41 protein-coding genes, 1 tRNA gene and 1 pseudogene (1 of these 43 cut by a window edge) are annotated in these 43,362 nt (G+C 66.7%); 19 read left to right on the top strand and 24 right to left on the bottom strand.

Annotation, left to right across the window (positions count from 1 at the left end):
- Nucleotides 1-59: 59 nt before the first annotated feature.
- From OX89_RS16625 to OX89_RS16605, 5 genes are all read right to left on the bottom strand, one after another.
- Nucleotides 60-371, bottom strand: coding sequence for a hypothetical protein (locus OX89_RS16625; RefSeq protein WP_047351440.1), 312 nt, complete (start codon nt 369-371; stop codon nt 60-62).
- A gap of 13 nt (nt 372-384) precedes the next feature.
- Nucleotides 385-1,554: a hypothetical protein gene (locus tag OX89_RS16620; protein ID WP_047351439.1), complete on the bottom strand. Its 1,170-nt coding sequence runs from the start codon at nt 1,552-1,554 to the stop codon at nt 385-387.
- Between the two features lie 334 nt (nt 1,555-1,888).
- On the bottom strand, nt 1,889-2,938 hold the full coding sequence (locus tag OX89_RS16615) for an AAA family ATPase (protein WP_047351438.1): 1,050 nt from the start codon (nt 2,936-2,938) through the stop codon (nt 1,889-1,891).
- On the bottom strand, nt 2,931-3,275 hold the full coding sequence (locus OX89_RS16610) for an AlpA family transcriptional regulator (RefSeq protein WP_084002085.1): 345 nt from the start codon (nt 3,273-3,275) through the stop codon (nt 2,931-2,933). The genes OX89_RS16615 and OX89_RS16610 overlap by 8 nt, the downstream gene beginning before the upstream one ends.
- Before the next feature lie 345 nt (nt 3,276-3,620).
- Nucleotides 3,621-4,829 (bottom strand): integrase arm-type DNA-binding domain-containing protein, encoded by a 1,209-nt coding sequence (locus OX89_RS16605; protein ID WP_084002084.1) that lies wholly within the window; start codon nt 4,827-4,829, stop codon nt 3,621-3,623.
- Between the two features lie 435 nt (nt 4,830-5,264).
- On the opposite strand from OX89_RS16605, the gene OX89_RS16600 reads away from it, so the two are divergent.
- Nucleotides 5,265-5,471 (top strand): hypothetical protein, encoded by a 207-nt coding sequence (locus tag OX89_RS16600; RefSeq protein WP_157497528.1) that lies wholly within the window; start codon nt 5,265-5,267, stop codon nt 5,469-5,471.
- A 101-nt stretch (nt 5,472-5,572) separates the two neighbouring features.
- Here the strand turns inward: OX89_RS16600 and OX89_RS16595 are convergent, their stop codons facing one another.
- From OX89_RS16595 to OX89_RS16585, 3 genes are all read right to left on the bottom strand, one after another.
- A complete protein-coding gene (locus tag OX89_RS16595) occupies nt 5,573-6,331 on the bottom strand; it encodes a 3-hydroxyacyl-CoA dehydrogenase (protein WP_011804879.1) in 759 nt (252 codons plus the stop codon).
- 113 nt (nt 6,332-6,444) lie between these two features.
- Entirely contained in the window at nt 6,445-7,494 is a 1,050-nt protein-coding gene (locus OX89_RS16590) for a Fe(3+) ABC transporter substrate-binding protein (RefSeq protein WP_047351435.1), read from the bottom strand.
- A gap of 184 nt (nt 7,495-7,678) precedes the next feature.
- The gene (locus OX89_RS16585; RefSeq protein WP_047351434.1) at nt 7,679-9,520 is read right to left on the bottom strand and encodes a glutamine--tRNA ligase/YqeY domain fusion protein; all 1,842 of its coding nucleotides are present in this window, start codon (nt 9,518-9,520) and stop codon (nt 7,679-7,681) included.
- A gap of 212 nt (nt 9,521-9,732) precedes the next feature.
- Between OX89_RS16585 and OX89_RS16580 the strand changes: the two genes are divergently transcribed.
- The 7 genes from OX89_RS16580 to OX89_RS16550 all read left to right on the top strand — a co-directional run bounded on the left by OX89_RS16580 (nt 9,733) and on the right by OX89_RS16550 (nt 14,659).
- Entirely contained in the window at nt 9,733-10,086 is a 354-nt protein-coding gene (locus OX89_RS16580; protein ID WP_047351433.1) for a hypothetical protein, read from the top strand.
- A gap of 83 nt (nt 10,087-10,169) precedes the next feature.
- On the top strand, nt 10,170-10,616 hold the full coding sequence (gene aroQ, locus OX89_RS16575; RefSeq protein WP_011804883.1) for a type II 3-dehydroquinate dehydratase: 447 nt from the start codon (nt 10,170-10,172) through the stop codon (nt 10,614-10,616).
- A complete protein-coding gene (locus OX89_RS16570; protein WP_047351432.1) occupies nt 10,610-11,500 on the top strand; it encodes an alpha/beta fold hydrolase in 891 nt (296 codons plus the stop codon). Before aroQ ends, OX89_RS16570 begins: the two co-directional genes overlap by 7 nt.
- 9 nt (nt 11,501-11,509) lie before the next feature.
- Nucleotides 11,510-11,935 carry an alternative ribosome rescue aminoacyl-tRNA hydrolase ArfB gene (arfB, locus tag OX89_RS16565; protein WP_011804885.1) on the top strand — a complete coding sequence of 142 codons (426 nt, stop codon included), beginning with the start codon at nt 11,510-11,512 and terminating at the stop codon, nt 11,933-11,935.
- A gap of 113 nt (nt 11,936-12,048) precedes the next feature.
- On the top strand, nt 12,049-12,885 hold the full coding sequence (locus tag OX89_RS16560; RefSeq protein ID WP_047351431.1) for a class III extradiol ring-cleavage dioxygenase: 837 nt from the start codon (nt 12,049-12,051) through the stop codon (nt 12,883-12,885).
- 25 nt (nt 12,886-12,910) lie between these two features.
- Nucleotides 12,911-13,576, top strand: coding sequence for an alpha/beta hydrolase (locus OX89_RS16555; protein WP_047351430.1), 666 nt, complete (start codon nt 12,911-12,913; stop codon nt 13,574-13,576).
- A gap of 153 nt (nt 13,577-13,729) precedes the next feature.
- Nucleotides 13,730-14,659: a DUF3014 domain-containing protein gene (locus tag OX89_RS16550; RefSeq protein WP_047351429.1), complete on the top strand. Its 930-nt coding sequence runs from the start codon at nt 13,730-13,732 to the stop codon at nt 14,657-14,659.
- Nucleotides 14,660-14,662: 3 nt separating this feature from the next.
- Here OX89_RS16550 and OX89_RS16545 read toward each other — a convergent pair whose 3' ends face one another.
- Nucleotides 14,663-15,130, bottom strand: coding sequence for an Lrp/AsnC family transcriptional regulator (locus OX89_RS16545; RefSeq protein WP_047351428.1), 468 nt, complete (start codon nt 15,128-15,130; stop codon nt 14,663-14,665).
- Nucleotides 15,131-15,231: 101 nt separating this feature from the next.
- Here OX89_RS16545 and mdeB point away from each other — a divergent pair, with 101 nt between their 5' ends.
- Nucleotides 15,232-17,904 (top strand): alpha-ketoglutarate dehydrogenase, encoded by a 2,673-nt coding sequence (gene mdeB, locus OX89_RS16540; RefSeq protein ID WP_047351427.1) that lies wholly within the window; start codon nt 15,232-15,234, stop codon nt 17,902-17,904.
- A gap of 30 nt (nt 17,905-17,934) precedes the next feature.
- On the opposite strand, the gene OX89_RS16535 is transcribed toward mdeB, so the two are convergent.
- The 5 genes from OX89_RS16535 to OX89_RS16515 all read right to left on the bottom strand — a co-directional run bounded on the left by OX89_RS16535 (nt 17,935) and on the right by OX89_RS16515 (nt 21,376).
- Complete coding sequence (locus OX89_RS16535) at nt 17,935-18,792, bottom strand: zinc-dependent peptidase (RefSeq protein WP_015913575.1); 858 nt, start codon at nt 18,790-18,792, stop codon at nt 17,935-17,937.
- A 4-nt stretch (nt 18,793-18,796) separates the two neighbouring features.
- Complete coding sequence (locus tag OX89_RS16530; RefSeq protein WP_047351426.1) at nt 18,797-19,579, bottom strand: UDP-2,3-diacylglucosamine diphosphatase; 783 nt, start codon at nt 19,577-19,579, stop codon at nt 18,797-18,799.
- 8 nt (nt 19,580-19,587) lie between these two features.
- Complete coding sequence (locus tag OX89_RS16525; RefSeq protein ID WP_047351425.1) at nt 19,588-20,115, bottom strand: peptidylprolyl isomerase; 528 nt, start codon at nt 20,113-20,115, stop codon at nt 19,588-19,590.
- An 18-nt stretch (nt 20,116-20,133) separates the two neighbouring features.
- Nucleotides 20,134-20,721, bottom strand: a complete 588-nt coding sequence (locus tag OX89_RS16520; RefSeq protein WP_015913572.1) for a peptidylprolyl isomerase — start codon at nt 20,719-20,721, stop codon at nt 20,134-20,136.
- An 82-nt stretch (nt 20,722-20,803) separates the two neighbouring features.
- On the bottom strand, nt 20,804-21,376 hold the full coding sequence (locus tag OX89_RS16515; protein WP_047351424.1) for a tetratricopeptide repeat protein: 573 nt from the start codon (nt 21,374-21,376) through the stop codon (nt 20,804-20,806).
- 253 nt (nt 21,377-21,629) lie between these two features.
- Here OX89_RS16515 and cysS point away from each other — a divergent pair, with 253 nt between their 5' ends.
- From cysS to OX89_RS16480, 7 genes and pseudogenes are all read left to right on the top strand, one after another.
- The gene (gene cysS / locus OX89_RS16510) at nt 21,630-23,006 is read left to right on the top strand and encodes a cysteine--tRNA ligase (protein ID WP_047351423.1); all 1,377 of its coding nucleotides are present in this window, start codon (nt 21,630-21,632) and stop codon (nt 23,004-23,006) included.
- 45 nt (nt 23,007-23,051) lie between these two features.
- On the top strand, nt 23,052-23,711 hold the full coding sequence (locus OX89_RS16505; RefSeq protein ID WP_047351447.1) for a DNA-3-methyladenine glycosylase: 660 nt from the start codon (nt 23,052-23,054) through the stop codon (nt 23,709-23,711).
- A gap of 48 nt (nt 23,712-23,759) precedes the next feature.
- Nucleotides 23,760-24,737, top strand: a complete 978-nt coding sequence (locus OX89_RS16500) for an acetyl-CoA carboxylase carboxyltransferase subunit alpha (RefSeq protein WP_011804898.1) — start codon at nt 23,760-23,762, stop codon at nt 24,735-24,737.
- A 153-nt stretch (nt 24,738-24,890) separates the two neighbouring features.
- Nucleotides 24,891-25,202: pseudogene (locus tag OX89_RS16495) on the top strand (chemotaxis protein); the annotation flags it as partial.
- Between the two features lie 89 nt (nt 25,203-25,291).
- Nucleotides 25,292-26,299, top strand: a complete 1,008-nt coding sequence (tilS, locus tag OX89_RS16490) for a tRNA lysidine(34) synthetase TilS (protein WP_047351421.1) — start codon at nt 25,292-25,294, stop codon at nt 26,297-26,299.
- Between the two features lie 37 nt (nt 26,300-26,336).
- Nucleotides 26,337-27,605, top strand: coding sequence for an aspartate kinase (locus OX89_RS16485; RefSeq protein WP_047351420.1), 1,269 nt, complete (start codon nt 26,337-26,339; stop codon nt 27,603-27,605).
- A 45-nt stretch (nt 27,606-27,650) separates the two neighbouring features.
- Nucleotides 27,651-27,743: transfer RNA gene (locus OX89_RS16480), tRNA-Ser, on the top strand.
- 65 nt (nt 27,744-27,808) lie between these two features.
- On the opposite strand, the gene OX89_RS16475 is transcribed toward OX89_RS16480, so the two are convergent.
- Nucleotides 27,809-28,267 (bottom strand): CopD family protein, encoded by a 459-nt coding sequence (locus OX89_RS16475; protein WP_199856270.1) that lies wholly within the window; start codon nt 28,265-28,267, stop codon nt 27,809-27,811.
- Between the two features lie 76 nt (nt 28,268-28,343).
- Nucleotides 28,344-30,713, bottom strand: coding sequence for a 5-methyltetrahydropteroyltriglutamate--homocysteine S-methyltransferase (metE, locus tag OX89_RS16470; RefSeq protein WP_047351446.1), 2,370 nt, complete (start codon nt 30,711-30,713; stop codon nt 28,344-28,346).
- Nucleotides 30,714-30,810: 97 nt separating this feature from the next.
- On the opposite strand from metE, the gene OX89_RS16465 reads away from it, so the two are divergent.
- Nucleotides 30,811-31,740, top strand: a complete 930-nt coding sequence (locus tag OX89_RS16465) for a LysR family transcriptional regulator (RefSeq protein ID WP_011804903.1) — start codon at nt 30,811-30,813, stop codon at nt 31,738-31,740.
- A gap of 46 nt (nt 31,741-31,786) precedes the next feature.
- Here the strand turns inward: OX89_RS16465 and OX89_RS16460 are convergent, their stop codons facing one another.
- The 5 genes from OX89_RS16460 to OX89_RS16440 form a co-directional block, all read right to left on the bottom strand.
- Entirely contained in the window at nt 31,787-32,650 is an 864-nt protein-coding gene (locus tag OX89_RS16460) for an oxaloacetate decarboxylase (RefSeq protein ID WP_047351418.1), read from the bottom strand.
- 451 nt (nt 32,651-33,101) lie between these two features.
- Nucleotides 33,102-34,304, bottom strand: coding sequence for a 2-methylaconitate cis-trans isomerase PrpF (gene prpF, locus OX89_RS16455; RefSeq protein WP_047351417.1), 1,203 nt, complete (start codon nt 34,302-34,304; stop codon nt 33,102-33,104).
- Nucleotides 34,305-34,317: 13 nt separating this feature from the next.
- Nucleotides 34,318-36,990, bottom strand: coding sequence for a Fe/S-dependent 2-methylisocitrate dehydratase AcnD (gene acnD / locus OX89_RS16450; protein WP_047351416.1), 2,673 nt, complete (start codon nt 36,988-36,990; stop codon nt 34,318-34,320).
- Nucleotides 36,991-37,096: 106 nt separating this feature from the next.
- Nucleotides 37,097-38,257, bottom strand: a complete 1,161-nt coding sequence (gene prpC, locus OX89_RS16445) for a 2-methylcitrate synthase (protein WP_047351415.1) — start codon at nt 38,255-38,257, stop codon at nt 37,097-37,099.
- Entirely contained in the window at nt 38,254-38,670 is a 417-nt protein-coding gene (locus OX89_RS16440) for an acyl-CoA thioesterase (RefSeq protein ID WP_047351414.1), read from the bottom strand. Before OX89_RS16440 ends, prpC begins: the two co-directional genes overlap by 4 nt.
- 101 nt (nt 38,671-38,771) lie before the next feature.
- Here OX89_RS16440 and OX89_RS16435 point away from each other — a divergent pair, with 101 nt between their 5' ends.
- Both OX89_RS16435 and OX89_RS16430 read left to right on the top strand, forming a co-directional pair.
- Nucleotides 38,772-40,244, top strand: coding sequence for a short-chain fatty acyl-CoA regulator family protein (locus OX89_RS16435; protein WP_047351413.1), 1,473 nt, complete (start codon nt 38,772-38,774; stop codon nt 40,242-40,244).
- Nucleotides 40,245-40,380: 136 nt separating this feature from the next.
- Entirely contained in the window at nt 40,381-40,683 is a 303-nt protein-coding gene (locus OX89_RS16430; protein ID WP_011804910.1) for a hypothetical protein, read from the top strand.
- A 136-nt stretch (nt 40,684-40,819) separates the two neighbouring features.
- Here OX89_RS16430 and OX89_RS16425 read toward each other — a convergent pair whose 3' ends face one another.
- From OX89_RS16425 to OX89_RS16415, 3 genes are all read right to left on the bottom strand, one after another.
- Nucleotides 40,820-41,245 (bottom strand): RNA-binding S4 domain-containing protein, encoded by a 426-nt coding sequence (locus OX89_RS16425; protein ID WP_047351412.1) that lies wholly within the window; start codon nt 41,243-41,245, stop codon nt 40,820-40,822.
- Nucleotides 41,246-41,285: 40 nt separating this feature from the next.
- Nucleotides 41,286-42,689, bottom strand: a complete 1,404-nt coding sequence (locus OX89_RS16420) for a sensor histidine kinase (RefSeq protein WP_047351411.1) — start codon at nt 42,687-42,689, stop codon at nt 41,286-41,288.
- Between the two features lie 172 nt (nt 42,690-42,861).
- On the bottom strand, nt 42,862-43,362 hold the 3' portion of the coding sequence (locus OX89_RS16415; protein WP_047351410.1) for a response regulator. It continues 186 nt past the right edge of the window; the window shows 501 of its 687 coding nt (coding positions 187-687); its start codon lies beyond the right edge, outside the window — the gene reads right to left on this strand; its stop codon occupies nt 42,862-42,864.

The following is a 43,362-nucleotide window of genomic DNA, read 5'->3' as shown; positions in this document are numbered from 1 at the left end:
CCGCCATCAGCATGGAATCGTGTCCGCCATCGCGTGGAATACGCAGTCAGTGGCCCGCATCACCAACGCTCCTCGTCGATGGCAGGAGCCAGATCGGTTGGCGCTGCCTCACCATCGGTCTCAAGCGGCTCGGGCCCAGTCTTGGGCGTGATGCGAATCTCCCCACTGGACAGCAAAACCACATCGACCCAATCCCCGCACTTGATCCGGGCGGTTCGGGTGACGTACGCCCCAAGCCTGATGCTCAGGCTATTCCCGTGCTTGCAGACTTTGACCAGCATGTCCGGCTCCTTTCGATGTTGAAACAATGTCGAAATTGCCATGCCGACAGCCTGCAAGTGTTGCTTGCCGGTTTTGAGCGGTAGCGGCATGGCTGCCGCCGGTTCATGCGGTAGTTGGGCGAGCCGCCTTATCGCTGCGGAGCTTTCTAAGGCGTTTCCGCAGCTTCGGCCAGTTCTCCTGACAGAAACATTCCGCTACAGTGACCGCGTCCGGGTGATAGTCACCGGGATACCGTACCAAACGATCCATATCGGCGTGGTGCAGTTTCTGGTGTTGCTCCCATGGGATCGTGATGTCGATGCGCAGCTTGTCGCGGATGGTCTTCTTCCATTTGCTTTTGATCTTGCTGCGGGCATCTGCGGTGGCACCTTCTTTGATGGCGGGAAGCGCGTCAAGGGGTGTCCCGGCCAGGTAGGCCAAAACAATCTCGCGCTCCGTAGCGGTCAGGCTTTTCAAAGCCTCTTTGCGCGGGGCCTTGTGGCGCAACACCACATCCAGCTTGAACAGTCCACGCACCAGCTCGTTAAAGATGGCCTCGTACCGACCCTCCGCGTAGGCGTTTCGCCAGCTTTCCAATGCATCCAATCCGCGTTCACGCAGGAAGTGGCCTTGCATATAGACCTCGATGCGAATAATGCAGCGGGCACGGGCCTTGAGTGTTTCGGCCAAGTCCTCATTGGAGAAGATGCAGTGGCTGAAATCGGTCTTGTGATATACCGTAATCACATACCCATTGCGCGGCACGTCGAAGGTCTCGTTCGTGGAGTCGTTTCCCGTCGGCACGTAGCCCAAGATGCGCAGCGCAGCCTTCATTTTCAGCACGTTGGCGTTGGCTTGCTTCTCGTCGGCACAACACAGTAGGTAGGTAATGGTAGCCCCGTGCAGCGAGACATGATGGGTCGTCAACATATCCACCGCAGCCCCAGGGACGCCATCGCAGACCATGCGGTGCTTGAGAAGTTCCAGCCCAGCCTCGCCAGCGGCAAAAATGCTGGTTCCGTGCTCGCAGTTGTGCCCAGTGAGCGCATTGGGGAGGTTCAGCGCCGCAACGATATGGGATTGCACGAAGCGCGGCTTCGCATCCTCCCAAAACGTTTTCAGCTCCATGCCGGTGCCACTGAGTGGGCTGGTGACGGTGATCGCCTTGGGGTAGCGTTCACCTATATAGCTATCACGCTTGTCCTGGGTTCGCGCATGGTGAACCTCCACTTCACGACGGGCATCCTCGGGCATCGAGCGCAGGTCCACGCACAGCTTGACGGAGTCGGTCATGGCGACACCTCCCGCTGAGCCGATTCGGTGCGGCCCCCAACGATCTGATGGGTGACGATGTACCCCACATGGCCATGTCCGATGGTGAAAGTGCGCTCATTACATAGTGGGCGAAATCGCTGGCCTCCGCGTTTCGAGGTTTCGGCTCCCGCAGCATCGGCGATATCCTCCGCAGTCTCCGTGACGACTCTCGCAGCATCTTTGCCTTTTTCTGGGCGTTGGCTTTGCGCGGTATGAATAAGGTCGCTCTGCGCATGGCAAAGTGCCTGTGAATGCGGGGTCTTCGCCCCGATTTCAGGATTGCGTGCGCTAGTGTTTGCAAGCAAGCAATCCATCATGACGGCTCCTTGCCCGACTTTTTGGCCGCCGAACGAATCGCCTGAGCCGCTTCGATCTCGGCACGCAACTCGTCCGAGAGTGCCGTCTTCACACGGCTGACAACAGAGGTTGAAACGTCCAGTTTCTCGGCGACCTCCTTGCCGGAAAGACCTTCCTTGAGTAGTTCGACAATCGCTGCATCGTCCTCGCTGACCGCATCGCTTTCGCCATCTTCATAGCGGTGATCCATGACATCGGTAGTCAGATCGGTCGTGAATGTATAGCGGCACACCTTTGGGATGTCCGGGTGGAGTTCGCGCAACTTCGTGTGCTCCAGCAGAAAGCTGGTGCCGTTCTTGGGTTTGCCCGATTTGTCCTCGCGCAGCAGGATGGAGTAGTCGAGCAAGTCCTCATGGATGCTGGTGCCGCGCTGGCTGCTGCCGTTCTTGCCGGTGTGATGAACCAGCAGGACTGCAATGCCCTTGGTGCGCAAGTGGGCCAGCCAGCGTTTGATCGGGGCAAAGGCGGTGCCGTCTTCGCGGGCAGAACTCGTCCATGCCGAAAGGTTGTCCACGATCAGCAGGCGGCAATCATCGGGCAGCATGGATTCGATGAACGCCTGATCGTCCTCGCTGTCGATGTAGCCGATGACGTGATCGAAAGCATCCCGGCCAATGATGTGGAAGTTTTGCTCCACCATCTTTCGGGTCACTGGCTTGCTGTCGCGGTTGCTGATCTGCCGCAGGCGTTTTTGCAAGGTGCGACTGTGCATCTCGCCGTCAAGGTAAACGACGACGCCACCAATGCCGCGGCCCCACGGCTTGAGAATCTTGCCGCCTGCAACGGCATATCCAACGTGCAAAGCCAGGAGCGACTTGCCCAGACCACGTTGTGCAGACAACATGCCGGTTGATCCGTGGGTGATGACTTTTCCCAGCAGGGGGTCTTCATCGGGGAAGTCCTCGCGCATGAATTCCAGCAAGGGAATGCTTTTGCGGCGCTTGGGACGCAGCAGGCTCGGGGTATCAAAGCCTTCGGTGCTCTTGGGGGTGCTGGGCTTACGCATCGCAGGCCCCTTGCGAGTTCTGGCTTGGCTTGCCTGCCAAGGCACTCATCAGAACGTTGAAGGGGTCACTGGCGAGTTGAGCCAGCTTTTCAGCCTGTTCGGTGCGGTGCAAGGCGACCTGGTCGGCAATGAATTTTTCGATTTCAGATGCCAGCCAGTAATTCGTGCGGCCTCCACAGATTTTGATGGGCTGCGGGAATTTGCCGTCGCGCATCAGGTCGGAGCGGCGAGTCTTGCGCACGCCAGTCAGTTTTTGAACTTCGGCATCGCGCAAGAGGCGATCATTTTTCTGAGTCAGGGCGCTTTGGACATCTACTTTCAATGTGTTGATGGACATGGATCATCTCCAAAAGAGAGCCACGACCCACGGGGAGAGACGAGAAACGTCTCGGGTAATGGTTCAAGTTCTAGAGGGGTTTGACCAAATCATCTACACACAGAGAAGCCCGGTTGCTCGGCATTCTTTGTGCATGGTCGCCTGCGCATTGGTAGCGACTGATGCACCTCTTTGTTACCAAGGAACTTGGCACAAGAGGGGTGGCGGAGGTGACGAGGGAGCTGTGCGTCACACCCGACAGTTCATCCGAACTGTAGAACTGCTGTACCCGCTTTGCAGTTCATGGAGGAAATTCTATAGCACGGTTTTGGTCAAAGGCAATCGACGGTCGATCCCGGCGGATGTCTAACCGGACATGCAGAAGTTGGCCCACAAGGTCATCAGTTCACGGCGCTTTTCAAGGTAGTCACCGCGCTGGTAGGCAGCTTCCGTTTTGTCTTGCAGTGCATGCGCCAGCGCAGCCTCCGCCACTTCACGGGGGAAGTCGGTTTTTTCCGCCACGAAGTCCCGGAAGGTGCTTCTGAAACCGTGCGGAACAATGTCGGTGCGGCCCATGTGTTTCAGTCGCATCAACATGATGGCCTCCGAGGGATGCTTGCCCCAGGTCTGGCCGTTGAAGACGTACTTCGACGGCGTGGGATGTGCATCGTTGACGGCCTTCATGTAGCGCAGGATTTCCATCGCTGGCTCTGACAGCGGGACACGGTGCGGACGTGATGCCTTCATACGCTCTGCCGGAATGCACCACAGACGTTCCTCCATGTCGATTTCCGACCATTCGGCGGCTCGCGTCTCGGTCGTTCTAGTGGCGGTCAGGATCAAGAAGCGCAGCACCCATCCCCCTCGACCTGAGGTGTTTTCCAACAGGCGCATGAAGGCAGGTAGCTCCAAATACGGCAGTGCAGGATGATGTTTCACCTTGCGCACAGCGGCTCGCTTGGGGAAGATTTCGCTGAGGTAGCCTGACCATCGTGCCGGGTTGTCGCCCGTTCGATAGCCATGTACGGTGGCCCACGCCAGAACCTTCTCGATGCGAGACCGAACTCGCTCGGCGGTTTCATTCTTGGTGCGCCAGATCGGTTCGATGACCTTCTTGACGTGTGCCACCTTGATGTTCTGTACCGCCAAGTCTCCGATAGTGGGGTAAGCGTAGGCTTCCAGCGTTGCCGACCACTGTGCGGTGTGCTTCGCGGACTTCCAGCCCGCTTCATGGCTGCGGATGAATTCTGCTGCGCACTCCTTGAAGGTTTTGCTCAGGGCTTGCTCTGCCTTCTTGTGGTCACGTTCGGCCAGTGGGTCAATGCCGTCGTCCAACAGTACGCGAATCTTGCGTGCCCGCTTGGTGGCTTCGTCAAAGGAGATGCGATGCACGGGGCCAAGCCCCATGACGCGGGTCTTGCCGTTCAGGGTGTAGCGATAACACCAAGACTTCACACCCTTGGGTGTGACTTGCAACAGGAACTCCGCGCCGTTGATGCGGTACAGCTTGCGGGACGTGCCACAGGCGGCGTGGTCGATTTGGTCTTGGATAGTTTTGGGGTTTCTGGCTTTCATGGGGGTCGATTGAACTCACAATTCGACTCACAGAAAACCGTGCCACAATCGCGGAAGATCCTGGCGGAAAGCGGCCGACTCAACGCGCTAACCCGTTGTCGGCATTGGGCTTTTGGCGGATGCTGGCGGCTACCGGATCAAGGCGTCTCTCGCGTCCACTCCGCCAATATCAAAAAAGCCACTGCAAAATTATTTGCAGCGGCTTTTTTTCTGTGTTTTCAGAATTTATTGCGACAGCCAAGCAGCTATGCGAATATAGGGCGTCGCTCCGCTACGTGGCTGAATGTCCATGGTTCCATTCCCGGCATGCCCAATCAGGCTACTGAGAATCTGTCCATTCGCATCAATAAATGCGCTAAACCCTACGTTATTTGCACGTACTAGCGGTTTTTGTGCTTCGGCCGCGCGTACGCCGCTTCGCCAGGACACACGCCCGTGATCGTGCAGCCCGATGGTGATGGGCGCCGCGCGATCCAGAACCATGAACTGGACAAGGAGCGCGACGCCTTGCGGCGCCTGCAGGCGCAGGAGGGGGCGGGCGGTGCGGATGCGCAGCTGGCGGTGAACCGCCACCAGAGCAACATCCGCGCCTTGGAGGCTGAACTGCAGCGCTTGCCTGCGTCCGTGCGCCGCCAGCCCTAACCGCAGTTACTCATCGACTGCGTCCGCGTTGGTTTCGTTAGGAAAATATACGGAATCGGGCTCGAACCCAATACAGACAAGCGCAAGGCGCTATCAAAAAATCACTTCGGTGGAAGGCGGATCGCGCCATCCAGACGAATCACTTCGCCATTGAGCATGTCGTTCTCGAAGATGTGGCGCACCAGCTTGGCGTAATCCTGCGGGGTGCCGAGGCGGCTGGGGAAGGGGACGCCGGCGGCCAGCGCGTCCTGTACCTCCTGGGGCATGCCGAACAGCATGGGGGTGCCGAAGATGCCGGGGGCAATGGTCATGTTGCGGATGCCGTTGCGTGCCAGGTCGCGGGCGATGGGCAGTGTCATGCCCACGATTCCGCCCTTGGAAGCAGAGTACGCCGCCTGCCCGATCTGCCCGTCATAGGCCGCCACACTGGCGGTGGAGATCATCACCCCGCGCTCGCCGGTGGCTTCGGGTTCGTTCTTGCACATGGCCTCGGCGGCCAGGCGGATCATGTTGAAGCTGCCGATCAGGTTCACCGTGATGGTCTTGGTGAACGAAGCCAGCGCATGCGCGCCGTTCTTGCCAACGGTCTTTTCCGCAGGGGCGATGCCGGCGCAGTTCACCAGGCCCATGAGCTTGCCCATCGATACCGCTGCGGCCACCACGGCTTGGCCATCGGCCTCGCTGCTCACGTCGCAGCGCACGAAGCGCCCGCCGATCTCGCGCGCGACGGCTTCGCCCTTGTCGGCCTGCATGTCGGCAATCACCACCAAGCCGCCCGCTGAAGCCAGCATGCGTGCCGTGCCTTCACCCAGGCCTGACGCGCCGCCGGTGACGATGAACACCTTGCCCTTGATTTCCATGGTCTGTCTCCAAAGTTACGTTAACGTAAACGTTAATTATCACCGAGCGATCCGGCACTCCCTAGAAAAGCAACAGCCCGGCAGGGCCGGGCTGTGCGCAAGGGGCAGAGGGCTTACCGGAAACCGACGCGGTCCAGCATCTGCTGTACCTTGACGGTGTTGGCGCCGACCGCGCCAATGGGGATGGTTTCACTCTTGAACGGTTGGCCGCCCGTCATGGCCTTGAGGGCCGGGTTGCCCGGATCCACGTCTTTGGCGGCGGGCCATTCGTTGTTGCCGTTGGCAAAGTAGTTCTGAGCCTCAGGGCTGGCCAGGTATTCCAGGAACTTGATGGCGTTGGCTTGGTTCTTGGTGTGGCGGGCCACTGCGCCGCCTGCGATGTTCATGTGCGTGCCCCACGATTGCTGGTTGGGGAACACCACCGCCACCTTGTCCACCACGGCCTTGTCTTCGGGCTTGTCCGAGCGCATCAGGCGGGCGAGGTAATAGCTGTTGGTCACGGCGATATCGCATTCGCCGGCTGCGACGGCCTTGATTTGATCGGTGTCGCCCCCTTTAGGCGCGCGGGCGAGGTTGTTCACCACGCCCTTGAGCCATGCTTCGGCTTTCTGTTCGCCCACGTGTTCCATCACGGCGCCGAACAGGCTCAGGTTGTAGGGGTGCGAGCCGGAACGGATGCAGACCTTGCCTTTGTTTTTGGGGTCACCCAACTCTTCATAGGTGTCCACATCGTCCTTGTTGACCTTGGTCTTGTTGTAGACAACCACACGCGCCCGCGTGGACAGGCCAAACCAGGGAATGCCACCGTCGGCGACCGGTGTTGCGCGCAGGTTCGCGGGAATGGCGTCCTCCAGCACCTTCGAGCGCACGGGCAGGAACAGGCCGTCGGCCTCGCCACGGTAGAGGCGGGCGGCGTCCACCAGCAGGATCACGTCGGCAGGGGATGCGGCTCCTTCTGCCTTGAGACGGGCCATGATCCCGGCATCATCAGAATCCACGCGATTGATCTTGATGCCCGTGGCCTTGGTAAAGCCGCTGTACAGCGCTTCATCGGTGGCGTAGTGGCGGGCGGAATACAGGTTGACCACCTGGTCCTGCGCACTTGCGGCGCCTGCAGCGGCCAGAACACATGCAACAACCAAGGATTTCATAGGCATGGACATGAGGCTCAAGTCTTTCTCGGCAATAAGGTGGTGGGATGATAAAGCAAACGAGAATCGTTATTAAGAATCCATCTTCGCGCCGGGAGAATTTCCGTCGTGCAGCCTCGGCAATGCGCAGGCGTTCGGTTTGAGACGAAAAAAAATGCCCGCGGACGCGGGCATTTGCTTGTCGAGCAGCGGCCGGCTATTTCGCCCAACTGTCCTTCAGTCCGGTGATCTTGTTGAACACCGGGCGGCTAGCGCTGTGGTCCACCCGGTCGGCCACGAAGTAACCGAAGCGCTCGAACTGGAACTTATCGTCGGGCTGGGCGGCCGCCAGTGATGGCTCCACATAGGCGGTCACCACCTTCAGGCTGTCGGGATTGAGCAGGGCCAGAAAGTCTTTACCACCCGCGTCGGGTTGGGCGTCGGTGAACAGGCGGTCGTAGAGGCGCACCTCGGCCTGCACGCCGTCCTGCACCCCCACCCAGGTGATGGCGGCTTTTACCTTCACGCTATCGGCGCCGGGCGTGCCGCTCTTGGTGTCGGGCACCACGGTGGCGAGCACGCGGGTGACGTGGCCGCCCGCATCTTTCTCGCAGCCGGTGCATTCGATGACGTAGCCGCCCTTCAGGCGCACGGTGTTGCCCGGGAGCATTTGCCCGTCCGCCCCGAGCCGGGGAGGATAAAGACGCTTGTAGCCCTTGGGTGGCACTTCGGCGAAGTCTTCGCGCTCGATCCAGACCTCGCGGCCCAGGGTGAAGTGGCGCTCGGGAACAGCCTGGCCTTCGTGCGCGTGGGGCAGGGCGGGTAGGCTGCAGGCCTCGACGTGGCCGTCGCTGCCGAAGACTTCGGCCCAGTTGGTCAGCGTGAGCGGGAGCGGGTCGAGCACGGCCATGGCGCGGTGGGCCTTGGATTCCAGGTCCTCACGCAGGCAGCCCTCCAGCGTGCCGTAGTCGATCCAGCTGTAGTCCTTGGTCACGCCAATGCGCTCGCAGAACATCTGGATGGAGGCCGGCGTATAGCCGCGCCGGCGCAGGCCCACGATGGTGGGCATGCGCGGATCGTCCCAGCCGCTCACGATGCCGCTGTCCACCAGGTGCTTGAGCTTGCGCTTGCTGGTGATGACGTAGGTGAGGTTCAGGCGCGCGAACTCATACTGGCGCGGCTGGGGGCGGGCGATCAGGCCGCCTTCCCCCAGGCGGTCCAGCAGCCAGTCGTAGAAGGGGCGCTGGTCCTCGAACTCCAGCGTACAGATGCTGTGGGTGATGCACTCCAGCGCATCCTCGATCGGGTGCGCGAAGGTGTACATGGGGTAGATGCACCACTGGTTGCCGGTGTTGTGGTGCTCGGCGTGCTTGATGCGGTAGATGGCCGGGTCGCGCAGGTTGATGTTGGGGTGCCCCATGTCGATCCTGGCGCGCAGTACGGCGGCGCCGTCGGGGAGCTTGCCGTCACGCATCTCGCGAAAGCGCGCCAGGTTCTCCGCAGGGGTGCGGTTGCGATAGGGGCTGTCCACCCCGGGCTTGCCGAAGTCGCCGCGGTTGGCGCGCATCTCTTCGGGCGTTTGCTCGTCCACGTAGGCGTTGCCGGTCTCGATCAGGTACTCGGCCGCGCGGTACATGAAGCCAAAGTAATTGCTGGCGTAGTACAGGTTCTCGTGGCCGTCGGGGTCTTTCCAGTCGAAGCCCAGCCAGCGCACGGAATCGATGATGCTGTCTACGTACTCCTGATCTTCCTTCTCGGGGTTGGTGTCGTCAAAGCGCAGGTGGCACACGCCGCCGTAGTCGCGCGCCAGGCCGAAATTCAGGCAGATGCTCTTGGCATGGCCCACGTGCAAGTAGCCGTTGGGTTCGGGCGGAAAGCGCGTGCGGATCTTGGCAGGGTCAACCGCTGCGGCGGCGTGGTGGGCTGCGTCGCCTGGGCTGCCCGCCCAGTGTTTTTGGGCATGCACACCGTGCGACAGGTCGGATTCGATGATCTGGCGCAGGAAGTTGCTGGGTTTTGCGGCTTCCGCAGAAGTGTCGTGATGGACGGGGGTGCTCATGCGGGGGATTTTAGGCGGCATAGATGCGTACTACCGGCGCGAGCGCTTGTTGAGCGGCCGCTGCGGTTACGCATGGAAACGGCGCGGGGTACGTTCGGAAACAACCTGAACATCTGTTCATGCCATCCTTTCACGGTGCTGGCGCGTTAGACGTCCAAACGCCTTGTGTTCAGGCACCCGGGTGCCGCGGCACCCCTACATAGGAGATTTTCATGATCCAACATCGCTCTTGGTTTGCCGCCGCCGCTTCGGCCGGTGTGGCGCTGGCCCTGTTGGTGGGCGCAGGCACCGCCCAGGCACGCAGCGACGTGTACTGGTCTGTCGGCGTGGGCGTGCCCGGCGCCGTCGTGGGGGTGGGCAACGCCGCTCCTGTGTATTACTCGCCTCCACCCGTGTATTACGCCCCGCCGCCCGTGGTGTACGCACCGCCCGTATACAGGGCTCCGCGCCCGGTCTATTACGCGCCACCCGTGGTCGTGGCACCGCCCGTGGGGTATTACCGCGGATACGGGCACGGGTACCGCCACGGCCATCGGCACCATCGCGGCCATCGCGATTGGCGCTGACACGGGCACGCCAGCCGGAGTGCTGGCCGCGATAATGCGCATTCGCGGGTCCGTTGCGGCGGGTAGAACCGCGCTAGCACTCCATGACGAAAACCGTTTACGTTCTCAACGGCCCCAATCTCAACCTGCTGGGCACGCGCGAGCCGCAGGTGTATGGCTCCCAGACTCTGGCGGATGTCGAGCAGCTCTGCACGGCCGCATGTGCACGCCACGGGTTGGCGCTGGTATTTCGCCAGAGCAACCATGAAGGCGCTCTGGTGGACTGGATCCACGAGGCCGGCCGGCTGCATGCGGCGGGCCAACTGGCCGGCGTCGTGCTCAATGCTGCCGCCTACACCCACACCAGCGTGGCACTCCTGGATGCCGTGAAGGGCACGGGAGTGCCCGTGGTAGAGCTGCACATCAGCAACGTGCATGCGCGCGAGAGCTTTCGCCACCACTCCTATCTGGCCGGCGCGGCCCGCGCGGTGATGTGCGGGTTTGGGGTGCAGGGCTACGCCCTTGCCATTGACGGGCTGGCCCAATGGTGAAGGAGCCATCGCTCGCCACGCTGCCCCTGCCTCCTGAAGTCACTGCGTTGCAGCAACGCGCACGGCGCGAGTCCACCCCCTGCGGTACCGGCGACATCGTCTGGCATGTCTGGGGGGCATCCCAGGATGGTGCGCTGCCTCTGGTACTGCTGCATGGCGGCAGCGGCAGCTGGACGCATTGGGTGCGCAACATCCACGGTCTGGAGGACAGTGGCCGCGAGGTCTGGGTCCCCGATCTGCCGGGATTCGGAGATTCGGCCGCACCACCCGCGGGGGGCGATGCGGACGCCCTGGTGGAGCCGCTGGCCGAAGGCCTGCGTACGCTGTTCGGGCCACGGCCGTGTGACCTGGTGGGATTTTCCTTTGGTGGATTGACGTCGGGCCTGCTGCTCGCAGCCCACCCCGAACTGGCCCGCCAACTCGTGCTGGTGGGGGCCCCGGCGATGGGGGTGGTTCCCCAACGACAATTCGAGCTCAAGGCCTGGCGCCACCTGCCGCAGGAGGGGCAGATTGCGGCGCACCGCTACAACCTGGCGGCGCTGATGCTCCAGGACACTTCGCTCATCGACGGTTTGGGCGGCCTGGCGTTGAAAACGCACGTGGCCAATGTGGTGCGCGACCGCATGCCCCGCCGCCGCCTGGCGCACACCGATGCGCTGGCGCGCGCCCTGCCGCTGGTGCCGTGCCCCGTGCATGCGATCTATGGCCGCAGCGACGCTCTGTACAAAGAGTGGATTGGTGCATTGGAGGGGGCGTACGCGGCGGCGGCTCCGGACTTTCGCGGCATGGCGCTGATCGAGGAAGCCGGCCACTGGGTGCAGTTTGAGCGCCCGCAGCGCTTCCTGCAGGCGCTGGACGACGCCCTGCGCGCCGGGGCCGCCTGACGGACGGGCATGGCCTCCGGCAATCCTTCTTCCGGCGTGCGCGTGGACCCGGCCGAGGTCGAACTTACTGCCATGCGCGCCCAGGGGGCGGGCGGGCAGAACGTGAACAAGGTGTCCAGCGCTGTGCACCTGCGCTTCGACATCGCGGCCTCTTCATTGCCTGAAGATGTGAAACAGCGCCTGCTGGCCCTGCGCGACAGCCGCATCACCCAGCAGGGGGTATTGGTCATCAAGGCACAGCAATACCGCACCCAGGAGGCCAACCGCCTGGATGCGTTGGCGCGCCTGCAGGCGCTGGTGGACAGCGTGGCGCGGCCGCCGCGCGTGCGACGTGCCACGCGGCCCACGCTGGGATCGCAGCAGCGGCGGCTGGAGTCCAAGAGCCGGCGCGGAGGTGTCAAGGCATTGCGCGGGCGGCCCCATCTGGGAGAGTGACGCTGCTTTCACATCGCATTGGTGTGATGGATGGGACGCTGTGATGGGGTCTATGGCGCTTGGCATCAAGCGTGTCGCTCCCACATGATTGCAACCTGGACTGAGGTTTTGCCATGAACACCCCCCATACCCCTTCTGTCACCTCTTCGACGACCGCTGCCGCGCTGCCCGTGCTGTTCGTCTCGCACGGCGCGCCGCTGTTTGCGCTGGAGCCCGGCAGTACCGGCCCGGCGCTCACCCGCTGGGGCGCCGAACTGAAGGCGCAGTACCCCCGCTTGCGCGGCGTGGTCATCATGTCGCCGCACTGGGTGGCGCGTGGCGCCACCGTCATGACCGGGGCGCAGCCCGAGACCTGGCACGATTTCGGCGGTTTTCCTCGTCCGCTCTATGCGCTCCAGTACCCGGCTGCCGGAGCACCCGCCCTGGCACAGGAGGTGTTGGCCCTGCTGGAGCAGGCTGGCATCGACGCGCGAGGCGACGCGGCGCGCCCCTTCGACCATGGCGCCTGGGTGCCGCTGATGCATCTGTTCCCGCAGGCCGACGTGCCCGTGGTACAGGTCGCGCTGCCCGTGGGTGCCGGTCCGGCAGAGGTGTATGCGATGGGTGCGGCGCTGCGCGGCCTGCGCGAGCAGGGCGTGCTGGTCGTGGGCTCCGGCAGCATGACGCACAACCTGGCCGAGTTCTTCGGCGGCGCCGACCAGCCCGCGCCCTATGTGGTGGAATTCAGCCGCTGGATCGAGGCGCAACTGGAGCAGGGCGACACCGCGGCCCTGCTGGACTACCGCGCCCGTGCGCCGCATGCCCGGCGTGCGCATCCCACGGAAGACCACTTCCTGCCCATCTTCTTTGCGCTGGGCGCTGCCGGCGAAGGCGCCGAGGCGCACTATCTGAGCCGCGAAGTCATGCATGGCATGCTGGCCATGGACGCCTTCGCGCTGCAGGCTGCCTGACACTTCCCCCATCACGACGTTGCCCATGCTCGACCTACCCCTTTCCTTCCTTCACCGCCCCGCGACGCCCGGCTCCGAGCCGTGGCTGCTGGTGCTCATGCACGGCGTGGGCAGCAACGAACAGGACCTGTTCGGCCTGGCCCCGCATGTACCCCCGCAATACCACGTGCTGAGCCTGCGCGCACCGTACCGCATGGGGCCGACGGCCAATGCCTGGTTCGAATTCACCGTGGCAGCGGATGGCGCGCGCAGCATCAACGAGCCGCAGGAGGCCGCCAGCCGCGCGCTGGTGGCGCAGACCGTGGACGCCGCGGCGCGCCAGCTGGGCATTCCCGCCGCGCGCGTGGTGGCGGGCGGCTTCAGCCAGGGCGGCATCATGGCGCTGACCCTGCTGCTCACGCGGCCTGAACTGCTGCACGGCGCGATGGTCTGGCACAGCCGGCTGCTGCCGCAGGCGCTGCCCCATGCGGCGCAGCCGGCAGCGCTGGCGGGGCGCCAGCTCTGGGTGAGCCATGGCGTGCAGGACAACGTCATTCCGCTGGCCAGTGCCCAGGCCATACGTGACCATGTCCGGACGCTGCCGCTGGCGCTGAGCTACCGCGAGTACCCGGGCATGCACGAAATTCGCCCGGAGGAACTGCGCGATTCCATGGCCTGGCTGCACGGCCTGGCCGCAGGCGCCGCCGGTTGACCCGGTGGTAAGCCTCGTAACCTCTGGTGGTTTAACGTGGTTTTATATGAAACAGGGCTGTAGCATAGGCGGGTCAAGCGCTAATAGCTATCAATATTGAAGCGAAGGTGCCTCTTGCACGGTGCGAGGGGGCCTCGTGGAGAAAGGACCGCCATGCCTGTACGAGACCCCGCCGAATTCCATCCCCGGCAGGAGTCCTCGGTCTCTGTCTGGACCGTCATTGCCCTGGTGGCGATCGCCGCCGCGGGCGCCGCCTGGTGGTTCGGGTGGCGCCACACCCAGGCCCCCGAGCCCGCGCCTGCGGCCCCCGCCGTCGAGGCCGCACCACCCGCCGCCGCGCCGCAGGTACCCGCGTCGGGCCCGCAGAACCCGGTGGAAGTGCTGGAACCCCCGGCCGACGCGCTGCCCGCGCTGGCCGATTCCGACGCCTACGTGGCCCGCGCGCTGGCGGAACTGCTGGGGCCGCAGGCGGCGGCGCTGCTGCAGCCTGAGGGGCTGGTGCGCCGCATGGTGGCGACCATCGACAACCTGGCACGCGCCCAGGCACCCTCGCGCATGTGGCCCGTGCAGCCCACGCCCGGCCGTTTCACGGTGGAAGGCACGCAGGATGCGCCTGCGCAGACCATCGCGTCTGCCAACGCGGCGCGTTACCAAGCCTTCGTCACGCTGGCCGAAGCCGTGCCCGTAGACGCCGCGGTGAAGCTCTATGCCCGCATGTATCCGCTGTTCCAGGCGGCCTATGAAGAACTGGGCTTTCCCGGGCGTTACTTCAACGACCGCCTGGTGGCGGTACTCGACCACCTGCGCGCCGCGCCCGAGCCGGCGGGGCCCTTGCAGGTGCGGCTGGTTCCCGTGGTGGGCGAGGTGCCCTCCACCCGGCCCTGGGTGCGCTACGAATTCGTGGACCCCCAACTGCAGGCACTCTCCAGCGGTCAGAAGATGCTGGTGCGCATGGGCCCTGAGAATGCGCGCCGCCTGAAGGCCGTGCTGGCCGAGCTGCGCCGCCGCGTGGCCACCGGAGACATGGCGGCGGGCAACGTCGCGCGCATACCGGCGCAGGCGACGCCGCCTGCCAGCCGCTGACCGCTACGGCGTGGGTAGAGGCAACGCCGTCTTGTAGCGCACCTGCTTGAGCGTGAAGCTGGTGCGGATCTTCTCGATGCCCGGGATGGGCGTGAGCTGCTCGAGAATGAAACGTTCCAGCGCTGCGATGTCGGGCAGCGCCACGCGGATCAGGTAGTCGCTGTCGCCCGTCATCAGGTAGCACTCCATCACCTGGTCATGCTCGGCGATGCGCTGTTCGAAGGCCGAGAGCGCTTCCTTGCTCTGGCTTGTCAGGCTGATGTTGATGAACACATTGAGCCCCAGCCCCAGCGCCGTGGCATTGGCCAGCGCCACATACCGGCTGATGACGCCAGCGGCCTCCAGCGCCTTGACCCGGGCCAGGCAGGGCGAAGCCGACAGGTGCACGCGCCGCGCCAGCTCCACATTGGACAGCGCGCCATCGGCCTGCAATTCGGCCAGGATGCGCAAATCGGTAGCGTCAAGCTTCATATGCTGAAAATCATTCCGTGAACGGCATATTGTGCCGATGAAGGGTGAAACATCGTGTGAATCGGCATCCTATTTCGGTATGCGGGGCCTACAGTGGCGCGATGAACGCCCCCACGCCCCTCGCAACACTGGCTACCCTCGCTGCCGCGGCCAGCCCCGATACCGACCCCCAGGAAACCGCCGAATGGCGCGACGCCCTGCAGGCCCTGGTGGCCACGGGAGGGCCTGAGCGCGCGCGCTTTCTGCTGGACGAGCTGAACCGGCTGGCCGGCCAATTGCGCGTGGACTGGCGCCCCGGCTTGAATACGCCCTACGTGAACACCGTGTCCGTGCAGGAACAAGGGGTGTTTCCCGGCGACCTGGCGATCGAGGAGCGTCTGGCGTCCATCATGCGCTGGAACGCGCTGGCCATGGTGGTGCGCGCCAACCAGGCCTATGGTGAACTTGGCGGCCACATTGCCAGCTACGCCAGTGCGGCCGACCTGTTCGAGAGTGGCTTCAACCATTTCTTCCGCGCCCGCGAGGGTCTGGGCGAAGGCCAGCACCGGGGCGACCTGGTGTTTTTCCAGCCGCACAGCGCGCCCGGCGTGTACGCGCGCGCCTTCCTCGAAGGGCGTTTGAGCGAGCAGGACCTCATGCACTACCGCCAGGAGATCACCGCCCCGGCGCAGGGCGTGCGTGGCCTCTCCAGCTACCCGCATCCCTGGCTCATGCCGGACTTCTGGCAGTTCCCCACCGGCTCCATGGGCATCGGCCCCATCAGCAGCATCTACCACGCGCGCTTCATGCGCTACCTCACGCACCGCAACCTGCTGGATTGCTCCGCACGCAAGGTGTGGGGCGTGTTCGGCGACGGCGAGATGGACGAACCCGAATCCATGAGCGCCCTCACGCTCGCCGCGCGCGAGGGGCTGGACAACCTCGTCTGGGTCGTCAACTGCAACCTGCAGCGCCTGGACGGCCCAGTGCGCGGCAACGGCCGCATCATCGACGAGCTGGAGCGCCTGTTCGCTGGCGCGGGCTGGAACGTGGTCAAGCTCGTCTGGGGCAGCGACTGGGACGGTCTGTTCGCCCGCGACCTCACGGGCGCGCTGGTGCGCACGCTGGAAGGCACGGTGGATGGCCAGATGCAGACCTTTGCCGCCAAGGATGGGCGCTACAACCGCGACCACTTCTTCGGCCAGACCCCCGAACTGGCCGCGCTGGCGCAAGGCATGACCGACGAGCAGATCGACCGCTTGAAGCGCGGCGGGCATGACCTGGTGAAGATCCACGCGGCCTATGCTGCCGCCGCGCGCCACCGCGGCCAACCCACGGTGATCCTCGCGCACACCAAGAAGGGCTACGGCATGGGCCAGGCCGGCCAGGGCAAGATGACCACGCACAGCCAGAAGAAGCTCGACGACGCCGACCTCATCGAATTCCGCAACCGCTTCAACCTGCCTTTGAGCGACGCGCAGGCCACCGGACTGGCGTTCTACAAGCCGGGGGACGACAGCCCCGAGATGCAGTACCTGCGCCGCCAACGCCAGGCCCTGGGCGGCTACCTGCCCCGGCGCGAAACGGTGTGCGACGTGCTGCCCGTGCCGCCCCTCGCCAGCTATGCGCAGTTCGCGCTGGCGGCCGATGGCAAGGAAATGAGCACCACCATGGCCTTCGTGCGCATGCTCGGCACGCTGCTCAAGGACGCCACATTGGGCCCGCGCATCGTCCCCATCGTGGCCGACGAGGCACGCACCTTCGGCATGGCCAACCTGTTCAAGCAGGTGGGCATCTACAGCAGCGTGGGCCAGCGCTACGCGCCCGAGGACATCGGCTCGGTGCTTTCGTACCGCGAGGCGCTGGATGGGCAGATCCTGGAGGAAGGCATCAGCGAGGCCGGTGCCATCGCCAGCTGGACGGCCGCCGCCACCAGCTACAGCGTGCACGGCCTGGCCATGCTGCCGTTCTACATCTACTACTCGATGTTCGGCTTTCAGCGCGTGGGCGACGCCATCTGGGCCGCCGCCGACCAGCGCGCGCGCGGCTTCCTGCTGGGCGCTACCTCGGGTCGTACCACGCTGGGCGGCGAGGGCCTGCAGCACCAGGACGGCTCCAGCCACCTCGCGGCGGCCACCATCCCCAACTGCAAGGCCTACGACCCGGCCTTCGCGGGCGAGTTGGCCGTGATCGTGGACGCCGGCATGCGCGAGATGGTCGCCGAGCAGCGCGACGTTTTCTATTACGTCACGCTCATGAACGAAAACTATGCCCAGCCGGACCTGCCGGCCGAGGCGCATGCAGGGGTGCTGCGTGGATGCTATGTATTCAATAGCTATCAGCGCTTGCTGGACGGGCGCGATGGCTCAAATTCATCTCAAAAAAACGTGACCCTGCTGGGCTCCGGCGCCATCCTCACCGAGGTCATAAAGGCGGCGCAGCTGTTGGCCGAGGAGGGCATCGCGGCCACCGTGGTCAGCGTGACGAGCTGGAGCGAGCTGGCGCGCGACGGCATGGCCTGTGAGGCCGGGCGTGACAGGGGGGATGCAGGCGATGCCAAGCCCTGGCTTACGCAGGTACTGGAGGGAACGAGTGGCCCGATCATTGCCGCCACGGACTATGTGCGGGCCGTGCCCGAATCGGTGCGCGCCTATGTGCCCGAGGGGCGCCGCTACCGCACGCTGGGCACGGATGGCTTTGGCCGCAGCGACACGCGGGCGGCGCTGCGTGCGTACTTTGGGGTCGATGCCGCCAGCATTGCGCAGGCGGCGCGGGCCGTGCTGACGGGCGGTTAAGGGGCGGTTGAGGGGCGGGACGAAGCCGCCTCAGCCGGACAGGGGCCGGCCGAAGAACGCATCCAGCACGGGCAGCAGGGTGGGGAATTCCTGCCCGAAACGTTCACGGTGCACGAAGTACGCCTCGCAGGCCACGGCGAAGAACTCCGCGGGCGCGGTGGCGCCGTACGCATCCAGCCACGGCCATGCGCCGCCGAAACGCTCGGCGATGATGACCTGCTCGCGGAACTGCTCGTACGCGGGCTCCCAGGCGTCGCGCCAGGCCGCGTGCGCGGCGCGCGCGCCCCGCGTGCCCATGAATCCCGGAGGCAAAGGCGGGCAGCCGTCGGCCGGGCCGTTGCGCATGTCGATCTTGTGCACGAACTCGTGGATCACCACGCTGGTGGCGACCGGCTGCCCGTCCGGTCCGCCCTGGCCGGCCCCGTCCACGGCGGGCCAGCTCAGCATGACGGGGCCGCGCTCCATGGCTTCGCCCAACAGCACCTCGTCGTAGTGGTGCACCACGCCGGCGGCATCCACGGCCTGGCGGCGCGCCACGGCCTCGGCCGGATGCACCACGATACCCACGAAGTCGTCGTACCAGGCCAGCGCACGCTCGGGAGCGCCCCAGTGCAGCAGCGGCAGGCAGGCCTGGGCCGCAATCGAGACCGCCATGGCATCGGTCACCACCAGCCCATGGGCGCCGGTGAACTCCTTGCGGTCCAGGAACAGCGCACTCAGGGCGCGCAGCTTGCCTTGGTCATGCAGTGGCAGCGCTTGCAGGAATGGGTAGCGCCGCAGGGTCTGCAACCACAGTTGCGCGGAGATGTCGGGGAGGGGGGCCACGGTGGCGCGTACGCGCAGGGCCAGTTGGCGAAGGAAGTGCAGGGGTGCGCGGTTACGTGCCATGCCGCTACGTGGGGACGAGCGGCAGGCGCTGCAAGCCCTCGGCCGTCAGGCGCAGCACGCCGGCGCGCGGCGGGTGGGCGTCCAGGTCCCAGTCCGTGAGCACGTGGCGCGCCAGGCCGGGGGCCAGTACATGGTCTGCCGGCAGATGGGTGTGGCCGTGGATGAGCGCCTGGGCCCCCGCGGCGCGCAGCCACTCGATGGCGGCCGGGCTGTCCACATCGGCATAGACCGCGGCGCCGGCCTGCTTGCGCGCCTCGCTCTCGCTGCGGGCGCTGCGGCCCTGTGCGCGGCGCTCGTGCAGCGGGCGCGCCAGCAACTGGGCCTGCCATTGCGGGTTGCGTGCCAGGATGCGAAAGCGCTGGTATTCCACATCGTTCAGGCACAGCGCATCGCCATGCGACAGCAGCCAGCGCCGGCCAGCGAACGTGAGCACCGTGGGATCGGCCAGCACGGGTATACCGGTGTGGCGCGTGAAGCCCTCGCCCACGAGGAAGTCGCGGTTGCCGTGCATGAAATACAGCGGCCTCGCGTGCGTGGCCTGGGCGAGCAGGGCGCAGCAGGCGCCTTCGAAGCTGCCCGGCTCGTCGATGGCGTCGTCGCCCACCCAGACCTCGAACAGGTCGCCCAGCAGGAACACCGCGTCGGCGGGCGTGCTGTGCAGGTACTGCCGCAAGGCCTGCACCGTGGAGGGCTGGGCTGGCTCCAGGTGCAGGTCGGAGATGAAGTCCACCGTGCGCCACGCGGCTGGCGCGGCCAGCTCGTCCATCGGCGGCACGGATGGTGTCATCGCAGGGCTTACAGCGCCACAGCCTTGTCGATCACCACGGCGTCGAAGGGCACGTCGTCGTGGAAGCCCTTGCGCGTGGTGCGCACCTTCTTGATGGCGTCGACCACGTCCTCGCCCTTGACCACCTTGCCGAACACGGCGTAGCCCCAGCCCTGTGGTGTGGGGGAGGTGTGGTTCAGGAAGGCGTTATCCACCACGTTGATGAAGAACTGTGCCGTGGCGCTGTGCGGGTCGCCGGTGCGGGCCATGGCGATGGTGTACTTGTCGTTCTTCAGGCCGTTGGCGGCCTCGTTCTCGATGGGCGCGTCGGTCGGCTTTTGCTTCATGTCGGCCGTGAAGCCGCCGCCCTGGGCCATGAAGTTCTTGATCACGCGGTGAAAGATCGTGCCGTCGTAGAAGCCCTTGTTCACGTAGTTCAGGAAGTTGGCGGTGGACTTGGGGGCGTTCACGGCGTCCAGTTCCAGCGTGATGACGCCTTGGGTGGCCGTTTCGGCACCGTTGATGGTGACGTGCAGTTCGACTTGCGGGTTGCTCATGGCGGGTGTCCTTTCAGGTTACTTGACCAGGGTTGCAGATTGGATGACCACGGGGGTCGTGGGCACGTTCTGGTGCATGCCGCGGTTGCCGGTGGCTACGGCCTTGATCTTGTCCACCACCTCGGTGCCGCTCACCACCTTGCCGAACACGGCGTAGCCGTGGCCGTCGGGCTGGGGCGCGTTGAGCATGGCGTTGTTCGCCACGTTGATGAAGAACTGGCTGGTCGCCGAATTGGGGTTGGCCGTGCGGGCCATGGCGATGGTGTACTTGTCGTTCTTCAGCCCGTTGGCGGCTTCCAGCGGGATCGGGGCCTTGGTGGGCTTTTGCTGCATGTCGGCCGTGAAGCCGCCACCCTGGATCATGAAGCCATCGATCACGCGGTGAAAGACCGTGCCGTCATAGTGCTTGTCGGCCACGTAGGCCAGGAAGTTCTCCACCGTCTTGGGCGCCTTGGCCGGGTCCAGTTGCACCACGATGTCACCCAGGCTGGTGGCGAGCTTGACCTGGGGTGCTGCGGCACCGGCGGTCTGGGCATTTGCTACTGTAAAAATAGCTGCTAGCGCACATCCAGCAAGCGTTTGGGTGATATTTCTTCTGGAAATCATGGTTGCTCCTTGATCGAAAGGGATAGGGGGCCCGCGGCGCCCGGCTATGCGGGGTCGGGGCCGGCGCGCAAGACGGCGCGCCTCAGCGGCTGGCCGGGGTGGCGGCCTGGGGTGCGGCGGGTTTCGATTCGGCGGCGAACAGCTCGCGCAGCAGCTTGAGCTTGGGCGCCACCGAGGCGGCCGTGGCACGGTCCAGCTGTTGCGCCCGCAGATACGACTGGCTGGCCAGCTTGGCGTGGATGTCGCCCAGGTTCTCGTGGGCGGTGGCGTAGTCGGGCTTGGTGCGGATCGCCGTCTCCAGCGCCGCGCGGGCTTTTTCCAACTGGTTCTGGCTGGCGTAGAGCACGGCCAGGTTGTTGTAGGGCTCGGGCAGCTCGGGGTAGTCCTCGGTCAGCTGCACGAAGGCATCGATGGCTTCGGCCGGCTTGCCGGAATCGGCCAGCGCCACGGCGCGCAGGAAGCGCAGCTGCGGATCGCGCGGGGTGGCGGCCAGGCGCTGGTCCAGCTTCACGATGGCTTCGGCGGGCTTGCCCAGCTGGAGCAGGCGGGAAATGTCGGCGTACTCGTCCGCCTGGGCCCATGAAGCTGCGAGCAGGGCCACAGTGGCGGCAAGCAGATGCAGGCAGCGGAGGGCGGGTCGGCGTGCAGGAGTCATGGAGGAGGGGTTGGAGAGACGGGGCAGCGCGGTTGGGCCGCGGTGCGGGCTTATACTGCGACCGATTGTAGCGGAGGGGTTTTGTCATGCCGGTACGCTGTTGCCGCTCCTGATGGCGGGCCCGCCGCCCTTGCGGCAGACCGCCTGCACGCCCCGCGGCAGCGCCCATCGCGCGCACCCGCCCTGAGTCGCGCGCCGCACCGGGCGCGCACCGCACCCATCCGCCCCCACCGATTCCCTGGACCCGTCATCCATGAGCTTGCGTATCTACAACACGCTGTCGCGTGCATTGGAGGAGTTTTCCCCGCTCGAACCCGGCCATGTGCGCATGTACGTGTGCGGCATGACCGTGTACGACCTGTGCCACCTGGGCCACGCGCGCTCCATGATCGCCTTTGACGTAGTGCAGCGCTGGCTGCGCGCATCCGGCCTGGCGGTGACCTACGTGCGCAACATCACCGACATCGACGACAAGATCATCAAGCGCGCGGTGGAGAACGGCGAGACCATCCGCAGCCTGACCGACCGCATGATCGACGCGCTGCACCAGGACGCCGACGCGCTGGGCATTGAGCGTCCCACGCACGAGCCGCGCGCCACCGCCTATGTGCCGCAGATGCTGGACATGATCGGCACGCTGCAGGGCAAGGGCCTGGCCTACCAGGCGGGCAACGGCGACGTGAACTATGCGGTGCGCAAGTTCCCCGGCTACGGCAAGCTGTCGGGCAAGTCGCTGGACGAGCTAAATGCCGGCGAGCGTGTGGCCGTGCAGGACGGCAAGCACGACCCGCTGGACTTCGTGCTGTGGAAGTCCGCCAAGCCCGAAGAGCCGGCCGATGTGAAGTGGCGCAGCCCCTTCGGCGAGGGGCGCCCGGGCTGGCATATCGAATGCTCCGCCATGGGCTGCGCGCTGCTGGGCGAGAGCTTCGACATCCACGGTGGCGGCGCCGATCTGCAGTTTCCGCACCACGAGAACGAGATCGCCCAGAGCGAGGGCGCCACGGGCAAACCGTTCGCGCGGCTGTGGATGCACAACGGCTTCATCAACGTGGACAACGAGAAGATGTCCAAGAGCCTGGGCAACTTCTTCACCATCCGCGACGTGCTCAAGGAATACGACGCGGAGACTGTGCGCTTCTTCGTGGTCCGCAGCCACTACCGCAGCCCGCTGAACTACAGCAACGTGCATCTGGACGATGCGCGTGCCGCGCTCAAGCGCCTGTACACCGCGCTGAGCCTGGTGGCACCGGCCCCGGTCGAGGTGGACTGGGCCGAAGGCTACGCCGCCCGCTTCAAGGCGGCCATGGACGAGGACTTCGGCACCCCCGAAGCGGTGGCCGTGCTGTTCGACCTGGCCGGTGAGGTGAACCGCAGCAAGTCGCCCGCCGCGGCGGGCTTGCTCAAGGCGCTGGGCGGCCACCTGGGGCTGCTGCAGGCGGACCCGCAGGACTTTCTGAAAGCAGGCGCCGGGCTGGACGAGGCGGCCATCCAGGCGCAGATCGCCGCGCGCGCCGCCGCCAAGGCGGCCAAGAACTTCGCCGAGGCCGACCGCATCCGCAATGATCTGCTGGCGCAGGGTATCGTGCTCAAGGACTCCGCCTCGGGCACGACCTGGGAGGCGGCTCAGTAAATGGGTTTCGATTTAAATTGGCATGTAAGGCTTGTGGGGTAAGTGGTGGCAGCTACTAAAAAAATAGCGGATGCACCTCCGTCCCTCACGCCCCCCAGCTATTGGGAAGAGGCCTGCCGGCATCTGACCAAGAAGGACCGCGTGATGCGTCGCCTGATTCCCCAGGTGGGCAACGTGGCCCTGAGCCAGCGCGGCGACGCCTTCACCACGCTGGCGCGCTCCATCGTGGGCCAGCAGGTGTCGGTGGCGTCGGCGCAGCGGGTGTGGGACCAGTTCGCCGCCTTGTCGCGCAGCATGACGCCGCGCAGCGTGCTCAAGCTCAAGGTGGACGACATGCGTGCGGCCGGCCTGTCGGCACGCAAGGTGGAGTACCTGGTGGACCTGGCGCTGCACTTCGACAGCGGCCGGCTGCACGTGAAGCAGTGGGACCAGATGGACGACCAGGCCATCGTTGCCGAGCTGGTGGCGATCCGCGGCATCAGCCGCTGGACGGCGGATATGTTCCTCATCTTCCATCTGGCGCGGCCGAACGTGCTGCCGCTGGACGATGCCACGCTGATCCAGGGCATCAGCCAGCATTATTTTTCGGGCGACCCGGTCAGCCGCAGCGATGCGCGCGAAGTGGCTGATGCGTGGAAACCCTGGTGCAGCGTGGCGAGTTGGTATATTTGGCGGTCGCTCGCCCCCCTGCCGGTGGACTACTGAACAACGCAGGGCGGCCGGTACCGGGCACCGCCCCGAGGAGAAAACAAGTTGGCGAAAAAGACCTTTCTGGACTTCGAGCAGCCCATTGGCGAGCTGGAATCCAAAATCGAAGAACTGCGCTATGTGCAGAACGAGAGCGCGGTGGACATCTCCGAGGAGATTGACCAGCTCAGCAAGAAGAGCCTGCAGCTCACCAAGGACATCTACAGTGACCTGACCCCCTGGCAGATCACGAAGATCGCGCGCCATCCGGAGCGCCCGTACACCATGGACTACGTGCGCGAGATCTTCACGGATTTCGTGGAAATGCACGGCGACCGGCACTTCGCGGACGACCAGTCCATCGTGGGGGGCCTCGCGCGCTTCAACGGTCACGCCTGCATGGTGCTGGGCCACCAGAAGGGCCGCGACACCAAGGAGCGCACCGCGCGTAACTTCGGCATGAGCCGGCCCGAGGGCTACCGCAAGGCCCTGCGCCTGATGAAGACGGCCGAGAAGTTCAAGCTGCCCGTGTTCACTTTTGTCGATACGCCCGGTGCATACCCCGGCATCGACGCCGAGGAGCGCGGCCAGTCCGAAGCCATCGGCCGCAACATCTACGAGATGGCCCAGCTGGAAGTGCCGATCATCACCACGGTGATCGGCGAAGGCGGATCCGGCGGCGCGCTGGCCATCAGCGTGGCCGACCAGGTCATCATGCTGCAGTACTCGATTTACTCGGTCATCAGCCCCGAGGGCTGCGCGTCCATCCTCTGGAAGACCAGCGACCGCGCGCAGGACGCCGCCGAGGCCATGGGCATCACGGCGCACCGCCTGAAGGCCCTGGGTCTGGTGGACAAGATCGTGAACGAGCCCGTGGGGGGCGCGCATCGCGACCACAAGCAGATGGCCGCCTTCCTCAAGCGTGCCCTGGGCGATGCCTACCGCCAGCTGTCGGACCTCAAGCCCAAGGAACTGCAGGACCGCCGCTACGAGCGCCTGCAGAGCTACGGCCGTTTCACGGACACCAAGGCGGACAGCCGCTAAGGAGGGAGGCGCACGCGCGCTCAGCGTCGCGCCGATCCTTGAAAAAAGGTGGGGGAATCCCCGCCTTTTTTTGTGACTTACTTGTATCAAAACGTATTATCTTTCCTCGTGCGGACGCGCATCGCTGCAGGAAGAAGGGTTACGTATGTCTCTGTGGAAGTCTCTCACGATGCGGGCACCACCATGGCGGACATCGTGCAGTCGGTGCAGCGCGTCACGGACATCATGGCCGAGATCACCGCTTCCACAAACGAGCAAAGCACCAGCATTGGCGAGGTAGGCCAGGCCGTGGCGCAGTTGGATCAGATGACCCAGCAGAACGCCGCACTGGTGGAAGAAAGCGCCGCAGCGGCGGCCAGCCTCAAAGACCAGTCCGTACGCCTGTCCGACGTGGTGGGTACCTTCCGGCTGCACGACGAGGCCGCAAGCGCCGGTCGGGCGGCGCCGCTGGCACTGCAGCGCTAGCGTGGCGGGGCGCTGGCGCGCGCCGATAATCGGGCCGCCATGCCTGCCCATACGCCACCGCGCCCGCACTGCCGCCGCAGGAGGGACGCTTGACCCAGTCGTTCGACGCCGCAGTCGCGGCCTTCCGGCCCCGTCTGCCCCTGGCCGTGGCCCTCAGCGGCGGCGCAGATTCGACGGCACTGCTGTTGGCCTGCGCAGCGCGCTGGCCGGGGCAGGTGGTGGCTTTCCACGTGCATCATGGATTGCAGGCGGCGGCCGACGGGTTTGAGCAGCATTGCGTGGCCTTGTGTGAGCGGCTGGGCATACCGCTGTGGGTGCGCCGCGTGGATGCGCGCCATGCTGCCGGACAAAGCCCCGAGGATGCGGCACGCCAGGTGCGTTACAAGGCTTTTGAGGCGTTGGCGCTTGACTGTCAAGCGCAAATAGCTATAAAAACAATAGCGATGGCGCAGCATGCGGACGACCAGGTCGAGACATTGCTGCTCGCCCTATCGCGGGGCGCGGGCGTAGCCGGGCTTGCCGCCATGCCGGCGCAGTGGCAGCGCGCGGGCATGGACTGGTGCAGGCCGCTGCTGCGCGTGGCAGCCGCCGACGTGCGCGCCTGGCTGGTCGCGCGTGGCGAGCGCTGGGTGGAAGACCCGACCAACGCCGACGAGCGCTTCACGCGCAACCGCATCCGCCGCCAGTTGTTGCCGGCGCTGCAGCAGGCGTTCCCGCAGTTTCGTGACACCTTTGCGCGCAGTTGCGAACACGCGGCGCAGGCCAGCGAGCTGCTGCAGGAACTGGCCGCCGCCGATGCAGCGGCCATCGGCCAGCCGCCCCGCATCGCGGCGCTGCGTGCATTGGGAAGGGCGCGCCAGGCGAACGTGCTGCGCCACTGGCTGCGCGTGCACCACGCCACCACGCCTACGGCCGCACAGCTGAACGAATTGCAGGACCAGTTGGCCGCATGTGCCACGCGCGGGCACCGCATTCACCTGAAGGTGGGCGGGGGCTATGTGGTCCGCGAGGCGGAGGTGCTCGGTTGGTACAATCAACAGGTTTTGGTCCCCATTTCCGCACGGGACGGCGGCGCGCCAGAACAGCTTTTGCAATAGCGCCGCGCATCTGCGTCCCTGCCATTCCAGAAATTCCATGGCACTGATCGTTCATAAATACGGCGGCACCTCGATGGGCTCCACCGAGCGCATCCGCAATGTCGCCAAGCGCGTGGCCAAGTGGGCGCGGGCCGGCCACCAGATGGTGGTGGTACCCAGCGCCATGAGTGGCGAGACCAACCGCCTGCTGGGCCTGGCCAAGGAGCTCACGCCCTCGCGCATTACCTCCGCCTACCACCGCGAGCTCGACATGCTGGCCGCCACGGGTGAGCAGGCCTCGTCGGCCCTGCTGGCCATCGCGCTGCAGGCCGAAGGCATGGAGTCGGTGAGCTACGCCGGCTGGCAGGTGCCCGTGCGCACCGACAACAGCTATACCAAGGCGCGCATCGAGTCCATCGACGACAAGCGCGTGCGCGCCGACCTGGACGCGGGCAAGGTCGTCATCGTCACGGGCTTCCAGGGCATCGACGAGGGCGGCAACATCACCACGCTGGGCCGCGGCGGCTCCGACACCTCGGCCGTCGCCATCGCCGCCGCGATGAAGGCGCACGAATGCCTGATCTACACCGACGTGGATGGCGTGTACACCACCGACCCGCGCGTGGTGCCCGAGGCGCGGCGCCTGACGACGCTGAGCTTCGAGGAAATGCTGGAGATGGCCAGCCTGGGCAGCAAGGTGCTGCAGATCCGTTCGGTGGAATTTGCCGGCAAGTACAAGGTGCCGCTGCGCGTGCTCTCCAGCTTCACGTCCTGGGACATCGACATCAACGAGGAAGCCAAGTCCGGCACCCTGATCACCTTTGAGGAAGACGAACAAATGGAAAAAGCCGTCGTATCCGGCATCGCTTTCACCCGCGACGAAGCCAAGATCTCCGTGATCGGCGTGCCCGACACCCCCGGTATCGCCTACCAGATCCTGGGCGCGGTGGCTGATGCCAACATCGATGTGGATGTCATCATCCAGAACATGGGCAAGGAAGGGAAGACCGACTTCAGCTTCACGGTGAATCGGAATGACTACCAACGCACCATCGATCTGTTGAAAGACAAGGTGCTGCCCCAACTGGGCGCCGAGGAAATCGTGGGCGATGCCAAGATCGCGAAGGTCAGCATCGTCGGCATCGGCATGCGCAGCCATGTGGGCGTGGCCAGCAAGATGTTCCGCGCGCTGAGCGAAGAGGGCATCAACATCAAGATGATCTCCACGTCGGAAATCAAGACCTCCGTGGTGATCGACGAGAAGTACGTGGAACTGGCCGTGCGTACGCTGCACAAGGCGTTCGAGCTGGACCAGGCTGCCGCCTGAAGTTTCGCCGAAATGGCCTTGAAATGAGGCTACAATAGCGGGATTGGAAACGTGACCGAGTGGCCGAAGGTGCTCCCCTGCTAAGGGAGTATGGGGTGTAGAGCCTCATCGAGGGTTCGAATCCCTCCGTTTCCGCCAAACAAAAAACGCGCCTTCATGGCGCGTTTTTTTATGCCGGCGGCGATGTGGTGCCGCCGCGCGTCTCACATCAGCAGCGTCAGCACCACAATCACTACGCCGATGAGCAGGTTCACGCCAACCCAGGCGCGGATGCTTGCCAGCGCCAGGCCGCCTGCCGGCCAGTCGGAGGCGGCGACGGCCTGCTCCAGGCGGCTGAGCAGCGCGAAGTAGATGTAGGCGAAGATGCCCATCATCACGATGCCGAGGGTCGCCATGATGGTCCAGTCCAGCGGCATCGAGAACGCGCCGCCCGCACCGATGCTCACCGCGCCGATCATGCCCAGCCCGCTCGTCAGCACGGCCACGATGGCGATGGCGACCGCGCCCAGGAAGCGCTGCAGCACGCCGTGCATCAGCGCCACGCGCTGCGGCGGCTCCAGCATCTGTACGGCGGGGCGCAGGAAGAAATGGGCGAAGACCATGCCGCCGATCCAGACGATGATCGACAGCACGTGGGTGAGCTTGAGGGCGTTATAGAGCATGGCGGCGCATTGTGCCGCCATGCCGGTCGATGCGGGCCATGCACTGACGCGGCGCAGGGTTGATGGTTGCCCGCCGTCAAGCGGAGGCCATGGCGGAGCGCAGTGCCCGCGCGGCCTGCACCATGTGGCGCAGCGCGGCCTCGGTCTCGGGCCAGTTGCGGGTCTTGAGGCCGCAGTCAGGATTGACCCAGAGGTTGCGTGCGGGCACCACCTCGGCCGCCTTGCGCAGCAGGCGCGCCATCTCCTGCGAGCCGGGTATGCGTGGCGAATGGATGTCGTAGACACCGGGGCCGATCTCGTTGGGGTATTTGAAACTGCCGAAGCCACGCAGCAGTTCCATGTCGGAGCGGCTGGTCTCGATGGTGATGACGTCGGCGTCCATGGCGGCGATCTCGGGCAGGATGTCGTTGAACTCGCTGTAGCACATGTGGGTGTGGATCTGCGTCGTGTCCTGCACGCCGCAGGCGCTGATGCGGAAGGCCCGCGTGGCCCAGTCCAGGTACGGTTTCCAGCCTGTGCGGCGCAACGGCAGGCCTTCGCGGATGGCGGGCTCGTCAATCTGCACGATGGCGATCCCGGCCGCCTCCAGGTCCGCCACCTCGTCACGAATGGCCCAGGCAATCTGCTCGCAGGTGCGGCTGCGCGGCTGGTCGTCGCGCACGAAGGACCATTGCAGGATGGTCACCGGCCCCGTGAGCATGCCTTTCAGGGGTTTGTCCGTGAGGCTTTGGGCGTAGACGGTCCAGTCGACCGTCATGGCATGCGGGCGGGCCACGTCGCCGTAAAGCACCGGGGGCTTGACGCAGCGCGAGCCGTAGCTCTGCACCCAGCCATTGGCCGTGAAGGCGAAGCCGTCCAGCTGCTCGCCGAAGTACTCCACCATGTCGTTGCGCTCGGCCTCGCCGTGCACCAGCACGTCCAGGCCCAGTTCCTCCTGCTTGCGCACGGCGTGTTCGATCTCGGCGCGCATCTGTGCCTGGTATTCGGCCTCACCCAGTACGCCACGGCGGTGGGCCGCACGTGCTGCGCGGATGGCCGGGGTCTGAGGGAAGGATCCGATGGTGGTGGTGGGCAGCGGCGGCAGACGCAGGCGCGCGCGCTGCGCCTGCTGGCGTATGGGGAAGGGCGAGCGGCGCCGGTCGCAGCCCTCGGGTGCCGCCTCCAGGCGGGCGGCCACGGCGGGGCGGTGCACGCGCGGGCTGGCGCGGCGGCTGGCGATGGCGGCGCGCGCGGCGGCCAGGCGCGGGTCGCTGCCGGCCACGCGGCCGTCCAGCAGGCCGGCGATCAGGGCCACCTCGTCCAGCTTCTCGGTGGCGAAGGCGAGCCAGCCGCGCAGCTCGGGGTCCAGCGCATCCTCGCCCGCCAGGCTGACGGGCACATGCAGCAGCGAGCACGAGGGCGCCACCCACAGCGGTCCGGTGTGTTTGGCGGCCACGGGGCGCAGCAGGGCCAGGGCCGCGTCGGGGTCGGTACGCCAGATGTTGCGACCGTCCACCACGCCCACCGACAGCACCTTGTAGGCCGGCAACCAGTCGGCCACGCCCGTCAGCTCCTGCGGGGCGCGCACGGCGTCCACGTGCAGGCCGGCCACGGGCAACTGGCAGGCCAGGCGCAGATGGTTCTCCAGGGGCGAGAAGTAGGTGGCCAGCAGCACCTGTGGGCCGGCCTTGCCGAGTTGCCAGTACGCGGGCTCGAAGGCCTGCGTCCAGCTGGCAGGCAGGTCCAGGCCCAGGATGGGCTCGTCGATCTGCACCCACTCCACGCCCTCGGCCTTCAGGCGCGCGAGTATCTGCGCGTACACGGGCAGCAGGCGGTCCAGCAGGTCCAACCGGTCGAATGGGGCTTCGCCTTTCTCCTTGGACAGCCAGAGGAAAGTGAGCGGCCCCACAAGCTGCGCCTTTACGCGGTGGCCCAGCGCCTGCGCTTCGGCCACTTCGGCGAACAGGCGCTCGCTGCCCAGGCGGAACGCAGTGTCGGCGTGCAGTTCGGGCACGAGGTAGTGGTAGTTGGTGTCGAACCACTTCGTCATCTCCAGCGCGGGCTGGCCTTCGCCGGGATGCGGCGCGTGCGCACAGCCTGCGCCGCAGGTGCCACCGGGGGCGTGGTCGCCATGGCCCGACAGCGTCTGCACGCCCCGCGCCATGGCGAAGTAGCGTGCCAGCTCCGGCGTGCCGGGGGTGAAGCCAAACCGCGGGCTTTCGCAACCCAGCAGTTGGATGTGGTGGGCCATGTGGTCGTAGTAGGCGAAGTCGCCCACGGTCGCGAACGCCAGGCCCGCGTCGCGCTGGGCCTGCCAGTGGCGTGCGCGCAGTTGGGCGCCCACGGCTTCGAGCGCGGCGGCGTCGATCTCGCCGCGCCAATGGCGCTCCAGCGCCAGTTTCAGTTCGCGCTGCGCGCCCATGCGGGGAAAGCCCAGCGTATGGGTGAGGATGGGGGAGGCGGCCATGGTGCGGAAGTCCTTTTGCAAGAGAAAACCGCGATGGTCGGCCAAGTGTGTTTATGATTCAAACGAAAGTTTTGTCTTTTCAACTTGAATAGTTTTAATAATGCAATCCATCCTGGAGATCCGCCATCTGCGCACGCTGCAGGCCCTGCGTGATAGCGGCAGCCTGGTGCGGGCGGCGCAGCTGCTCAACCTCACGCAATCGGCGCTGTCGCACCAAATCAAGCTGCTGGAGGACCGCTACGGCACGCCGCTGTTCGAGCGCAAGTCCGTGCCGCCGCAGTTCAGCGCCACCGGCGCGCGGCTGCTGCAACTGGCCGACGCCGTGCTGCCGCAGGTGGAAACGGCTGAGCGTGACGTGGCGCGCCTGTCCCAAGGGCAGGGCGGGCAGATGCGCATCGCCGTGGAGTGCCATACCTGTTTCGACTGGCTGATGCCCGCCATGGACGCCTTCCGCGCACGCTGGCCCGAGGTGGAACTGGACATCGTGAGCGGCTTCCACGCCGACCCCGTGGGCCTGCTGCACCAGGGCCGGGCGGACCTGGCCATCGTCTCCGAGCTGGACGCCGGGGAGGCGGGCGCCGTGGACTACCACCCCCTGTTCGGCTTCGAGATCCGCGCGTTGCTGGCCCACGGCCACCCGTTGCTGGACAAGCCCTTTCTGCAGGCGCAGGACTTCGCGGACCAGACCCTCATCACCTATCCGGTACCCGACGAGATGCTGGACCTCGTGCGCCAGGTGCTGGAGCCCGCCGGCGTGCGCCCGCCCCGGCGCACCACCGAGCTGACGGTGGCCATGCTGCAGCTCGTGGCCAGCGGCCGGGGCGTGGCCGCCCTGCCACTGTGGGCGGTGCAAGGCTACCTGGACCGGGGCTACGTGGCCGCGCGCCCCATCGGCGCGCGGGGCCTGCGCGGCGAACTGCACGCGGCCTGCCTGCCGCAGCTCTCGCCCAGGCCCTTCCTGCAGGACTTCGTGCGCGTGACGCGCGAGACGAGTTTCGTCACGCTCAAGGGGGTGGAGTTGCTGTAGTTTTGATAGCTGCTTGCGCTTGTCCAGTAAGCGCTAGCGCCTGATTTCATGCGTATTTCTTTTCGAGCGCATCCCAGAACGGTCTGCCCACCAGCCGCTGGCGCTCGGCGAACGGGGCGACCAGCGTGGGGTCTTCGCGCACCTCGCGCGCGTCGCGCAACTGGGCCAGCACTTTTTGCATGCCGGCCACGGCGCCTTGCAGCGCGGCGTTGGCGTACAGCACGAAGCCGTAGCCCAGGCGACCCAGTTCTTCGGCGCCCACGATGGGCGTCTTGCCGCCGATGACCATGTTCATGAGCTGGGGCACTTGCAGGCGCTGGGGCAGGGTGCGCACCTCGTCGGCGGTGGTGACGGCCTCGACGAAGAGGATGTCGGCGCCCGCTTCGGCGTACGCCTGCGCGCGCTCCACGGCGGCGTCGAAGCCCTGCACGGCGGCGGCGTCGGTGCGCGCCATGACCAGCAGCAGGCCGTCGCGCCGCGCATCCACAGCGGCGCGGATCTTGCCCACCATCTCGCTGGTCTCGATCACGGCCTTGCCGCTGAAGTGGCCGCAGCGCTTGGGGCTCACCTGGTCTTCGAGCTGGATGCAGTCGGCGCCGGCGCGCTCCAGCGTGCGCACGGCGTGGTAGGTGTTGAGGGCGTTGCCGAAGCCCGTGTCCGCGTCCACGATCAGCGGTAGCTCCACCGCGTCGCGGATGCGGGCCGTGTGGTCGGCGATATCGGTCAGGCCCATGAAGCCCTGGTCGGGCAGGCCGAACCCCATGTTGGTGACGCCCGCGCCGGTGACGTAGAGGGCCTCGTAGCCCAGATCTTCGATGACCTTGGCCGACAGTGCGTTGAACGCGCCCGGCACGATGACGCCGCGCCGGGCTTCGGCCAGGGCCTTGAGTTGTTGCTTGGTGGACTGCATGGCTGTTTCCTTCAGGGAGGGTGCTCTGCGCGCGCATGGAACGCATTGCTGAAATCGGGTGCGCCCCCGGCCGGGGCTAGGGCCTGTTCACACTATTTTTGCCAGATGCGTTGCGATCAAAAAGGGCCAGGCGCAAGGCGCCAAACGAAGCTGGGGTGCTACCCCAGCGAGGCTTGGCAACGCCGCGAATGGCCCTTTTTGATCGCAACCCGGAGGGAACGGAGTGAGAACCGCGCCATTCGTCGTTGCCCTCCTAGCCAAGGCCCCGGCCTTGGCGTCGTCACGCGCCTAGATTGGCGCGGTTTTCACGCCATTCGCACTGGCAAAAATAGTGTGAACAGGCCCTAGCGGCCGCGGCGCGGGGGCCTGTGCCGGCCGCGCCGCGCTGCCGCGCTGGCGGCGTCCCCCATGCCGCGCGAAGCGTGGGAGAAGGGGGACATGACGAAGTTGCTCACGGGGTTGGCGGCACTCTCACCCAGCCTTCCATCAGGGTGCGGGCGCTGCGGCTCATGAGGGCCTTGGTGACGCGCCACTGGCCGTTCACCAGCGCGGCCTCGGCCCCCACGCGCAGCGTGCCCGAGGGGTGGCCGAACCGCACCGATCCCGGCACGGCGGTGCGCGGGCCCCCGCGGGCCGCCTGGTGGACCAGCGTGCCGGGGACGGCGGCAGCGGCGCCGATGGCCACGGCCGCCGTGCCCATCATGGCGTGGTGCAGCTTGCCCATGGACAGTGCGCGCACCAGCAGGTCGATGTCGGCCGCGCGCACTGCCGTGCCGCTGGAGGCGACGTAGTCCGCTGGCGGCGCGACGAAGGCGAGTTTGGGCGTGTGCTGGCGCGTGGCGGCCTCTGCCACGTCGTGGATCAGGCCCATCTTGACTGCGCCCCAGGCGCGGATGGCCTCGAAGCGGGCCAGGGCCGCGGCATCGCCATTGATCGCGTCCTGCAGCTCGGTGCCGGTGCAGCCGACGTCCCTGGCGTTCAGGAAGATGGTCGGGATGCCCGCGTTGATGAGCGTGGCCTGCAAGCGGCCCACGCCTGGCACGTCCAGCGTATCGACCAGCTGGCCGGTGGGGAACAGGGCACTGCCGCCGCCTTCGCCTCCTTCACCGCCATCGGCCGGGTCAAGGAATTCGAGCAACACCTCGGCGGCGGGGAAGGCCACGCCGTCCAGCGCAAAGTCGCCCGTCTCCTGCACCTGGCCACCTGCGACGGGTACGTGGGCGACGATGGTCTTGCCGATGTTGGCCTGCCAGATGCGTACGGTGCACACGCCGTCGTGCGGAATGCGCCCGGGCGCGACCAGGCCGCTGGCGATGGCGAATGGCCCCACGGCGGCCGACAGGTTGCCGCAGTTGCCGCTCCAGTCCACGAAGGGGCTGTCGATGGCGACCTGGCCGAACAGATAGTCCACGTCATGCCCGGGCCGGGTGGAGGGTGAGACGATCACCGCCTTGGACGTGGACGAGGTGGCGCCGCCCATGCCGTCGATCTGTTTGCCGTAGGGGTCGGGGCTGCCGGTCACGCGCAGCAGTAGCGCGTCGCGCGCTGCGCCGGGCTGCTGCGCCGCCGCGGGCAAATCCTGCAGGCGAAAGAACACGCCCTTGCTGGTGCCGCCGCGCAGGTAGGTGGCGGGGATCCTGATCTGTGGTGCCATGTTTGCTCTTGTTTTAATAGCTGGTTGCGCTTGTCAGACGGGCGCTGGAAGCTGATTGGGCCAGAAAGTCCTGGGCGAAGCGCTGCAGCACGCCCCCTGCTTCATAGACCGAGACTTCCTCGGCCGTGTCCAGCCGGCAGGTGACGGGCACCTGCTGCGTCTCGCCCTGCGCGCGGCGGATGGCAAGGATGACGGTGGCGCGCGGCGTGAGGGCACCGGCCACGTCGTAGGTTTCGGTGCCGTCCAACTGCAGCGTGTGGCGGTTGGTGCCGGGCAGGAACTCCAGCGGCAGCACCCCCATGCCGATGAGGTTGGTGCGGTGGATGCGCTCGAAGCCCTCGGCCACCACCGCCTCCACCCCCGCCAGCCGCACGCCCTTGGCGGCCCAGTCGCGGCTCGACCCCTGGCCGTAGTCGGCCCCGGCAATGATGACCAGCGGCTGGCGGCGGTGCAGGTAGGTCTCGATGGCCTCCCACATGCGCGTCACGCGGCCCTCGGGCTCGATGCGGGCCAGCGACCCCTTCTTCACCTGGCCATCGACCACGGCCATCTCGTTGACGAGTTGCGGGTTGGCGAACGTGGCGCGCATGGCCGTGAGGTGGTCGCCCCGGTGCGTGGCGTAGGAGTTGAAGTCCTCCTCGGGCACGCCCATGCGGGCCAGGTATTCGCCCGCCGCGCTGGCGGGCAGGATGGCGTTGGACGGCGAGAGGTGATCGGTGGTGATGTTGTCGCCCAGCAGCGCCAGCGGGCGCATGCCCTGGAGGGTGCGCGGGTAGGCGGCCAGCGCGCCCACGCCTTCGGCGTCCCAGTAGGGCGGGCGGCGGATGTAGGTGGACTGCGGGCGCCAGTCGTACTGCGGCGCGGCGCGCTCGCCATCGCCCTTGCGCAGGGCGAACATGGGTTGGTACACGGCGCGGAACTGTGCGGGCTTCACGGCGCTGGCGACGATGGCGTCGATCTCCTCGTCGCTGGGCCATAGGTCGTTCAGGCGGATTTCGCGGCCCTCCACCACGGCCAGCACGTCGCGCTCGATGTCGAAGCGCACCGTGCCCGCGATCGCGTAGGCCACCACCAACGGCGGCGACGCCAGGAAGGCTTGGCTCGCATAGGGGTGGATGCGCCCGTCGAAGTTGCGGTTGCCCGAGAGCACGGCGGTGGCGTAGAGCTTGCGGTCAAGGATCTCCTGCTGGATGCGCGGGTCCAGCGCGCCGCTCATGCCGTTGCAGGTGGTGCAGGCAAAGCCCACGATGCCAAAGCCCAGCGCCTGCAGATCAGGGAGCAGGCCGGCCTCCTGCAGGTACAGCTCCACCGCCTTGGAGCCGGGCGCGAGCGAGGTCTTGACCCAGGGCTTGCGCCGCAGGCCCAGGCGGCGGGCGTTGCGCGCCAGCAGGCCGGCGGCGATCACGTTGCGCGGGTTGCTGGTGTTGGTGCAACTGGTGATGGCGGCGATGACGACCGCGCCGTCGGGCAGCAGGCCCCTGGCTTCCTCGGCGCGGGCCCTCTCCAGTTTGCTGGCGTCGGCAATGCCGCGCTCCACCAGCGCGGTGGTGGGCAGGCGCCGGTGCGGGTTGCTGGGACCGGCCATGTTGCGCACCACGCTGGACAGGTCGAAGTGCAGCGTGCGCTCGTACCGCACCTCGCGCAGGGTATCGGCCCACAGACCGGCGGCGCGGGCGTAGGTCTCCACCAGCCGCACCTGGTTTTCCCCGCGGTCGGTCAGGCGCAGGTAGGCCGTGGTCTGCCCATCGATAAAGAACAGCGCGGCGGTGGCGCCGTATTCGGGGCACATGTTGCTGATGGTGGCGCGGTCGCCGATCGACAGGCTGTCCGCGCCCTCGCCGAAGAACTCCACGTACGCGCCCACGACCTTCTCCTTGCGCAGGAATTCGGTCAGCGCGAGGGCAATGTCGGTGGCGGTGATGCCCGGCTGGCGCTTGCCGGTGAGCCTGACGCCCACGATGTCGGGCAGGCGCATCCAGCTGGCGCGGCCCAGCATCACGGCCTCGGCCTCCAGCCCGCCCACGCCCACGGCGATCACGCCCAGCGCGTCCACATGGGGCGTGTGGCTGTCGGTGCCCACGCAGGTGTCGGGAAAGGCGACCTTGCCCTGTCCATCGTCCTGCACGTGCACGACGGGCGACATTTTTTCCAGATTGATCTGGTGCATGATCCCGTTGCCCGCCGGGATGACCTGCACGTTGGCGAAGGCCTTCTTCGTCCACTCGATGAAGTGAAAGCGGTCCTCGTTGCGGCGGTCCTCGATGGCGCGGTTCTTGGTGAACGCCTCGGGGTCATGGCCGCCGCACTCCACGGCCAGCGAGTGGTCCACGATGAGCTGCACCGGCACCACCGGGTTCACGGCGGCGGGGTCGCCGCCCTGCTGGGCGATGGCATCGCGCAGGCCCGCCAGATCGACCAGTGCGGTCTGGCCCAGGATGTCGTGGCACACCACGCGCACGGGGTACCAGGGAAAGTCCAGGTCGCGCCGGCGTTCGATCAGCTGGCGCAGGTAGTCCGGCAACTGCGCCGGGTCGGCGCGGCGCACCAGGTTCTCGGCGTGCACGCGGGCGGTGTAGGGCAGCGTGGCCCAGGCGCCGGGGCTGAGCTGCTCTACGGCCTCGCGCGCGTCGTAGAACTGCAGCGCCGTGCCGGGCAGGGGTTTGCGGTGGGCGGTGTTCGTGGTCATCGTGGTGCTCTTGTTTTGATAGCTGCTGGCGCTTGCCTGTCAACAAATCTCATGCAAAAAGTGCTGGAAATCCACTAACGGCAAGCGCTGCCAGCTATGGTTTTTGTCAAACGCGTTCCTCGATGGGCACGAACTTCTGGTCGTCGGGGCCGGTGTAGTGGGCGCTGGGGCGGATGATCTTGTTGTCCGCGCGCTGCTCGATCACGTGCGCCGCCCAGCCGCTGGTGCGGGCAATGACGAACAGCGGCGTGAACATGGCGGTGGGCACCTGCATCATGTGGTAGCTCACGGCGCTGAACCAGTCCAGGTTGGGGAACATCTGCTTTTCCTGCCACATCACGCGCTCCAGCCGCTCGGCGATGTCGTACATCTTGGTCGAGCCGGCGGCATCCGACAGGCGCTTGGCCACGGCCTTGATGACCCCGTTGCGCGGGTCGCTCACGGTGTAGACCGGGTGGCCGAAGCCGATCACCACCTCCTTGGCCTGCACGCGGCGGCGGATGTCGGCCTCGGCCGCGTCGGGCGTGTCGTAGCGCTTCTGGATCTCGAAGGCCACTTCGTTCGCGCCGCCGTGCTTGGGCCCGCGCAACGCACCGATGGCGCCGGCGATGCAGGAATACAGGTCGCTGCCCGTGCCGGCGATCACGCGCGCGGCGAAGGTGCTGGCGTTGAACTCGTGCTCGGCGTACAGGTTCAGCGACGTGTGCATGGCGCGCACCCAGCCGTCCGAGGGCTTGTCGCCGTGCAGCAGGTGCAGGAAATGCCCGCCGATGGAGTCGTCCTGTGTCTCCACCGCGATGCGCCGGCCCGAGTTGCTGAAGTGGTACCAGTACAGCAGCATGCTGCCCAGCGATGCCAGCAGCCGGTCCGCGATGTCGCGGCTGCCGGCCAGGCTGTGGTCGTCTTTCTCGGGCAGGGCGCAGCCCAGGGCGGATACGCCGGTGCGCATCACGTCCATGGGGTGGCTGGCCGCGGGCAGTTGCTCCAGAGTGGCCTTCACGCTGCCGGGCAGGCCGCGCAGCGCGCGCAGCCGGGCCTTGTAGGCGCGCAGTTCGGCGCGCGTGGGCAGCTTGCCGTGTACCAGCAGGTGGGCGATCTCCTCGAACTCGCAGACCTCGGCGATGTCCAGGATGTCGTAGCCGCGGTAGTGCAGATCGTTGCCGCTCCTGCCCACGGTGCACAGCGCGGTGGTGCCGGCGGCCACGCCCGAGAGGGCGACGGATTTCTTGGCCCGCGGGAGGGCGGTTGCGGTGTCGGTGGTGCTCATGGAGTCTCCTGTCGGAAGGGGTGTGGCGGGGTGTTCAGGTAGGTATGCCCGATGGCCGTGGGCCGCCCGTGGGCGTTCACGGCCACCATCTCGAAGACGCCCTGCAGGGCCAGCTCGTCCGGGCAGCCCGGTGCCTGGGCCAGGCCGTGCACGCACACGGTGAGCGAGCTGCGCCCCACGCGGCTGACCCAGGCGCGCAGCGCCAGCGCCCGCCCCACGGGCACGGGGGCGCAGAACTGCACGCCGGTGACGGCGGCCATCACCACGTCGCAGCCGGCGGCGTCGCGCGCGGCCAGGAAGGCGGCGCGCGCCATGCGCTCCAGCCCCTGGCCGGCGAACAGCGTGCCGTGGTGGTTGGCATGGGCGGGGAAGACCATGTCGCGGGTTTCGAGGGTGCCTGCGGGGCTTGTCATGCTTCGCAATCTACGCACAATGGATGCCCCCCGTAAGCCCTGAATTGGCGAACGATTGCGAAGGCTTGCGGGGTGTTTTGCAAAGTTTGCGAAAGATTGGAATGAAAAAGACCTTCATGGGTGTGCGCTTGCGCCGCCTGCGCGAGGAGAGGGGCCTGACCCAGGTGGCGCTGGCGCGGGCGCTGGAGATTTCCGCCAGCTACCTGAACCAGATCGAGCAGAACCAGCGCCCGCTGACGGTGCCGGTGCTGCTCAAGATCAACGCCGTGTTCGGCGTGGACGTGCAGCACTTTTCTGAGGGCGACGAGGCGCGCCTGATCGCCGGCCTGCGCGACGTGCTGGCCGACCTGCCGCCCGGCGCGCCGGCCGATGCCGTCTCGCTGGCCGAGGTGCGCGAGCTGGCCGCCAACATGCCCGCCGTGGCGCGCGTGCTGCTGGCGCTGCACCGCGGCCGCGCCGAGGCGCGCGAGCGCCTGGAGGCGCTGGCCGCGCACTACGGCGACGAGCGCGGCGGCGCGGCCAGCACGGCCCAGGCGCCGCCCATGGCGTATGAGGAGGTGCGCGACTTCTTCTTCGCGCGCCACAACCACATCGCCGAGCTGGATGACGCGGCCGAGCACCTGGCCGCCCAGTGGCGGCTGGTGCCTGGCGCGGCCGGCGCCGCACTGCAGGCGCAGCTGGAGCAGGCCCACGGTGTGCGTGTCGCGCTGCTGCAGGGCGGCGACGGCGACGAGGCAGGCGAGGGCGCCGCCGTGCAGCGGCGCTTCGATGCCGCCGCACGCGTGCTGTACCTGTCGCCCACGCTGCAGGGCGCGCAGCGGGCTTTCCAGATGGCGACGCAACTGGCCTTTCTGGAAGTGCCGCACCTGCTGCAGCACAGCGTGCAGGGAGCGGCGCTGTCGGGCGAGGCGGCGCGCACGCTGGCGCGCATCGGCCTGGCCAACTACTTCGCGGGCGCGCTGCTGCTGCCCTACGGCGCCTTCTTGCGGACGGCCGAGGCGCTGCACTACGACATCGAGCGCCTGGGCCAGCACTGGGGCGTGGGCTTCGAGACGGTGTGCCACCGCCTGTCCACCCTGCAGCGCCCCGGCGCGCGCGGCGTGCCGTTCTTCTTCATCCGCGTGGACCGGGCGGGCAACATCAGCAAGCGCCAGTCGGCCACGCACTTTCACTTCAGCAAGATCGGCGGCACCTGCCCGCTGTGGAACGTGTACGAGGCCTTTGCCCAGCCCGGGCGCATCGTGCGGCAGCTGGCGCGCATGCCCGACGGGCGCGTGTACCTGTGGATCGCGCGCACCGTCACGCGCAGCACCGGCGGTTGGGGCGCGCCGGGCAAGACCTTCTCGGTGGCGCTGGGCTGCGATGTGCAGCACGCGGGCCAACTGGTCTATGCGCGCGGGCTGGACCTGGCCGACCCCGAGGCGCCGGTGCCCATCGGCATGGGCTGCAAGGTGTGCGAGCGCACCGCATGCCCGCAGCGCGCGTTTCCGCCGGTGGGCCGGCCGCTGGAGGTGAACGAGGACATGGCGGGCTTTACGCCGTACCGGGTCAGCGGGGCGGCCAAGGGCGCCTGACAGCGCGGGACCAGGCGCCGGCGCAACGCCGTCGGGCCGGCTGTGTCCTACACCGTGATGCGCCCCTGGCGAACCGCCCCGCCGCAGCGGGCGTGTCTACCATGCGTGCATCTTTTTTCGGCAAACGAGGTGGGATGTGAGCCATTGGTACACGCTGCAACTGGGCAACGAGCAACAGGCCTTCGAGCCCCTGCGGCAGATTCAGCAGGTTTTCATGGCGAGGTTCCTCATGGCGCAGCCCGGCACGGGGCGGGCGCTGTTCTCGCACTTCGATGCGGCCGAGGACCGCGTGGTGCTGTTCTTCTCGCCCGCGGCCGCGGACATTGCCGTGCGCTTTCGCGCATCGCCGTGTGACCGGCCCGCGCAGGACCTGGTGCTGCTGGCGGGAGAGGGTGACGCATGGCATGACGCGGCGCAGGATGAGCGCCTGGCGGCCTGATCTTTGGGCATAGCGCTTTGGGCATAGCTTCGGGCATAGCGCACACGCCCCGTGTGGGCGCGCTGTGCTTTCGCGTCGTGGGGCTTTGGCGGCTGGCTGCCACAGGCTGCGGCGCTGTGCCCAAGCCATGCCCATCTCAGTCGTCGATGGAGGCGCTCCAGCGGTCGTCCCAGTCATGGCGCAGGTGGTCCATGGAGCGGCGGTCGCGCTTGGTGGGGCGGCCCTCGCGCAGCGCGGCGGCCGGCTCGGGCGCCAGGCGTCGCGCTTCGGCGGCCTGGGCGCGCGCGGCGAGGCTTTCGGGCGTTTCCTCATAGAGCTGCTGCGCCACGGGTGCCGGGCCGCGGAAGTTGCTCAAGGCGCGCACCACGACCGTGCGGGCGACCGCGCCCTGGCGCAGCGCGACGGTGTCGCCCGCGCGCAGTTCACGCGCGGCTTTGGCCGCCTGGCCGTTGACGGTTACGCGGCCTTTGCCGATCTCTTCCACGGCGAGGCTGCGGGTCTTGTAGAAGCGCGCGCACCACAGCCATTTGTCCAGGCGCATTGCATCGGGCGGTGTCGTCATCTGCGTGATTTTGCCTGGGGCGGCGTGCGTGAAAAACGGTTCAGGCGCCGGCCAGTGGCAGCCGCACCACGGCGTCCAGGCCCAGCACGCGGCCGTCCGCCTGGCGATTGGCGAGGGCGATGCTGCCACCCAGCGCGTGCACGATCTCCTGGCAAATCGCCAGGCCCAGGCCCGAACCCGTGCGCACGTCGCCGGCCGAAAACGGTTGGAACAGCCGCGCCGCCAGTTCGTCGTCGATGCCGGGGCCGGCGTCGGCCAGGGTGAGGACCGCCTCACCGTCCTCGCGGTGCAGCGTGACGGCGAGTTCGGTGCCGGGCGGTGCATGGCGTATGGCGTTGTGCAGCAAGTTGCGGCACAGCTCGCGCAGCATCCACTCGTGCGCGTGGATGGGCGCGGCGTCGGTAGTGATGCCGAAGTCCAGGTCGCCCTGTGCGATCAGCGGCGACAGTTCCAGCGCCATCTCGCGCAGCACTGTGTCCAGCCGCGTCACGGGCACCTCGCCCTGCTGGCGCAGCTGCTCCACTTTGGCCAGCGCCAGCATCTGGTTGGCCAGCTGCGTGGCGCGGTCCACGGTGTGGCCGATTTCCTGCAGCGCCTGCGTGGGCGGCAGGTCGCCGCGCAGGGCGGACTGCACCTGCGTCTTGAGCACGGCCAGCGGCGTGCGCAGCTGGTGTGACGCGTCGCGCACGAAGCGCTGCTGGTGGGCGAGCAGGCGCGACAGGCGCTGCATGACCGCGTTGGTGGCGTCGATCAGCGGCTGCAACTCGCGCGGCGCGGTGGGGGCGGCAAGGGGGGCCAGGTCGCCTTCGGTACGTGCCTGCAGGTCGCTGCTCAGTTGGCGCACCGGTTGCGTGGCGCGCTGCACCACCAGCACCACGATGCCCGCGATGAGCGCCAGCAGCAGCGCCTGGCGCGCCAGCGTGGTGTGCAGGATCTGCAGGGCCGCCGCTTCGCGCAGCTCCAGTGTTTCCGCCACCTGGATCACGGCCATGCCGCGGCCCTCGCTGCTGGCCACGGGCTGCAGCAGCACGGCCACGCGCACGGGCTGATCGCGAAAACGGTCGTCATAGAAGTCCACGAGCGCCGCATAGGGCGGGCGCTGCGGGATGGTGCCGTGCCAGGCGGGTAGTTCGGCAAAGCCGGAAATCAAGTCGCCGCGCAGGTTGGACACGCGGTAGAACATGCGGCTCTGGTTGTCGGCCTCGAAGGCCTCCAGCGCCGCGTAGGGCACGATGGCGCGCAGCTCGGCCATGTCGTCCCAGCCGCGCACGTCCAGCTGCTCGCTGATGGTCTTGGCCGAAGCCAGCAGCGTGCGGTCATAGGCAGTGTGCAGCGCGGCCAGCGCCTGGCGGTGCAGGCTGTAGGTGTTCACGCCCACGAAGAGCAGCGTGGGCAGCAGGATGCCCACGAGCAATTGGCGGCGCAGCGACTGCGGGCGCGTCATGCCGCCACCCGGCTGCGTTGTGCGTGGTGGGGAGCCTGGCGCACAGGCGCGCCGGCTCCTGTCCGGTGGCGGTGGCGCAAACCATGCCAGCGCGCGCCGCGCAGCGGGCCCGGCCGGGCCTGCGGCATCGCCCGCCTGGGGGCGGAAGGCGCGCAGCGACTCACGGGCTGTTTCATGTCTCTGACTTGAGCAGGTAGCCCAGGCCGCGCAGCGTCATCAGGGCCACGCCGGTGCCTGCGAGTTTTTTGCGCACGCGGTACACCACCACTTCGATGGCCTCGTACTGCACCTCGCTCTGGCCGGGGAAGACCAGCTCATACAGCCGCTCCTTGGCGACTGCGCGCCCCGGCTGGGCCAGCAGGGTGCGCAGCAGCGCCAACTCCCGCGGGGTGAGGTCCATGGGCGCATCGTGCAGATAGATGGCGCCGCTTTCTTTTTCATAGCGCAGGGCGCCCATCACCAGGGCGTTGGAGGCCTGTTTGTCATCTGCCGCATCGCCGCCGCTGCGGCGCAGCAGGGCGCGCAGCCGGGCCTCCAGCTCGTCCAGGTCGAAGGGCTTGGGCAGGTAGTCGTCGGCCCCCGCGTTCAGGCCCAGCACGCGGTCGCCCACGGTGCCGCGCGCGGTCAGCAGCAGCACGGGGGTGCGCAGGCCGCCGGCGCGTGCCTGTTGCAG

It is taken from the genome of Diaphorobacter sp. J5-51, assembly GCF_001023515.1.
In the GTDB taxonomy this organism is placed as follows: Bacteria; Pseudomonadota; Gammaproteobacteria; order Burkholderiales; family Burkholderiaceae_C; genus Diaphorobacter; species Diaphorobacter nitroreducens.
Note: the sequence above shows the minus strand (reverse complement) of the source record. Positions and strands in the feature narration are given on the sequence as shown.

Bases quoted from the DNA above. Each gene is read 5' to 3' on its own strand.
- OX89_RS16625 (WP_047351440.1), bottom strand. From the start codon at position 371: ATGCCGCTACCGCTCAAAACCGGCAAGCAACACTTGCAGGCTGTCGGC.
- OX89_RS16620 (WP_047351439.1), bottom strand. From the start codon at position 1,554: ATGACCGACTCCGTCAAGCTGTGCGTGGACCTGCGCTCGATGCCCGAG.
- OX89_RS16615 (WP_047351438.1), bottom strand. From the start codon at position 2,938: ATGCGTAAGCCCAGCACCCCCAAGAGCACCGAAGGCTTTGATACCCCG.
- OX89_RS16610 (WP_084002085.1), bottom strand. From the start codon at position 3,275: ATGTCCATCAACACATTGAAAGTAGATGTCCAAAGCGCCCTGACTCAG.
- OX89_RS16605 (WP_084002084.1), bottom strand. From the start codon at position 4,829: ATGAAAGCCAGAAACCCCAAAACTATCCAAGACCAAATCGACCACGCC.
- OX89_RS16595 (WP_011804879.1), bottom strand. From the start codon at position 6,331: ATGGAAATCAAGGGCAAGGTGTTCATCGTCACCGGCGGCGCGTCAGGC.
- OX89_RS16590 (WP_047351435.1), bottom strand. From the start codon at position 7,494: ATGTCCATGCCTATGAAATCCTTGGTTGTTGCATGTGTTCTGGCCGCT.
- OX89_RS16585 (WP_047351434.1), bottom strand. From the start codon at position 9,520: ATGAGCACCCCCGTCCATCACGACACTTCTGCGGAAGCCGCAAAACCC.
- OX89_RS16580 (WP_047351433.1), top strand. From the start codon at position 9,733: ATGATCCAACATCGCTCTTGGTTTGCCGCCGCCGCTTCGGCCGGTGTG.
- aroQ (WP_011804883.1), top strand. From the start codon at position 10,170: ATGACGAAAACCGTTTACGTTCTCAACGGCCCCAATCTCAACCTGCTG.
- OX89_RS16570 (WP_047351432.1), top strand. From the start codon at position 10,610: ATGGTGAAGGAGCCATCGCTCGCCACGCTGCCCCTGCCTCCTGAAGTC.
- arfB (WP_011804885.1), top strand. From the start codon at position 11,510: ATGGCCTCCGGCAATCCTTCTTCCGGCGTGCGCGTGGACCCGGCCGAG.
- OX89_RS16560 (WP_047351431.1), top strand. From the start codon at position 12,049: ATGAACACCCCCCATACCCCTTCTGTCACCTCTTCGACGACCGCTGCC.
- OX89_RS16555 (WP_047351430.1), top strand. From the start codon at position 12,911: ATGCTCGACCTACCCCTTTCCTTCCTTCACCGCCCCGCGACGCCCGGC.
- OX89_RS16550 (WP_047351429.1), top strand. From the start codon at position 13,730: ATGCCTGTACGAGACCCCGCCGAATTCCATCCCCGGCAGGAGTCCTCG.
- OX89_RS16545 (WP_047351428.1), bottom strand. From the start codon at position 15,130: ATGAAGCTTGACGCTACCGATTTGCGCATCCTGGCCGAATTGCAGGCC.
- mdeB (WP_047351427.1), top strand. From the start codon at position 15,232: ATGAACGCCCCCACGCCCCTCGCAACACTGGCTACCCTCGCTGCCGCG.
- OX89_RS16535 (WP_015913575.1), bottom strand. From the start codon at position 18,792: ATGGCACGTAACCGCGCACCCCTGCACTTCCTTCGCCAACTGGCCCTG.
- OX89_RS16530 (WP_047351426.1), bottom strand. From the start codon at position 19,579: ATGACACCATCCGTGCCGCCGATGGACGAGCTGGCCGCGCCAGCCGCG.
- OX89_RS16525 (WP_047351425.1), bottom strand. From the start codon at position 20,115: ATGAGCAACCCGCAAGTCGAACTGCACGTCACCATCAACGGTGCCGAA.
- OX89_RS16520 (WP_015913572.1), bottom strand. From the start codon at position 20,721: ATGATTTCCAGAAGAAATATCACCCAAACGCTTGCTGGATGTGCGCTA.
- OX89_RS16515 (WP_047351424.1), bottom strand. From the start codon at position 21,376: ATGACTCCTGCACGCCGACCCGCCCTCCGCTGCCTGCATCTGCTTGCC.
- cysS (WP_047351423.1), top strand. From the start codon at position 21,630: ATGAGCTTGCGTATCTACAACACGCTGTCGCGTGCATTGGAGGAGTTT.
- OX89_RS16485 (WP_047351420.1), top strand. From the start codon at position 26,337: ATGGCACTGATCGTTCATAAATACGGCGGCACCTCGATGGGCTCCACC.
- OX89_RS16475 (WP_199856270.1), bottom strand. From the start codon at position 28,267: ATGCTCTATAACGCCCTCAAGCTCACCCACGTGCTGTCGATCATCGTC.
- metE (WP_047351446.1), bottom strand. From the start codon at position 30,713: ATGGCCGCCTCCCCCATCCTCACCCATACGCTGGGCTTTCCCCGCATG.
- OX89_RS16460 (WP_047351418.1), bottom strand. From the start codon at position 32,650: ATGCAGTCCACCAAGCAACAACTCAAGGCCCTGGCCGAAGCCCGGCGC.
- prpF (WP_047351417.1), bottom strand. From the start codon at position 34,304: ATGGCACCACAGATCAGGATCCCCGCCACCTACCTGCGCGGCGGCACC.
- acnD (WP_047351416.1), bottom strand. From the start codon at position 36,990: ATGACCACGAACACCGCCCACCGCAAACCCCTGCCCGGCACGGCGCTG.
- prpC (WP_047351415.1), bottom strand. From the start codon at position 38,257: ATGAGCACCACCGACACCGCAACCGCCCTCCCGCGGGCCAAGAAATCC.
- OX89_RS16440 (WP_047351414.1), bottom strand. From the start codon at position 38,670: ATGACAAGCCCCGCAGGCACCCTCGAAACCCGCGACATGGTCTTCCCC.
- OX89_RS16435 (WP_047351413.1), top strand. From the start codon at position 38,772: ATGAAAAAGACCTTCATGGGTGTGCGCTTGCGCCGCCTGCGCGAGGAG.
- OX89_RS16425 (WP_047351412.1), bottom strand. From the start codon at position 41,245: ATGACGACACCGCCCGATGCAATGCGCCTGGACAAATGGCTGTGGTGC.
- OX89_RS16420 (WP_047351411.1), bottom strand. From the start codon at position 42,689: ATGACGCGCCCGCAGTCGCTGCGCCGCCAATTGCTCGTGGGCATCCTG.